Source organism: Solitalea canadensis DSM 3403 (assembly GCF_000242635.2).
Classification (GTDB): Bacteria; Bacteroidota; Bacteroidia; order Sphingobacteriales; family Sphingobacteriaceae; genus Solitalea; species Solitalea canadensis.
Map to the genome: position 1 here is coordinate 1,499,459 of NC_017770.1, position 57,671 is coordinate 1,557,129.

Here is a 57,671-nt window from a genome sequence, read left to right on the forward strand (position 1 = left end):
TATGCTACTATAATGCTCAATCAACATCGTGAGGTAGTTGATGAGTTTGAACAGATATCTATTAATGCGGTGGATGCTGATATTAAACAATTAGCAATGGATGCATTACCTGCTATGCGTACACACTATGAAGAAGCTGTGAAAGTAAAAGATGCTGTCGAGAAAAAATACAAATAATCAGCGGTCAAATCTAAATAAATGAGCGTCCTGATTTGATCTTTTTAAAATAAGATCACGTATTATTTCTGCAGCAATAACATTAAATGTAATTCCATTACCTCCAAATCCAAGGGCAAAGTAACTATTAGCCAGTTTTTTATAAGGTCCAATAAATGGTAACCCATCAGGGGTACTAGAAAATGTGCCTGTCCAACTAAACTCCGTTTTGAAATCAATCATAGGAAATTTTGATTTAAAACTTCTTTCTAAAGCTTTACCTTTTTCTTTTAATAATGCATCACGTTTTTTAGGATTAAAAAATGACTCATCTTTTCCACCAATTACGATGCGATGATCAGTTGTAGATCGAAGGTAGAGGTAGGGGCTGGCTGTTTCCCAAAGTAAACAATTGTCGAATGACCAAAAATTATCTGTTGAATACTGTTCACTTGCAATTACATAAGTTGAAGTAAGTGTAAAAAGTTTCTCGGCAATGTAATTAACAGATTCATACCCTGTAGCATATACTATTTTTTTTGCTGTGACTGTGCACCCATTTTCTGTAGTTAGAATGACACCTCTGCTTCGGTGATCAAATTTTACCACATTTGTTCGATCAAATATAGGAACGCCTTTTTTTTTTGACCATTGATGCAACAGATGAACGAGCATGTAAGTATCTGTTTGAGCACCGCTTTGGGATAAAATACCACCTTCAGAAGTAAACGTAAATTCCTTTTGAATTCGTTGTTTGTCCAACTTTTCTACGTTGAATCCATGTTTTTTTCTTACTATATATTCATTGTCAATCAGTGCTTTATGTTTTTTGTAAGAAGCAAAAAAGAAACTTTTTTTATGTTGAAAATCCGATAGTTTTATTTCATTGGCAATGTCCTGCAATTTATAAATAGACTCCTCGCATAGTTTATAGCTCTTCACTGCCTCTTTTTCGCCTCTAATTTTAATAAGTTTATAAAGCGGCATATCAATCTCATATTGAAGTAAACCCGTACTGGCACATGAGCTGCCTAACCCTATTGATCTTGCATCAATTATTGCGCAATCAATTCCTGCTTTTGTAAAGTAATATCCACACAGCGCTCCGCTGATACCGCCGCCCAGAATGAGGATATCTGTTCTTAAGTCTTTTTCAAGTTTTGGGAAGTTAAAAGGCAGTCCGTTTTTTATTAACCAATAAGGTATTCCTGAGCGTAAATCCATAGAAATAAAATAGTTACATAAAAGTTACTCCTGAGTTACTTAATATAATGTAATTGGCATTAGAATGGAACAGTGTTAACTATATAGCCTGAAGTGGCGTATAAACATAGAGATTCAGGAATATTATAGTCACACATTGTCACTGGCATAAACATTCTTTCAGAGCAAAAACTGAAGACCGGATCAATAGGTCTGACCCAGCAGGTTTTCACCTGCCTTCCTTTCGTAAAAAGTTGAGTAACACCCGTTCTTCGGTTTTTTGCATTTTAGATTTTACACTGCCTTCATTTAAGTTCGAAAGCTTCTTTAAGTAAATAAATAACCTTCCTTCTTCATAAGCACCAAGCAATGCCGGATGAACATAATATTTCTTACAAACAGTTCGGGTATTTCCTAATTGGAGCGCTACAAAATCTAATGCTTCATTAATATTTCTTTTTGCTTCAGTAGCCGATTCAAATGGCTTTTTGCCGGAAAGATAGACCAAGGCATTAACGGTTCCGGCCCATGTTCTAAAATCCTTTGCCGTAAAATCATTGCCGGTGTATTGCCGGATGTAATCATTAACCATTCCGGAATCGATTGAATTTCTGGAACCATCAGCTTCGAGATATTGGAAAAGTTCTTGTCCGGGCAGATCACGTAATTTTTTCATCAATTTAGCAAGCCGTAAATGACTTACTTCAATGTCTTGTATAATACCTTTTTTGCCTGTGAAGGAAAGCCTGAATTTACTTCCGTTTATTTTAATATGTTTATTTCGTAGCGTAGTTAAACCGTGGCTGTTATACTTTTTCGCATAAGCATCATTGCCAATTCTGATAAAAGTGTGCTCCAATAGGCTTAAAGCAAGTGCAATCACTTTTTCTTTTGATAACTGTTTTTTGCGAAGATCTTTCTCGAGTTGTTTTCTTAACTGTGGAATTGCAACGCCAAACTCAAGCATTCGGTCGTGTTTCTTCTCATTTCTGATTAGCGACCAATTGGTATGATAACGATATTGTTTTCTTCCTAATTTGTCAAATCCGGTAGCCTGCAAATGACCATTAGGTTTGGTGCAAATCCATACGTTTTGCCAGGCAGGCGGCAAAACTAACCCACGTAAGCGCTTAAGTGTATCTTCATCAGTTATTTCATGTCCGTCACAGTCAAAAAAAGTGACAGCGTTTTTTACCAATAACCGGCTATACCCGATAGTTTTATCAGTTACATAGATCAACTTCATTTGACGAGCTTCTGCCCGAAGATCGCTTAACTCTTTCTTCATCTTGCGAAAAGCTGTTGATGATTAGCAATTTACAAAATGTATGCCTTGTGATTAGAGGTAATTTGTGTGAAGTAGTGGTATTAGAAACATTACAGTAAGCATCGTGTATTGCTATATGTTATTTCGTCGCTTTCCGCGAGACTTACTTTTTTCATGCAGTGTTTCATTCTAAAGGTATTCAAGAATGCTTCGCATGTTTTTCTACAGCGAAAAAAAGTAAGCAAAAAACGCCGCCGCTGCGTACAGATCTCCCGCAGTTAATGCAAGAACTTAATTAGACTCTGCCGAACTGTACAAGGCGCATTGATACTGTCGTTCCGATACTATTGAGTATGAAAAAGAGAGATATTTACTTATAAAAAACATCATAAGCATACCTGACAATCAGGATGCAAATAACCAGCAGGAAGAACTTTCTGATAAAATCATTACCCTTTGATAGGGCAAGTCTGCTACCAATTAAGCCGCCAGCCATATTGCAAACAGCCATTGGTAGAGCTACATGATATAATACTTGCTTGTTCCAGATGAAAGCCGCTAATGCAGAAACATTGGTAACGCAGTTGATCACTTTGGCGTATGCTGAAGCGTTTAAAAAATCGAATCCCAGTAAAACGATAAAGGCTAAAATAAAGAAACTACCGGTACCTGGCCCGAAAAAACCGTCATAGAAGCCTACTATAAAACCAATCAATCCTCCATAAATCAGCATCTTTTTCTCAGGAATATCACGAGCTTCGGCACTTCCGAAATCCTTTTTTACAAAGGTATAAATGGCAATAAGCACTAAAATGACTAGGATAAGGGGTTTAAGCAAATTGCTGTTTAATAAGCTGATCGTTTGAGCACCTAAATAAGCCGATACTAACGCACATCCGGCTGTTAATCCTAATACTTTATAATTAAAACTAACTTTTTTACTGTATTGCCATGCGGCGGCACTCGTTCCTGTTAATGCAGGAATTTTTCCAGTTCCAAATAAAACTGGTACCGAAGTTTTAGGAAAGGTAAGTAGCAGGGCAGGCATCTGAATTAAGCCTCCGCCACCTACAATTGAATCAATAAATCCTGCAATAAATGCAAAACAACATAAGATAACGATCTCCATTAGCATATCAACCCTATAACAGGCTCGCAAAAATGAGAATAATCGATTGATTTTGACGAATGCTTATAAATTGATTTATCAGGAGTTGTATTTTTACTCAACCAATATTAATTCAACCATTATATCCGTGTTCAAAATCATTAGTCATTCAGAAGAAAATAATTGCCTCCTAATAAAAGATGTTCATTTTGAATCTTTAGCAGAAATAATCATTCTTCAGCATGCCTCAAATGGAATATTTACGGATCACAAAAGTCTTCAATATATTTATCCCAAGACCCTTGAAATAAACCAGGGTATCTTTTCCAATCAATACAGTTCTGTTGTTTTTCCACAGGTTATTGTGGCAAAACAAGATGAATTATTATCTATCACATGCGAATGTAAGGCGATAAAAGGTCGGTTGTGTGAGCATCAGACTCAGGTTTTATTAGCAATTGCCAAAAGAGATGAGTTTCGGGTTTTCTTTGATAAGAACTATCGTTACGATCAATTGCGTAAAGCAGCCGCTGATTATGGATTGGCTTATGAAACTGATCTCGACAGCTTGTTCAACTTAACGTATAGTAATAAAAAAATAACCATAACGCCTAAGTTGCAGGGCTTGTTAGCTGTTAACAAAGAAAGTTTGGGCAATTTAAAGCAAGTGATTGTTAAAGATTCAACTTTAAAAGTTGCTGATGCCGATCAAACAACTATTGTGATACTTAAGCAGCATAAGTACTATAAACATTTGATCATCGGTCTTTATCAAGCCAACATCACTAAAGATGGAAAGATTAAAAATCCGTTAAACCCAATTGCACCACTTGATAGGATCTGGCAAACGGAAGATCATCAGCAATTGAAATTTTTTACCGGAATTAACAGTTTTCAAGGCACCATAGATAAGGAAAAATCTGAAGCAGATATAGTTGCATTACGGGCTGTTATCAACAATCCGTTAAAGTTTACCTTTTATCTTCATGATAATAGGAAATCTGAAAATGTTACCGCAACAGCTGTTCTTCCGGTGGAAGTAAATTTACTTTCAGATGGTTTTAAGCTAACGGTAACGCAGGCAGACCAGTTTTTTGAGCTTTCAGCAAATGCTCAGATCAATGGTATTGATTATGGAATAAACGACCTTCAACTTACACTTACCTATTTTCTTTTTATTGGTCAAACGCTTTTCCTGGTAGATAATCTTCAAATATTAAATGTTATTGAACTGCTGAAAAAGAATAATGGCCGATTACTGATCCATGTTTCTAAGTTCAAAGAATTTAAAACACAATTCCTAGGTGAATTGGAGGATAAAATAAAGGTTGATTATAAGCATGTAAAGCCAGCCACTACTTTACAATTAAAGCAACAAGGTTTCGGTAATGAACCGGAAAAGATTATTTATCTATCTGATTTTGGTGATCAGGTAATGATCATTCCTGTGGTTAGTTATGGAGAAGTTGAAATTGCAATTCGAACCAAAAGGCAAATTTATGCAGTTGATAGTAAGGGAAAGGAGTTTATGGTTAAACGGGATAATGCTGTTGAAGATGGATTTATTGGTCTTATAATAAAACAACACGCTTACTTTTTTGAACAACTGGAAAATGACCTTCATTATTTCTATCTGCATAAAAAACATTTTTTGAATGAAGATTGGTTCTTGAACGTATTTGATGAATGGCAGAGCAATAAAATTACTGTGCTTGGTTTTAATGAGCTGGAAAATAATAAGCTAAATCCGAATAAGGTTAAAATTAGCATCAAGATATTAAGCGGTATCAATTGGTTTAATGCCTTAATCAATGTACGCTTTGGTAAAAGCAAAGCGTCGTTGAAACAATTACATAAAGCAGTAAAAAATAAAAGTAAGTATGTTCAATTGGATGACGGTTCATTAGGGATTTTACCTGCGGACTGGATAGCGAAATTTGACGCTTATTTTAAAGCTGCTGAAATTGCAGATGAAGAAACATTGCAGATTCCAAAAGTTGCTTTTTCAACGGTTGAACAGCTGTATGAGGAGGAAATGTTGGATGGTTATGTAAAAGAGGAAATTAATGCCTACCGAAGAAAACTAAATGATTTTGACGCTGTACAACAAATTTCAGTTCCGGAAGGCTTAAATGCAACTTTGCGCTTTTATCAGCAACAAGGACTTAACTGGCTTAATTTTTTAGACGATTTTAATTTCGGTGGATGTTTAGCCGATGATATGGGGCTCGGAAAGTCATTGCAAATCATTGCCTTTATTTTACTTCAGCGCCAGAAATCTGCACATAATACCAATTTATTAGTTGTTCCAACTTCATTGGTTTTTAACTGGAAACATGAGATCGAAAAGTTTGCACCCTCCATTAACGTTCATACGATAACCAGTAGCGATCCTGATAAAAACACGAATGATTGGGGTCAATATGAAGTTATATTGATTTCATACGGCACCTTGCTTTCGGCAGTTAACTTTTTGAAGAAGTATGAATTCAACTACATCTTCCTTGATGAATCTCAAAATATAAAGAATCCTGAATCGCAGCGTTATAAAGCAGCCCGTTTACTGCAAGCCCGAAACCGGATCGTTATTACCGGAACTCCGATTGAGAATAATACGGTTGATTTATATGGCCAGCTTTCATTTGCTTGTCCGGGTTTATTGGGAAGCAAGCAATACTTCAGAGATGTGTATTCTATTCCAATCGATCGCTTAAAAGAGCGAAGAAGAACACAGGAGTTGCAAAATAAGATCAAGCCTTTTATTCTGCGTAGAACCAAGCAGCAAGTAGCTGGTGAACTTCCGGAAAAAACAACTATGACACTTTATTGTGAAATGCAACCCGAACAGCGCAGAATTTATGATGCTTATGAAAAGGAGTTCAGAGAGTTTATTTCGGCTACAGATAATGAATTGCTGAAAAATCGATCCATGTATGTCCTTAAAGGTTTAACCAGATTGAGACAAATCTGTGATTCACCTCAATTATTAGGTGAAGATCGGTTAAAAGGGGAGGCATCTGCAAAGATTGATTTATTGATGGAGCAGATAGAAAGCAAGATGACTCAGCATAAAATCCTGGTTTTTTCTCAATTTGTTTCCATGCTCGATCTTATTAGGGAACAGTTGGACGACAAAGGAATAGCTTATGTGATGTTAACAGGAAGCACAAGAAACCGGGATAGTGTTGTGAATGAATTTAAAACCAATAATAATATACGGGTTTTTCTGATCAGTTTAAAAGCCGGCGGAACGGGCCTGAATTTAACGGAAGCTGATTACGTATATCTTGTTGATCCGTGGTGGAATCCGGCAGTAGAAAACCAGGCGATAGATCGTGTACACCGTATTGGTCAGCATAAAAACATCGTTGCTGTTCGATTAATTTGTGCAGGAACTGTAGAAGAAAAAATTATGAACCTACAGGAATCGAAGAAAGAATTGGCCAATAATATGATCAGCACAGATACCTCATTTCTGAGTTCGTTGTCAAAGAATGATTTAATGCGTCTGCTGAGTTAATGGCTATTTGTTAAGGGGAGAAAGAGAAAGAATATAAAATGAAAAGCCAATCGTCTGATCGGCTTTAGTACTTTTAATGGTTTATATTTCACATATTTCTAAAATGATCTGCAACTTCTTATCATACGATAATAGAAAACGATATCTAATATAATAGATTCCTGTAACATCATTTATTTTTTAAAATTCATCTAAAAATCGTTTATAAATAAAATCTCTGAGTATTTGTATTTTAGGCATGGGAATCCTTATTCAAACAAAAGGGTAGATTTTATAATGATACTGATGAATGAAGAAGAAATCAGAGGCAAGCTACTTTTACCATATTTAAATGACCTGGGGCTTGACCTTTCTGAAATTTCGTTGGAAACTTCATTTACAATTAGACTTGGAAAGTCTCAGCATACTATAAATGGCAGATCGGACATTCTATGTAAAAGAAACGGAAAGAACCTCTTTATTGTTGAACTGAAAGCCGATTCAGTAGCCATCTCACAAAAGGATATAGACCAAGGAATTTCATACGCAAGAGCACTCATTGATGATATCGCACCCTTCGTGGTAATTACGAATGGAAAAACAACAATGATTTTTGACTCTATATCAAAAGTAAATCTTACGGGTAGACAAATTTCTGAACAATCAGACTTTTGGAAAAATGGCTATACTCTTTCCACAGACGAAGAATTAAGGGTTAGATATGAAGCTCTTAAAAACTTCGTGTCTTTTTCAGGCGAAAATTTAAGAAACTTCTGTAAAAGCCAAGTGCAGGATAGAATGGGGCCAATTGTTGGCAACATTGATGAGCCAACTTCTAAGTTTATTAAAGATCTGTACGTTCAAAGAAATGATTTGCAGTCTTCCTTCAATAACTTTATCAAAGATAAAGCCTCTTTTTTCGCTGTAGTTGGTACAGCTGGTGTCGGTAAAACGAATACTATATGTTCACTAGCACTTCAATGCTTGGAAAACAATTTTGTTTTCTTCTACAATGCCGCAATCATTAGTAAATCACCTTTAGAACATATCGCACAGGACTTAAATGGAGTTTTTTCTAGTAAAAGCGAAAGTAATCTTGTTTTGAAAAGACTTGATGAATTAGGGAGATTTTTAGATAAAACCGTGTTCTTATTCATTGATGCAGTTGATGAAAGTATCAATACAAATATATCACTTGAATTAAGTGAACTTGCAATGGCAACGAAAAACTTAAACAAGATTAAAATTTGCATTAGCTGTAAATCCAATATTTGGGAAAATATTTTAAAAGTAAATGACACACCTAACCACTTATTTGAAGAACTCGATAAGTTTCATGAACGAATTTTAAAGTTAGGGAACAATCCGGGATTTCTACTGGAAGATTTTAGTGAAGAAGAGTTGAAGGAAATAATTCCTTTATACAGGAAAGTTTTCGGTTTTAGAGGGGAAATTTCTGGTACCCTTTTAAAAGAATTACGGAATGGTTTCTTCTTGAGAATATTCAGCGAAGTCTATAGCCACAAACAAATACCAGAAAAAATTGACGATAAAAACCTGATAAAAACTTACCTAAAGCAATCCTTTGAAAAGTCTAATATTGACTTTCAAACTGGCATGAGAATTCTTTCAAAAATTGGTATAGTATTAATAAATCATAAATACAGTGAATTGGATGCATTCTATGATGATGGTTTAGAAATTGAAACTCTGCTGGAAAATTTAAATTTTTCATTAAACGAGTCTTTGCCAGAGGATTTATTTGCCAGAAACATACTTACAAAGTCGAATAAGGAAGATTCCTACAACATATCTTTTTACTACTCTAAAATTAGGGACTATGTTATATGTTTCCATTCTTACAAATTAGATCAGCTCAGCGATAATGAATTTTATAATATTCTTGACGATTTCTACGGCAACTACATTGGTCAAAGTGCAATTGAGTTTTACTTAAATAATGCGAGTGAAGGCCATAAGTATACGTTGATAAACTACAAAAAAAGTAAGGCCCTTGCATATGTAGAAAACTATAATTCATATTTGGAAGAAAATTTTAAAAATTCAAAGAAGCTATATCTTCCGAAGACAGATGATGAAATTGGCATTGTGTTGCCAACTGATCTGATAAAAAAAGATGGCTATGCACTATTTCGTATAAAACCTGGAGAATCTGAAAAAATATTATATGAAAATCTTGAAGATGCCTTTTCAGGTGACCATTGGAGTAGTCGAATGTATGAAATTGGAGTAAGCACCATTTATAGTAGTAATCATTCATTATTAGTTCCTGATCTCAGTAAAGTTGTTAAGAAGGAGATTTTTAAACAGTTAAAAGGTATAATTCAAAAAGGTAGGCTTAATGCGTACAACTCTGATATACTGATAATGGAGCAAGTGTCTCTCATTGTCTATTATTATCAAAAACAGCTTGGATACAATGGCTGCCTGGATGATCTTTATATGCCAAGATTTGAACAAATTTATCCGATAGATTTAAAAGATCTGCAAAATAGAATATATCGGTTTATAGCTTATGAGTACTACAGAGGAATTGACTATAACATTCCATCGAGCACAGTCCATCGTATGGTTGAAGAAGCAGTCCAAAACAACCTTTATATCCCAAAGCTGAATATTACAGGAGATTTCCCTCCTTTTGAGGAACTATCAAAAATCGTTACCATACTACAAGAGAAAGGATTTCAAAAGCTAGAGAAGCATCATCTGCCTTATCCTAACAAATCATTAATAGAGGTCAGGAGTTTCTTCCAGAAAAATAATATTCAAGATATCGAAGAATGCAGATGTTTTCAATACACCGCAGATCAAGCTAAATTATATATTGAATGCTTCTTCAGACATTTAGAGAACTGTTACAAAGATTTTATTGAATATCTTTTTCCAACATTTAAGAATGAATTAACATTTTTTAACGGCATGCCCTACGAATACTTCTTTTATATGAAAGACGCAGATGTCCTAAAATGGGGGATGTTTGGCTATCGTTCGTCAAAAGATGGCCAGACAAAATTCAATTTCCGGGAAAGTGTTCCAATGGAAAAAGCCTTTAAAGAAGATAGGATAAAGAGCTTGCAGGGATTTTCACTTGAGGATATACTACGTAGTGATTATCATAACGATATAAGAACCATCGATAAATTTAATACATCAAAAGTAGATGACTTTTGTGTCATTAGGAATTGGGTCTACAAATTGCTCAAAGATGATATGCGTGACATTCTCAAGGAATACAATGAGTATATTTAAAAATAAATTGTAAATTTTTGTCTATAAAGTAACCATTCTTAAGCTATTCTATTTTTGTTGATATTACTAATGAATTCTAATTATCGTGACACTGTTCTGCAAAAGGTAACAATAAGAATAATAAGAGTTTTCGATATAATAATATGATCAGCACAGATACCTCATTTCTGAGTTCGTTGTCAAAGAATGATTTAATGCGTCTACTGAGTTAAACACGATTTCTTAAAATCTAGCATGGAATAAGTAAAACAGTTTTTAACAGCTTACTGACATACAGTTGTCAATGGTCAATTGTAACTTTACAAAAAGTCACGAAAATGAAAGTACATACCACAAACTACTTTGATACATTTATAATAGTTGCAGATGATTGTCCGGCAGGAGTAGGGGAAATGCCGCCATTGAAAGGCGATAAAAGGACTGTTGCAAATATCCAATTCGAGTTGGTAAAGAATAATCCTTACAAATACACTTCTGATGAGGTATTATTTCAAGTGTATGCCGATCGTAATGATCTAACCGAATCAGAATATGAGGAGGCAAAGGAAAAATTCTTCTCCAAGGGACAGGCATGTTTTAGGGCATCGCCTTTAGGAAAACGATATGGTTGGGGGGTGCACAGTAATAAAGAAGGTAAAATCGCTATTTATGGTTGTGAAACGGAGATGTATCAAAAGATGTTAGATGATAAAGCATTGACCGTGGTTAAGGCAATGAAAACAAGTAGATAGATAATTTTAGATCCGTCTCGTTGTCATCCCTTCAATGTTTCGGGTTGAAAACATAATTTCGAAGTCAAAAACCGTATAAAACAAAAAAGCCGATCGTCTGATCGGCTTTTGTACCTCAGGCGGGAATCGAACCCGCACGGCCTTAACGGCCACAGGATTTTAAGTCCTGCGTGTCTACCAGTTCCACCACCAAGGCATCGGTGATTTTAAATCATTGCAAAGTTCGATAAAAATATAAAACTAAACAATAAGTAGAGCGAAAGACGAGATTCGAACTCGCGACCCCAACCTTGGCAAGGTTGTGCTCTACCAACTGAGCTACTTTCGCATTAAAGAACTGTCTCTCAAGTTCTTTGTTAATATTTCAAAAATCTCCTCAAGAGATTAGTACGTTAAACATCCCGATCGTTATCAGGAAGCCTGCATGGCCTTAACATGCATTTGTACCTCAGGCGGGAATCGAACCCGCACGGCCTTAACGGCCACAGGATTTTAAGTCCTGCGTGTCTACCAGTTCCACCACCAAGGCAGCCTTTGTTAAAAGAGAGCGAAAGACGAGATTCGAACTCGCGACCCCAACCTTGGCAAGGTTGTGCTCTACCAACTGAGCTACTTTCGCTTTTTTAATTATTAAGACTTTTTAAAGAACATTTTCTTTTGGAGCGAAAGACGAGATTCGAACTCGCGACCCCAACCTTGGCAAGGTTGTGCTCTACCAACTGAGCTACTTTCGCAATAGTTATACCCCTTATTGCTTTGGGACTGCAAATATAGGGATTATCTAATTGCTGTCAATAGTGAATTAATAAAAAATATAGGTTTTTGAGCAGCGAATGACGTAAGCGTTTTAAAATCAGCGCATGAATTTTTTTGTTTTTTATTTGATAGCCTTAGATTGTTCATTAATTATGGCCCAAACACTATCTCCTTCAAACCCTCGACTCATTAAATACTGTGCAATTTTATAATTTCGCTTATAAGGATCGCGTTCTTTTTCCGATAAATCTTTCTTTTTCCAAGTATCTACGATTGTTTTCTCATAATCATCAGGGTCGATTCCTAATAAAGCTTTTTTTATAAGGTTCTCCGGAACACCTTTCAACTTTAAGCCTTGTTTAATTTTATTCTTACCCCACTGCTTCATTCTAAATTTCCCTAATGCGTACATTCTCGCAAAACGTTCTTCACTTATGTAGTTGTTTTGAATAAGATCTGCAATGATCTCTTCAACCGCATCGGTCCACAACCCCCATTCATATAATTTACTTCGGACTTCCTGCTGACTGCGTTCCTGGTAAGCGCAAAATCGAGATGCTTTTTCTAATGCTACCTTAGGGTCGGTAATGCGTTTTTTTGTGAATTCTTCATCCTGCATATCACAAATGTAAAAAATATGCTTGCTAAAATGGAGACATGAAACTCCAAATGGAGTTTTCAAAATGTTTTTAATATAATACTCAATTCATAATGAAGAACTTATTTTTGAGTAAACAAAAATGTTTTCAAAGCGTCCATTCCGATACGCACAATAACTATATTTGCGGTACTATGCCTCTTACCCCATACACACTCCAATACATAAGTAATTTACTGAGTGCCAATGCACAAATAAATAATCCTCAATTGCCGGTTGAAACATTGGCTATCGACAGCCGGAAAATATTGAGTCCCGAAATAACCTTATTCTTTGCATTAAAAGGTCAGCGAAACGGGCACAACTTTATTCCTGAACTTATTAATAAAGGAGTTAAAAGCTTTGTGATATCCGAAGACAAATGGTCGGAAGCCTATCCGGGTATTAATTTTTTATTGGTGCCTGATACACTTAAAGCGTTACAATTAGTTGCGGCCAATCATCGCAAACAATTTAATTACCCGGTAATTGGAGTAACAGGCAGTAATGGAAAAACTATAGTAAAAGAATGGCTTTTTCAATTACTTTCGATTGATCATCATATTGTTAGAAGCCCGAAGAGTTATAACTCACAAATAGGAGTTCCTCTTTCGGTGTGGCAGATGAATGACATGGCCGACCTGGCTATTTTCGAAGCCGGAATCTCGATGCCAAATGAGATGTTAAACCTGGTAAATGTTATTCAACCTACCATTGGTGTTTTTACCAATATCGGTTCTGCACATAATGAAGGTTTTGAAAGCATTGAACAAAAGTTGACTGAGAAATTTAAACTGTTTGGAGATGTGAACACGTTCATTTATCCAAAAGATGAATTAACGGGTTTTGCAAATGAAATTCCAGGCAAACAGCAGATCAGTTGGTCGACAACAGATACATCTGCAACTGTTTTTGTAAAAGAAATTGAAAGAAAGTCACTACATACTAAAATAACAGGTGTTATTAAGGCACATGAGCATACAATCGAAATTCCTTTTATTGATGAAGCATCAGTAAAAAATGCGATCACATGCTGGTGTGTGTTAATTGCATTAGAAATACCTCAAAATCAGGTCAAACAACGGATGAAAGAGCTGGCGCCAATTGAAATGCGCCTGAAACTTCGCAAGGGAGTTAATAATTGCACTGTCATCAATGATAGCTACAACTCTGATTTAGGGTCGTTGCAAATTGCACTTGACTTTCTACAACAGCAACAGCAACATCCAAAACGTACATTAATACTGTCTGATATCTTTCAATCCGGAATTTCTTCCAAAGAATTATATGCTAAAGTCGCACAGTTGTTAGCATCAGCGAAAGTAGATAGATTGATCGGCATTGGTCCGGAAATAGCTTCACAAGAACAGCTGTTTAATCTTGAGAAAGAGTTTTATGTTAATACCGATGCTTTTCTTGCTGAATTTTCAGGAGCTAAGTTTAATAATGAAAACATTTTACTGAAAGGTTCCCGCTTATTTGAGTTTGAACAAATTAGTAAACTCCTTGAGCAGAAAGTTCACGAAACCGTTTTTGAAATTAATCTGAATGGGTTGATACAGAATCTGAACTATTATAAATCGATGCTACAACCTGAAACTAAATTAATGGCAATGGTAAAGGCTTTTTCATATGGAAGTGGAAGCTTTGAGATTGCCAATGTATTGCAGTTTCATAAAGTTGATTATTTGGCGGTGGCTTATGTAGATGAAGGTGTTGAACTACGAAAAGCAGGAATTAAATTACCAATAATGGTTATGAGTCCTGACGTTTTTGCTTTTGAAAGTCTGCTTCGGTCTAACCTGGAACCTGAGCTATACAATTTCAGAATATTGAATGAGTTTGTTTCTTTTCTGCATACTCATCATAGTCAGGAATATAAAATTCACCTGAAAATAGATACAGGCATGCATCGTTTAGGTTTTCAGGAAGAAGATATAGATAAACTGGTTTCCATTTTAAAAGCCAACCCACATATTAAAGTAGCATCGGTGTTTTCCCATTTGGCTGCCAGCGAAGATGCGGAAGAAGACGGGTTTACACAAAAACAGCTTGATTTGTTTTTAAGGGTGGCTGATAAACTAAAGCAATTGTTAGGTTATAGTTTTATCAGGCATATTTGTAATTCGGCAGGTATTGTAAGACACCCCGAGGCTCATTTAGACATGGTTCGGTTAGGCCTGGGACTTTATGGCATTGATAGTGCTGTGAAAAATAATCGTTTGTTACAGCCGATTGGTACATTAAAAACTACGATCACACAAATTAAGGAGTTAGCGCCGGGTGAAACGGTGAGTTATAATCGAAGAGGAAAAATAAATGTACCTTCAAAGATTGCAACCGTTAAGCTGGGTTATGCAGACGGATTAAGCCGTAAGTTAGGAAATGGCGTGGGTGAAATGCTTGTAAACGGTAAAAGAGCACCAATTATTGGCAGTGTATGCATGGATATGACCATGTTAAACGTAACCGAAATTGATTGTAAGGAAACGGATGAAGTTATTGTTTTTAATGAAGAACTTCGGGTTGAAGAATTGGCCGAAAAAATCGGAACAATTCCATATGAGGTGCTTACAGGGATTTCTCAGCGTGTAAAACGTGTGTATGTATATGAATAGGCTTAATTAACGTACAAAGAGTAAGATTTTTAAGAGAAGTGAATAATAAATGATAGAAGAACAAAGGGAACTATCTCATCGTTTTTTCCTTGATTATGCTATCATTAATTAATAATGAAATATGGAAGATATAAGTAAGTTACGTAGAAAGGTAAGAGCTAAAAATGTGTGGCAAACAATTTTCGGATTCTTTATAAAAGGATTATTGTTTGTAATTCCTTTGGCTTTAACCTTTTATATTATTGCTAGTGGTATTACATTCGTCGATGGATTGCTTTCATCACGGATTCCAATTTTGAGTCTGGTACCTGGTTCCGGTTTAGTAATCGTATTGATTTCTATTACGTTTATCGGGGTATTGGCTAATTATTTAATTACGGAACCCATTTCAAATTGGTTTTTGGGGTTATTGGATCGTGTTCCTTTATTAAAACTTATCTATTCGTCGATTCGCGACTTTATGGAGAGTTTTTTCGGAGAGAAAAAGAAGTTCAATGAACCGGTAATTGTTCAAATCAATGATTACGGCTTAAAAAGAGTGGGATTTATTACTCAAAAAGACCTTTCAAAATTTGATTTGGAAGGGGAGGTAGGTGTTTATTTTCCTAATTCATACGGTATTATGGGTGAGTATTACATCATTCCGGCTGATAAAGTTAAGCCGTTAAATATGAATTCTGCCGATGTGATGAAATATGTGGTGTCCGGTGGAGTTAGTGATATCTAATTCCTTTAACACGACAAGAAATCCAAATCATTATCTAATCGATCTCAAAGTAAATCTGTGTAATCCAATTAAATCGGTGCAATCATACAAATGAAGAAGGTTTGTTTAGTATTAGGGAGTGGGGGAGCAAGAGGGGTTTCGCAAATTGGTGTTATTGAAGAGCTTGAACGTAGAGGTTTTACTATTTCCCGTATTGCAGGTTGTTCAATGGGTGCATTGATTGGCGGAATTTATTGCGCCGGACATTTACCAACGTATAAAAAGTGGTTGGTAAACCTGGAGAAAATGGATGTTTTTAAACTGCTTGATTTTACTTGGTCGGGTGCCGGTTTTGTACGTGGCGATCGGGTTTTGAATGCAATTGAAGAGTTGATCGGATCTCATAATATTGAAGAGTTTTCTATTCCGTTTACGGCAGTTGCCACAGATTTAAATTCTCAACAGGAGATTTATTTTAAAAGTGGCAATTTATTTAAGGCTATCAGGGCTTCTATCGCTATTCCAACAGTATTAACACCTGTAATTGATGAAGGCAAGGTTTTACTCGACGGTGGATTACTAAATCCATTACCAATTGCAGTAGCACAGCGTCAACCTGATGAGTTGTTGGTTGCTGTAAATGTAAATTCGAGTATCCAACCATTAGTATTGCCATCTCCTACAGAACAAGAGATCTTAGCACGCAAAATAGGAAAGAGTCGTTGGGACACTTTTGTTTCTTCAATTCTAAGAATCGATACCCGTAGCAATGAAACCTCTGAGAGGATTGGCATGTTTGGCTTGCTTAATCGCTCATTTGATTTATTACAAGATCGATTAACCCAGGTTATGCTTGAAACTTATAAACCGGATATTTTAGTAAATGTCTCAAGAAATGCTTGTGGAAGTTTTGAGTTTTACCGGGCCTCTGAATTGATTGAAGTCGGCCGTTTGAGCTTTGAAAACGCGTATGCGGAGTACGAGAAGAGTTCGGAGTCTGGAGTTCTGAGTCAGGAGTCAAAGGGTTCATAGATGATGATAGTTCATAGTTTATAGATGATAGTTCATAGTTCATAGATTTGTCCATAGTCCATAGACCATGGTCCATAGTATTTGCTTGATCCATAAACTTTACTAAATAAAAAGATCAGGGTTAATAGTTTATAGTTTTTGCTATAATCTATTAACCCTGATCTTTTTAAGATCTTCAATCAGAACTCCTGACTAAGACTATAATCCATGCTATGATCTATTTGGCTCAGACTCAGAACTATGATCTATGAACCATTTGACTCCAGACTCAAACTCTCGACTCAGAACCATGATCTATGAACTTTTTGACTCCTGACTCAGAACTCCCGACTCAGTACTATGATCCATGAACCATGATCCATGAACTATTTGACTCCAGACTCAGAACTCTCGACTCAGAACTATGAACTCCAGACTCAAGACCCTCGACTCAAGACTAAAAATTCGGCTTAATAACGTATTTATTATAGAAGCGGATAATGTGCTCAACAGCCTCGTCGGCCGTATCTACCAAACGGAATAGATTCATATCTTCCGCTGAAATGTAACCACCTTCGATTAGTTGTTTTTCGATCCATTCAAATAATCCGCTCCAGTATGAAGTACCCACTAATACAATCGGGAAACGGGCAACTTTACCGGTTTGAATTAAGGTTAAGGCTTCAAAAAGCTCATCCATGGTTCCGAAACCTCCGGGCATCACCACAAATCCTTGTGAATACTTAACAAACATCACTTTACGAACAAAGAAATAGTCGTAAGTCATCAATTTGTCTTTGTCGATATATTGATTATGGAATTGTTCATGGGGCAACTCTATATTTAACCCTACAGATTTACCACCCGTAGAATGAGCACCTTTATTGGCTGCTTCCATAACTCCGGGACCTCCACCAGAAATAATACCGTATCCTTTTAAGGTAAGCTGACGAGCAATTTCAACAGCCATTTCATAGTATTCGGTGCCCTGTTTAATGCGTGCTGAACCAAAGATGGATACACATGGTCCAATGCGGGCCATGGTTTCGAATCCTTTTACAAATTCAGCCATTATTTTAAAGATCTGCCATGAGTCGGTAACTTTTACCTCTGGCCAATCTTTATTTGCAAACGCTTCACGTATTCTTTCGTCGTCTATTAGATTATCATTCATTGTAATTTCTCTTTTTTAGGTCGGATCAGGCTATCCCTGATCCTGAAAATTGTATGCTAAGTTGCTTGAATAATGTTTAAAACAAGTAACTGGCTTATGCGAGCTATACAGCCATTTCTTTGCCAGCTTTTATTTCATTTACCGTAGGAGAAGATTTGGAAGATGAAAAGATAAGCAACCCAATAAAGGTTATTAAACCATTTACCAAAATTAGCTCATTGTCGAAAACATATCCACCTAACAACTTTGCTGAGTATAAGTTTAAAAAATAACAGATAGCAGGTGATAAAACGCAAATTACAGGTACTAAAATATCATTAACCTGCCTGGTTTTAGCAAATAAACCAAAAGCATATAAGCCCAATAATGGACCGTAGGTATAAGAGGCAACTGTAAATATGGCACTTACCACAGCGGCATCATTAATTGAGTTGAACACAATTATCACCAGGAACATTAGTAATGAAAAGCCAATGTGAACCCAATGGCGGGTGCGAACCATTTGAGCCGATTGTTCCGGCTTTTTGTCAAAATGTAAAAAGTCTACACAAAAGGAAGTGGTTAAGGCCGTTAATGCTGAATCTGTAGTGGCAAAAGTGGCTGCTGTTAATCCGAGCATAAAGATTATAGCAGGTAGAGTACTTAAATAGTTTAACGCAATTTCAGGGAATAAGAAGTCTGTACGAGGTTTGCCTGTAATTGCATCAATTGGTATTGCAATGCCATTTTTTGTTGCATACAGGTATAATAAAGCACCTACACTTAAAAAGAATAAATTAATAACCACAAAGAAACCCGTAAAGGTTAGCATGTTTTTTTGAGCTTCCCCAATGTTCTTGCAGCTTAAATTCTTTTGCATTAAATCCTGATCTAAGCCAACCATCGCTATAGTAACAAACATACCCCCAATTAGTTGTTTAGAAACGTGAAACTTGCTTGTTACAAAGTCTTCTACAAAGAAGATTTTTGAATAACCACTGTTTTTGACAGCTTCAAAAGCCTGAGGAATGTTAAAGTCAAGAGTACTGCAGATAAAGTAAATCGTGAGAAATACTGAAGTAACCAAAAACAAGGTTTGTAGGGTATCGGTAATAATAATGGTTTTTAAGCCACCTTTGTAGGTGTATGACCAAATAAGTCCCAGTGAGATTAGTACTGTAAGCCAGAAAGGAATGTGATAGGTATCAAAAATGAATCGCTGTAAAACTATTACAACCAGATATAATCTAAATGCAGAACCGATTGTACGACTCATCAGGAAAATACCTGCAGCTGTTTTATAACTTACGGGGCCAAGCGCTTTTTCAATATATTCATAAATGGAAGTCAATTTCATCCGGTAGTAGAGTGGCAGCAGCACTAATGCGACCACTAAAAACCCTAATGCATTACCCAATACAAACTGAAAATACGCAAACTGATCACCTCCTGGGGCACCAACTTTTCCGGGAACAGAAATAAAGGTTACTCCACTTAATGCTGTACCGACCATTCCAAAAGCCACCAAATACCATTTAGAGTTTCGGTTAGCAATAAAGAAGGTGGAGTTGTCTGATGATTTACGCGAAGTCAGGTACGCAATAACTAACAATACCAAAAAGTATGTTATAATAAATGAGAGTAATATGCCCGGTGCCATAGTTTATTGTTGTTCGGCTAACCTACAGTTTTTTTTTTAGATATGAGATATGGGATATGAGATATGAGATTTTATAAAACGGAGTTAATGATTACTCATCTCAAAAAGCCTCTCATATCTCCAATCTAACATCTCATATCTATTTCATATTTTTGTAAGATGCAGTTTTCGTCAAAATTACTGGAAGAAGCAGTAAACGAGTTTTCTAAATTACCTGGCATTGGTTCTAAAACGGCTTTACGTTTGGTTTTACACCTGTTAAACCAAAAAACAGATGAAGTGGAGCATTTTGGAACTACCATGATTAAACTTCGACAAAACATTCGTTTTTGTTCCGACTGTGGTAATATTTCCGACACTCCTGTATGTGAGATATGTGCTCATCCCAAGCGTGACCGCTCTTTATTATGTGTGGTTGAAGACAGCAGGGATGTAATGGCCATTGAGAACACCCAACAATTTAATGGCTTGTATCATGTTTTAAATGGACTTATTTCTCCGATGGAGGGAATTGGACCGTCTGATTTAAATATTGATCGTTTAATCCAACGCGTGGCATCGGGTGAACCTGTAGAAATTATTCTTGCCTTAAATCCTACAATGGAAGGTGATACCACCATTTTCTATCTCTACAAAAAACTGAAAGATTTTAATATCAAAATAACAACCATAGCACGGGGTATCTCTTTTGGAGGAGAAATTGAATATGCTGATGAAATGACATTGGGAAGATCAATCGTTACTCGTGTTGTTTATGAGAATACGCTTTTGAAATAGAGAGGGGTAAGGAATGACCAAGAAGTACTACGTCCCGACGATTAAAATCGACTGTACATAAATCGATATTTTTTTTCATTTTTGACACCGATTAAATCTTTATCCGGGTATATTTTAGTTGGTACTATTCTGGCTTTAGATTTCATTTCCAAACCTTATAACCATAAATTCATGTCATTAAAAGGAAAAGTTGTAATCATTACAGGCGCTTCATCAGGAATTGGAAAAGCTTGTGCTGAAGAATTTGCAAAGCAAGGAGCTAACCTTGTTCTGGGGGCACGTCAGTATGTTGCTTTATGTGAAATTGGTCAACAGTTAGAGACTCAATATGGTGTACGCGTTGTTGCGGTTGCTTGTGATGTAACACAAGAAGATCATTGTAGAACACTTATCGGTCAGGCAAAACTTACTTTCGGAAAGATCGATGTTTTAGTTAATAATGCGGGAATATCCATGCGTGCACTTTTTAAAGATCTTGACCTGAATGTGTTAAGACAAGTGATGGATATCAATTTTTGGGGAACGGTTTACTGTACTAAATATGCGTTGCCTGATATCATAACGAGTCAGGGTTCAATAGTAGGAGTTTCTTCAATTGCCGGTTATAAAGGATTACCAGGACGAACAGGTTATTCAGCCTCTAAGTTTGCCATGCAAGGGTTTATGGAATCACTGCGCGTCGAAAACTTAAAGAATAATGTTCATGTGATGGTTGCGTGTCCGGGCTTTACTGCTTCGAACATACGTAATGTAGCTTTGAATAAAAATAATGAGCAACAAGGCGAAACATCAATGGATGAAGGTAAAATGATGTCGGCAGATGAAGTGGCGAAGATCATCGTAAAAGGCGTAGAAAAACGTAAACGCGATTTGATCATTACCGGACAGGGAAAACTAACCGTTTGGTTAAGCCGCTGGTTCCCTGCATTAACCGATAAATTGGTGTATAATCATTTCACAAAAGAGAAGGATCCGTTGCTTAAATAGTTTTTTAGTCTTGAGTCCAAAGTCTAGAGTTCCAAGTTTTTAATTATTGACTCAAGACTCCGGACTCAAGACTCTCAATTTTTGACTAAACTATGCTTGCTTTAATTGCTACATTATCTGCTTCCTTTACATCTGCTGATGTAAAAAAGGTTAAGGAAATTCCGTACGTAGAAACTGACGATTTCGATGATGAAAGGAATCGCTTGGATGTGTATGCTCCGGCGAATGCTCAAAATGCTGATGTGCTGATTTTTGTGCATGGAGGTGAGTGGGATACGGGGAATAAAAATATCTATGGTCGTTTGGGAATCAATTTTGCCAAAAGGAATATCGTTTTTGTGGCTATCAATTATCGACTTGCACCAACGTTTAGTTATGAAGACATGGGTCTTGATGTGGCAAGGGCGATAAAATGGGTGTACAATAATATTGAGAATTATGGTGGAAATGCGTCACGTATTTTCTTATCCGGACACTCAGCTGGGGGCTACCTTTCGGCGTTAACAGGTTTGGATAACAGGTACTTTCAGCAAGCAAAGATCGGAAACCCGCTTAAAGGATTAATTCTTATTGATAGTTTCTTGCTCGATTTGTATGAGTTTTTTACCATAAACGGGATTGAGTTTGGTAAAAAGTATTATCCGATTTTTGGTGATCATGAACAAAGCTGGAAAAAGGCGACACCAATCAATTATCTGAAAAATTGTAAACTTCCGATCCAGGCATTTTTAGGTTCATTAACCTATCCGGGAATTTTAATCGGAACTGAAAGGTTAAGAAAACAGTGCGAGCTTGAAGGAGTAAAGCTTGAGTTTAATATTATCTGGAAAAAAGCGCATCGGGCAATGATATCACAAATGTTCATGTCAAAAAATCCAATGTATAATTACATAATTGATTTCATGAAAAGAACTGGCTAATGTTCTTCCGATTTTAGAATAACCAATGGCAATGCAACTTCTTCATGGTGATTGAGCTTATCCAGTTCGATTAATGCATGTCCGTTTTGTTTCTTTATCATAGGAATAAAACGAGCTCCCCAAACAATATCCTCTGTAATATAAGAATAACGGGCATAGACGGTCTGCGAGTAGATTTCATCAAAGGATTTTAGGGATACCAGCAGCTCCATATCGCTCTCTTTTAACATTTGAGCTGTGTAACCATAAATTAAGCTGTTTTCATCAAACGGATGAACAACCGTCCAGCTCATTGGGAAGAAATTGACCTTTGTACGCTCTAATGGTAGTTCAAAAAAACGCCTGACCATTTGCCCATTTTCTTCTACCATTAGCGATAGAATCACCAATAGTTCAGTTTCAATTAGCTGCGTTTTGCGGCCATTCACCATTCTGAACATTAATCCTTGTCCGCCTTTGTAGGGTGCTACTAATAAATTATCACTAAAAAGAATCTTAGCTGCAGGGCGGGAGAAACGCCCATATAGAAGTCCGGTTGCTAAAGCAAAGCCTAATAGACCTAATAAACACTCAAAAGCGGCAACACCACTCATCCAATAGTTGCTGGGACTTAAATGACCGTAACCAACTGTTGACAGGGTTTGTGCACTAAAGAAAAAACAATCAAGGAATTGCTCTAGTAGTTCATGACCACGGGCGCCGTTCAAATATTCGGTGCCAAGCATCAAATAAAGACAGGCAAAGAACGTGTTTATTAAGATAAACCAAAGGAGAATTACAACGCTAAATTTACTCCAGCTCATCGTAATGAGCGAATTGTAAACATCCTCAAGGGTTAGGCGCTCATGGCCACTATGTTTAACGTTAAAGCTGCCATCTGTATTTAAAGAGCGATTATTGCCGGTAAGCTTTTCGCTAAACCCCAAATCGTGTAGCTCGTCTTTCACAAACCGTTGCTTTATCCTGGCAAATTTCATGATGTCTTGTTAATGTAAAGGTCTGCGCTTAATCATACCACCTTTTGTTTCATTGATACTGTGCATGATCACAAATGCACGCGGATCAATACGCTCAATTTCAGAATTTAATTTAGAAACTTCCAAACGTGTAATAACGGTGAAAATAATGTCAATTTCTTTGCTTTGGTATACATTTCCTCCAAAACCTCTTTCGCCTTTATAAATGGTTACGCCGCGGCCTAATTTTTGAATGATGGCTTCTTTAATGTCATCACTTTTAATAGAAATGATGGTTACACCAGTATATTCTTCAATACCCTGAATAATAAAGTCAATCGTTTTTGCTGCCGACAGGTAGGTTAAAATAGAATACATGGCAGTTTCAATACCAAGTAAAAATGCCGCCAGGGCGAAAATCATGATATTTATGATAAGGATAATATCGCCTATCGTTAATGAAGATTTACGTGTAAGATAGACGGCCATAATTTCTGTTCCATCAATTACTGCACCACCTCTTACAGCCATTCCAATACCTCCACCCAATAAAAAACCACCAAAAATGGAAATGAGCAGTTTATCGGTAGTAACTACCGGAAATTTAAAAGTAGAAAGGATGATAGCTAAACCGGCAATAGCCAATAAGGTCATTAACGCGAATTTTTTTCCAATTTGCTTATAACCCAATATTACAAAGGGAATGTTTAAGACAAAGATTAGTAAAGAAATAGGGATCCCGAAAACATGATTAGCAAGCAGCGACAAACCGGTAACACCACCATCAATAAATCCATTTGGAATCAGGAAACTTTCAAGCCCGAAAGCGGCAGAGAAAATTCCAAGTATAATAAGGGCAATATTTATAAGGTTTTTTCGGGCACTTAGGCGACGGACAGTTTTACTTTTACTTACAGGCATACTAACAAAAATATTGGATTCAAATTGTAAAACATAATTGTGATGAAGAATAAAAGCCCAATCCTGCTGTTTAAACAAGACAGGGCCTTAAAAAAGCAAATCAAATAGTTGGTCAAATAAGTTTAATTAGTAAAAGCTAATTTACTGTATAGGTGAAACCTAACTTCGTTAATCCGGCCTGAATTTCAGGAGCACTCATGAATAATTTCCACAGCAAACCTGTTCTGTAATTTTCTATCATAGGAGCGACGGTACATTGGTCAATCGCTAAATATCCATCAGAATACCAGTTGTCGGTTTCGCTAAATGCATCATAAAACCCATAAGGCCCCCATAATTTATCTCCTTTTTGGTGATAGAAGTATTTAAGCGCCTGCATAGATTCTTTAGAGGTGTAAGGAAAACTAGATAATGCAGCAGTTGGTGTTATTACACCAAGATCGTTATTGGGAGCATGTGCAGAATAACCTTTGGGCGAATAACTTGCTGTTAGTCCCCAACAACTATCACTATATCCTTTAAAATGTTTAGGGTTAGCAACACAGTAAGCGAAATCGGATAAAGCATGGTTTTTGGTTACTTCCCAATAATCAGCATATTTATCCTTTGATCCTTTTGGACAAAAACCGATGTAGGAATAATGTGCCCAGAAAAGAGGACCTCCGGTTTCTTCTGCATAATTATGTTTAAGGTATAATTTATATCCGTAAGGAGCAGCATCAGAAACGATTGTACCTTTTCTGGCCCAGCCATTATGATAAGCACTTGCCGGAATGGGATAAGTAGGGGATGAAGCTGCCAGTATATAGGTAATTAAACATTCATTATAGCCTTCAAGCGGAAAATTCATTTGCCATTGATACTTTGGTGACCAGTGCCAGTATAATACATCTTTACCTTGCTGATAAAATGAAAACTCCATTTCTCTCCATAACTTATCAATTTTTGCTGCCAGTTCTTTTTCACGTTCGTTACCATTTTGAAAATATTGACGCGCGCAAATCAATCCTTGCATTAAGAATGAACTCTCTACTAAATCTCCTCCGTCGTCTTTGGTGCCAAAAGGTTTTACTTTCCCCGTTGGTCCATCGATCCAATGTGACCATACACCATGAAATCGATCTGCTTTTGCCAGATAATCCACTATTTTGTGAAACCGTTCAACGCCTTGCTTCCGGTCAATGAATTTCCGGTCTATGCCAACAATAAGCCCCATAATACCAAAACCAGAGCCACCAGTGGTAACCACATCTTTATCATTCAAAGGATAATCACCCTTAGGATGAATTCGTTCCGGAGCAAGTCCGGAAGTAGATTCAGCGCCATTCCACATATAGTTTAAATGTACTTTCTGTATGGAATCTAAAAAAGCATCCTCAGAAGCAAAAGTTTGGGGTCGGTTTTCTTTTTTGGATGTGCATGCACATATCAAAGGGGCTATAAGTGATAGTAGAAGTAATATCTTTTTCATTAGAGGTATCTTGAAAAGATAAAAATACGATGTACAATTTAGTACAAATCAAACTAAAATCAGTTTTTGTTGATTAGTTGACAGGTTGTCATTAAACTACAAAACCCGGTATGTTTAACCGGGTTCGTAAGAGAGCATGGTTATACCATTATTTAACTTTTATTAATTTATTGTTCTCGTCGAAATACAACTTTTTCTTATCCGTTCCCTTGGTAATAGCTACCTCGTAAATGGCCTTTTTCTGATTGTTTTTATACCATTTCTGAATTTCATCTGATTTTACTGCATATCCAGGATAGGTGTTTGCGATATAAGTTGGTATTGCTCTAGGGAGCTTACCATTTGTTATGTATTCTTTTGCAGTAAGTAATTTGCCCTTGCTATCATAAGTTGCGTCCATTGAAATTTCTTTACCACTCATTTTCAATGAATAGTATTGGATGTCCATACTTTTGGGAACAGGATTTTTGGTGATAACCTGCCAATCGGATTCATAAACACTAGCTGGGATTGAATAAACCTCTTTTAAGCTGGCGTTCGGAAAATCCTTTTTCACGGATGCTACCACTGCTGCTGGTAATTCTTTTTGATCTACCTTTTTGGCATCAAATAATACTTTTGAAGATTGTTCTGACTGTGCGAATGCGGAGCCAGAAAATACGATGGAAATTAAAGTTAAAAGTCGGAGCGTAGTTTTCATATTGTATGTTTTTTTGTTTAGAGTTACTTTAAGTTATCGAAATTTTACCTAAAACAAAAAAATAAGCACATATTTAAATCTAAGGCTATTAATACTGATTTTAAACACTTTGGATATAATATAACTGGACACCCAGCAAGAAAATCAATTATTTTTCACATCATTATTTGCATTTAAAAAATACATTTCTCATTTTTGGGCAAATCGAAAAATGAAACAAACAGTATTAAATAACAATTGGTGGTGGCGTAGCATAACTTGCATACGGTAGCCTCCCTGTTATTTAATTTACCATCAAGATATTTTATGAAGGGTTGCCGTATTCCGGCAACCCTTTTTTTTGTGTTTGCCCCCACAAAAAAAGTGAACCGGAAAAGGTAGCGTGTAATTTATAACTCAAACAACAAATCATAAGGGGAATAAATGAAATATGAAAACTATACTGAAACACTTATTTGAAGGACAAACGTTTTCAAAAGAAGAATCAAAACAGGTGCTTGTTGATTTGGCTTTAGGAAAATACAATACTTCGCAAATGGCCGCATTTATGACTGCTTATTGTATGCGAAGCATTACGGTAGACGAGTTAGAAGGTTTCCGCGACGGGATGCTTGAATTATGTTTGCAGGTATCGCTTCCATCTGATCAATTGATCGACTTGTGTGGTACAGGTGGCGATGGCAAAGACACTTTTAATATTTCTACTTTATCGTCGTTTGTTGTTGCCGGAGCGGGATATAAAGTATCCAAACACGGTAACTACGGGGTGTCATCAACCTGTGGTTCATCTAACGTAATGGAATACTTGGGATATCGTTTTGTAAATGACCAGGATAGTTTAAATCGTTCCTTAGACGAAGCCAATATTTGTTTTCTTCATGCTCCATTATTCCATCCAGCAATGAAAACCGTTGCCCCAATCCGTAAAGAATTAGGTGTAAAAACGTTCTTTAATATGTTAGGGCCAATGGTAAATCCGGCTAAACCTAAGTTTCAATCGGTGGGTGTTTTTAGTCTTGAATTAGCACGTTTATATGCATATCTCTATCAGAAAACCGATAAACATTATATGATCATCCATACGCTATCTGGCTACGATGAGATTTCTTTAACAGATCCATTTAAGGTATTTTCCAATAATGGAGAAGCATTGTATAATCCTGAAGTTTTTGGTGGAACATTAAATGCCCAAGATTTGACCGGAGGTGAAACCATTGCTGAATCGGCAACAATATTTATGAACGTTCTGAATACTGAATGTACACTGGCTCAACAAAAAGCAGTTTTAGCAAATTCTGCAATGTCGATTAAATGCCTTGAAGAAGGTAAAACACTTGAAGAGTGTTATGCAATTGCAGAAGATTCATTGCTTGGAAAAAAAGCCCTGGACAGTTTTAAAAAATTACTGAATAGTCAACCTGTAACGGCTTAAATGATGAAAATAAAAATATGCGGCATGAAACACCGTGATAATATTATTGAAGTAGCTACACTGCAGCCGGATTATTTGGGCTTTATATTTCATCCCGGCTCTCCACGCTTTGTGGATGATCTTTCCGTATTAAAAGCTGTTCCAGCTTCTATAAAGAAGGTGGCCGTATTTGTAAATGAAAGCCTCGAAAAGGTAATGGATTTGGTGGCTCAATATGATTTTGATGCTGTACAACTTCACGGATCTGAAAAACCGGATTATTGCTCGCAATTAAAATCGCCAACAGTGGAAGTTATTAAAGCTTTTGGAGTGGATGAATCATTTGACTTTAATCAGTTAAAAAGATATAAAGATGCATGTGATGCATTCTTGTTCGATACAAAATCAGCTCAATATGGTGGTACGGGGCTGGCTTTTAATTGGCAATTATTAAAACAATATGACCAGTCAAAGCCGTATTTTTTAAGTGGTGGCTTAGGAATTGAAAATAGTAACGATATAGCATCATTTAACAGTTCCGGTGGAAATATCGGCACGCTAGATTTTAATAGCAAGTTAGAGGTATCTCCCGGACTAAAGGATGTGGAGAAAGTAAGAGAAGTAATTAATAAAATGAGAAATCTATAATTGTTAAATCTAATGCAGGTTTACAATTAAACATATAAAAACATGGGAAATACCAAGATCAATTATTACGTCGACGAACGCGGTTATTACGGTGAATTTGGAGGGGCTTATATTCCGGAAATGTTATACCCTAACGTTGAAGAATTACGTCAAAACTACCTAAACATCATCAATGATCCGGATTTTCAAAAAGAATTTAAGGAACTGCTAACTGATTATGTTGGACGCGAAACGCCATTGTTCTTTGCTAAACGTTTATCAGATCGTTACGGGGCTAATGTTTATTTAAAACGTGAAGACCTTAATCATACGGGTGCTCATAAAGTAAACAATACAATCGGTCAGATCTTGTTGGCTGAGCGTCTTGGAAAGAAACGTATTATCGCAGAAACTGGTGCAGGCCAGCACGGAGTAGCAACAGCAACTGTTTGTGCCTTACGAGGTCTGGAATGCGTTGTTTACATGGGAGAGATCGATATAAAACGCCAGGCGCCAAATGTGGCTCGTATGAAAATGCTAGGCGCAACTGTAAAGCCAGCAACTTCAGGAAGTAAAACGCTAAAAGACGCTACCAATGAGGCTATGCGTGATTGGATCAATAATCCGGTGGATACTCATTATATTATTGGTTCGGTGGTAGGGCCTCATCCTTATCCGGATATGGTTGCCCGTTTTCAATCGGTAATAAGCGCTGAGGTAAAAAGTCAGTTAAAAGCAAAGATCGGTACAGAATTGCCAGATTATGTATTGGCGTGTGTGGGTGGTGGAAGTAATGCCATGGGTGCATTTTATCATTTTTTGAATGATGAATCAGTAAAATTAATTGCTGCCGAAGCCGCAGGACATGGTGTAGATTCCGGAAAGTCTGCTGCAACTACAATTTTAGGGAAAGAAGGTGTGCTTCATGGAAGTCGTTCATTATTGATGCAAACTGAAGACGGTCAGGTGGTGGAACCTCACTCTATTTCAGCCGGTTTGGATTACCCAGGAATTGGTCCTCAGCACGCTCATTTATTTAAAACTGGCAGAGGAACTTATGTCGCAGTTACCGATGATGAAGCTATGCAAGCGGGCAAACTGCTAGCTCAGTTGGAAGGAATAATTCCGGCTATAGAATCATCTCATGCATTAGCTTATCTTGAAAAAATGAACTTCAAAGGAGGCGAAAATGTAGTAGTTTGTTTATCGGGCCGCGGCGACAAAGATTTACAAACCTATATGGATTATTTTGGATTTTAAGGGATGGAGTGTTATAGGTTACGTGTTGCGGGTTTCGGGTTACGAGTTGATAACAAAATAGGAATTAATTGTTAATTAACATATTGTAAATCAATTAATTATCGGTTTTATATTCAATATTTAACTCGGAACTCGCAACTCGCAACCCGTAACTCGCAATCCGCAACCCTCAACCCATAATTAAATTAAAAAACATGAACAATCGACTGATCGAACTATTCAAACATAAAAATAAAGACCTGCTTTCTGTTTATTTTACAGCAGGTTATCCGCAGTTAAATGATACGCTCACCATTGCTAAAGCGCTTGAAAAAGCTGGAGCTGATTTTTTGGAGATTGGGTTTCCTTATTCGGATCCGGTAGCTGACGGTCCAACTATTCAGAACAGCAGCCAAAAGGCATTAGAAAATGGAATGACATTGAAGGTATTGTTCCAACAACTGGAGAATCTACGTAAGGAAATTTCAATACCTATTATTTTAATGGGTTATGTAAATCCTGTTATTCAGTATGGTGTTGGACGTTTTTGTGAAGACGCTGCCAAAGTAGGAGTGGATGGAGTTATTGTCCCGGATTTGCCAATGTATGAGTATGAAGAACTGTACAGAAATACATTTGAACAAAATAATTTAAGTAATATCTTCCTGATAACCCCACAAAGCTCAGATGAGCGTATTCGTAAAATTGATGAATTAAGCACCGGATTTATTTACGCCCTATCGTCTTCATCTACAACAGGTAATAAATTACAAGTTGATGGTTCGCAAATAGATGCGTATTTTGATCGTCTTAAAGGACTTCAGCTTAAAAATCCTTTAATGATTGGCTTTGGGATTAATGACCGTAAAAGCTTTGAAAAAGCCTGTACATCGGCTAACGGAGCAATTATTGGTAGCGCTTTCGTTAAAATTTTGGACAACGGGTTCAACGAGCAACAAATCAGTGATTTTGTAAAGGCAATCAAGTAGCTGAAACAGTTATCAAAAATCTACGTTCAATAAAAAATATGACCTTATTACAGAGCACCATTAAAAAACGTTTATTTAATCCCTTTACCGCCTTTCTTAAAACAGAACAGGCATCAGGTATCATTCTTATCGTTTGTACACTTGTTTCCATTATTGTGAGTAATACGCAATGGGGAGAAGCCTATATTCATTTTTGGCATGAGAAAATTGGTGTAGCCGGTTTTGGCGCTGAATTTAAATTGAGTGTAGAACATTGGATTAACGACGGTTTAATGGTTGTTTTCTTTTTGGTCGTTGGACTCGAAATAAAACGTGAACTCTTAACTGGAGAGTTGTCTTCTGTTAAAAAAGCGTCATTGCCATTAATAGCTGCCTTAGGTGGAATGGTGGTACCTGCCATTATCTATTTTGCTATTAATAAAGGAACTCCAACCGAACACGGATGGGGGATTCCAATGGCTACAGATATTGCGTTTGCATTAGGAATACTATCCTTGTTAGGTAAACGAGTGCCGGTAAGCTTAAAGGTGTTCTTAACAGCATTGGCCGTTGTTGATGATTTGGGGGCAATTTTAGTGATCGCAGTTGTTTATACGCAAACTGTGGTTTTACAAAGTTTATATATAGCATTAGGCATATTCGTTTTTCTATTGGTGTTAAATCGATTAAAGGTGGCTAATATTTTCATTTATTTGCTCGGAGGAGCATTCATGTGGTATTTTATGCTAAAGTCGGGGGTACATGCAACCATAGCAGGTGTTTTATTGGCAGCCGCTATCCCAATGAACTCTCCTTATTCCAATCATTCACCTGCCGAATTGCTTGAACATAGCCTGCATCAGTTTTCTTCATTTGTTATTATGCCACTATTTGCATTGGCTAATACATGCATAGTCTTTAATACCAATGTTTTTTCTATTTATGGTACCGAGCTTGGCTTGGGTATTATCTTAGGTTTATTGTTAGGGAAACCGTTAGGCATTGCAGGGTTCTCATTTCTGGCTGTAAAAACTAAAATTGCGTCGTTACCTGCTAATGCTGGTTTCAAAAAAGTTATTGGAATTGGATTTTTAGGAGGGATTGGGTTTACCATGTCTATATTTATTTCAATATTGGCCTTCAAGGAAATAGAAATACAAACATTTTCTAAAATTGCTGTTTTAACCGGGTCAATGCTCTCGGGCTTGCTCGGCTACATTTTGATCTACATGGGAATAAATAAAAAGCAGGTGGATGTAGCAACAGAAGAATTAACAGAATAAAAAGATCCCCGATAACCTAAATTATCGGGGATCTTTTTATAACCAATATCTTGGATAGCGCCTTTTACTACTCAGATTATTAAATATCAGTGCAATTGCTACTAAAGTAACAGATCCGACTAAAATAGGGCTGAATATAAAATTCCATTTGGCTCCGGTAAGAATAATTACCAACGGATTGGCTCCTGCAGGAGGGTGAATGGTTCGGGTCATCTGCATAACTGCAATTGAAATGCTTACTCCCAAGGCTAGTGAATACCAAGTGTTCCCCATTAAATAAAAACAGCATAAACCTATAACAGCAGCAATTAAATGTCCTCCAATGATGTTTCTTGGTTGAGCCAATGGACTATCGGGAACGCCAAATGCCAATACACATGTTGCTCCGAATGGTGCAATAAGTAATGGAGTAGCAGTTGAATGTGATAATAAAGTGATTAATGAAATGGCGAGCAATCCACCTAAAAGTGAATAAATAGCGTGTGAGACATGTGGTGCACTTGGGCTTCGTTCAGCTGTTTTAAATTTAGCAATATACTTTCTGGGCATTAATTAATACGTTGAGTGCTTTTTAATGTAAGAACTTGTTTTTTTGGCCTGCAAAAATATTTTATAAGTCCTTAACATCAAAGTTTTGTTTTTGTTTGAAATAATTTAATATTTCAATTCTAACACTTTATTAGCAATTGCTAAACCTCCGGATTTACCGATTTCACTATCAAACTGATAATGAATGCCTCCATAAACTCTGGATATTGCAGCCTCATCTGCCATACTGTTAAAGCTTGTAAACGACCTGGGACTAAAGCCATCGTCTATTTTTTGATTATCGGTAAACGCATAACTTTCACCGAAATAATCTGCCAACAGTATGCTTGTTGCACTGGTAAACGACGCATTTTCAGAAAAATAGGAAGGAAAAGGAGGTGTACCAATTAAAGGCATCCAATTTGAATCTATATATCGCTGGATATAACTAACGGGTCTGATCAGGTTATCCCTATATTTAACTTGCCAGCACAAGATTCCGGCGTCGTTTAATGCAATACCCACTTTAGCAAATAGTTGCGAAGCTTTATCTAAGCTTAAATTATTATCCTTTATCAATTGTGAAGTAATGGCGATCATATGTCCCGGAGGTGTAAATGTTCCGGTTCCGTCGGCCCAATATCTTGCAATAATGGTTTCTTCAGAAGTTAAGGTATTCCCCTTTTGATAAACCGCATCGGCACTTTGATAAAAAGCAGAACCCGAAGTTGCAGAGAATGCAGGTGCGGCGGCAATTTGACCAGCCACTTGTTTGTTGGCTTTGATCAAATAACGGTTTTTACCCCAATAGGGAAGCATAGCACTTTGAAACAATGGCGGAGTAGGAATCCAAAGTCCGGCACCTTGCGGAGGGGTATAATTAATGGGGAAATTATTAAGATAAGCTCCTTGTCCGCCATCAGATGCACCCCATAAATAGATTGCATTGGCCATCAGTTTTCCAAACTGAATCGAACGGTCAATTTCTTCCTGACTAAAATCGGTTGTAGATAACTCAAGCAGATTTTCTGTTTCCAGGGCATCAATCATATCCAGGTGTTCCTGAGAAGCATTGCCAAAAAGACTTCTGATAACATCTGCCATGGCTGCATTGGCTGCAATGGCCCAGTTGTACCTGAGATTTTCTTCATGCGACGGAAGATAGGCTAGTCCATCAAGCTGACCACTTAGCGAAGTGCCATTCTCCATTCCTCGCACTACCGTTTCATGTAAAGTTATTCCGGTGTAAGCTATTGCTCGAGCAGCAATAGGAGGGGTAAAGCCTGGAGTTTCTTTCAATAATTTAAGTTCCATATTGTACCAGGATACAGGAACAAAAGACCCCCATTGGGATGCATCAATCTTTACTGGTCCCGGATTTCCACCCTCATCTTTTTTACAAGATTGAACCACTAATAAAAAAATGAATACAAAAAAATAGACACGTAAACTTGTAAACTTCATATGAGCGTAATAGGTTATTAAATAAATATAAGCTTTCTGAGCGATAGATACTACCCCAAAATGATAGATTTTCGCAACTTATTTTTTAAAAATACCTATTACAAATATGTGATGCTGAAGGTATTATTATTGAGCAATACCTATTTGTTTTAATAATGTTTGATTGTCCCAGAATAATGATTCTTCTATCATTTTGCCATCTTTCCAATGGCCAATTGTGCACATTGCCAGTTTAAAGGATTTGCCGGTTGGAGGAATTGTCTTACCATTTCCTATTGGCATTGGCTGTGAAAAAGTACCGGTAATATATCCGGTTACGCACGTCCAATCGCCTGAGCCAAATTTTATCGGATGTTCTGTAATCTTCGTATCGGGAGCAAATACAAACATCGGCTTTAAAGCTGTAATATGGGTTGCAATGTCCTTGGTTTGACTTCCGTCGGGGTAAGTTACCAGGATATTATTGTCATGGCTGATATTCAACAAGTCCCACTTTTGGTTGCTATAAACATCAAAATCCAATGAATCGAAACGGGTGAGATACAGTTGTGTCTTTTCCTTATCCTCTTTGTACATGGTCAGTTCTTTTTCCAAAGAATCTACCTTAGCTTGTAAATTAGCTTGACCACCTGGTGATTTTGAACAAGCATAAATAGCCATCGTTACCAGGAATAATGAAACGAACGTTTTCATAATGCCTCCTTTTTATAAAAGTTATGATCGTTATTTGGGTAAGAAAAGCAGAAGATAACTAAAGTTAACAAAAAAAACGGAAGGTTAAATGGATAAAATTCCCTTACCCTGACGAACAATCTCCATCTCTCCGTCAGTGCAATCTACTACTGTTGAGGCTTCATTGCCTCCATATCCTCCATCGATAACGATATCAACTAAATCCTGGTATTTCTCATAAATAAGCTCTGGATCTGTTGAATATTCCAAAATTTCGTCGTCATCATGAATTGAAGTTGAAACAATCGGGTTTCCAAGCTGATTGACGATTTCACGAGCTATGTTGTTATCCGGAACGCGAATACCAACCGTTTTCTTTTTACTATTTAAAAGTTTAGGGACCTGGCCGCTGGCATTGAATATAAAAGTAAAAGGTCCCGGCAAATGGCTTTTTAGTACTCTGAACAGCGTTGTGTCAACCGGTTTGGTGTAATTACTCAAATGACTGAGATCATAACAGATAAAGGATAAATTAGCTTTTTCAGGCTTTAGTCCCCTTATCTGGCAAACTCGTTCAATCGCTTTTTGATTTGTAATATCACAGCCCAGCCCATATACAGTATCTGTAGGGTAAATAATAACACCGCCTTTTTTTAAGCATTCAACTACTTGTTCAATTGCTCTGGGATTTGGATTTTCAGGATAGATTTTTAATAACATGTTATAAACGGAGTAATTCTAGCTTAAAATGAAGCCGCTAATGAAAAAGCTAAAATTAACCATTTACTTTAGTTTTACATATTGAACTGTTGGTCCAATATCATATTCCATTTCTTTCTCGAAAGATAATCCTGCTTTTTCAAGTACTCTGATCGATGCATGATTGTCAACATGGGCGCGACCCACAATTCGATCCATATTAAGGTGGTTGAAACCATAACTAAGTGTAGCTTTACTTGCTTCAGTAGCCATGCCTTGACCCCAATATTTTCTTAAAAAGCGGTATCCTAAATCAATATCCATGTATTCCGGAATGTACTTTAACCCGCACCAACCAAGGTACTCATTGGTATCTTTTAATAAGACAGTCCAGCGTCCGTAGCCACGGTCCTGGTATTGGGTATAATTTGTAATAAATGATCGGGCTTCATCGATTGAATTAAAAGGAGCGTCGCCGGTAAATTTTAAAACTTCCGGAGCTAGATTCAACTCAAACATTCCTCGAGCGTCTTCAGGTGTAAATTCTCTGAATAATAAACGATCGGATTCAAAAAGGATTGGAGCGTTGTTCATGACGAAATTATTTTATGTTGTTGTTAAATTACAAAAAATAACAAATCTTACAAGTTAATTCGGAATAAAAGATTGATTTTATGCAAGTATTTGAAATATATAATTGAATAAAGTAAAAATAGTTAATTTAAATTTTGTGTATATTGAGTGAGATAGGTTTGGGTCAATAAGAATCTCAATAGGTGATTGTGCCCTTCTGCTTTTTCGTTATTTTTCCATTATGAATAATTATGATCAGTTGGCAATGCATGAATTAGAGGTTTGGAAACGAAATATGCAACGTAAGCCCTCCATTACTGATCGCCTTTCAAAATCTGTTCAAATTCGCATGAACAGATTAATTCCGGAAAAAGTTCATCATACAATTACCCTTGCTATAAAACAAATGATGAGGGGCGTTCTAACAGGAGCTGAATTTGTTAATCCGAAACCTAAAGGAGAGGGGACTTTACAACAGCTAGAAGAAAAGGTAATGGAGCGTATCAATTTTTATAGTAAAACTGCCGCAGCAGAAGGAGCCATAACGGGAGCAGGTGGTATTTTACTGGGTTTGGCTGATTTTCCGATTTGGCTGAGCATTAAAATAAAGATGTTGTTTGAAATAACGGCTCTGTATGGTTATGACGTAAGCAATTTTAAGGAACGTATTTATATCCTGCATATTTTTCAATTGACTTTTTCAAGTCAGCAACATAGGAGGGAAGTCTATAAGATTATTGAGGACTGGCCCAATTACAGTAAGTATTTACCTGAGGATATTCACCAATTTGATTGGAGAAACTTTCAGCAGGAATATCGTGATTATATTGATCTTTCCAAGTTATTGCAGTTAGTTCCGGGCATTGGTGCAATAACCGGCGCTTATGTTAACCACCGTTTGACCAATAAATTGGGAGTAACAGCGATGAATGCTTATCGGATGCGAATAAATAAATCGTTGGCTATTGATGGCAAGATGCTGAATTAAAAAGTGTCAGGTTGAAAAGTAAATGATATTTTTCAAGAAGCTCCAAAGATGTTGTATCCGGCTGATTCTCAAAATGAATATAGCTATAGAAGAGACTCCATCGCCGTCTGTCTTCAGCTGACGATATAAATTAGAATAAATGAAAAGAGCTGTCTCATCAGGTTAAACCAGGACGGGACAGCTCTTTCACTATTGAATTGATCAAGAAAAAATCTTAAAACTCTGCATTTTTAGGTGTACGAGGGAAGGCAATTACGTCACGGATGTTTGTCATTCCTGTAGTAAATAATACCAAACGCTCAAATCCTAAACCAAAGCCTGCGTGCTCAGCACTACCGAATCTACGTGTATCTAAATACCACCATAATTCTTCTGCAGGTATACCCATATCTTTCATGCGGGCTGTGAGTTTATCTAAACGCTCTTCACGTTGAGAACCTCCAACTAGCTCGCCAATTCCAGGAACCAATATATCCATTGCTCTTACCGTTTTACCGTCTTCATTTAAGCGCATGTAGAACGACTTAATGTCTTTAGGATAATCAGTAAGAATTACCGGTTTTTTGAAATGCTTTTCTACCAGGTAACGCTCATGCTCCGATTGAAGATCTGCTCCCCATTCTTCTATGATGTACTGGAATTTTTTGTTTTTATTTTGTTTAGAGTTCTTCAGAATATCGATCGCTTCTGTATAAGTAATACGCTCGAAATCGTTGTTGGTAACAAACTCTAATTTTTCGATCAAACCTAATTCGCTACGTTCGTTTTGAGGTTTTTGTTTTTCCTCTTCAGCCAAACGTTGTCCAAGGAATTCTAAATCTTCACGGTTGTTTTTAAGTACATAGCCAATAACATATTTAATGAACTCTTCTGCAAGGTTCATGTTATCAACTAAATCATAAAACGCCATTTCAGGCTCAATCATCCAAAACTCCGCTAAGTGGCGGGTAGTATTTGAATTTTCTGCACGGAAAGTAGGACCGAAAGTGTAGATTTCTCCGAATGCCATAGCGGCTAATTCTCCCTCTAACTGACCAGAAACGGTTAAATTGGTCGCGCGTCCAAAGAAATCTTGTTTATAATCGATTTCTCCTTCTTCGTTGCGTGGTGGATTTCCAATATCAAAAGTAGTTACTTTGAACATTTCACCAGCTCCTTCGGCGTCTGAAGCCGTTAGGATAGGAGTGTGCATGTACACAAATCCTTTTTGGTTAAAGAATTCATGAACAGCAAATGCTAAAGCATGACGTACACGAAAAACTGCACCAAAAGTATTAGTACGGAAACGTAAGTGGGCATTTTCACGTAAAAACTCCAGGCTGTGTTTTTTAGGTTGGATAGGATATTCTTCCGGATCACAATCACCTAAAATTTCAATACTCTTTACCTTAACCTCTACCTTTTGGCCTTTGCCAAGCGATTCAATTAATTCGCCAGTAACAGAAACAGCCGCACCGGTGGTAATGCGTTTCAGCAACGATTCATCGGTATTATTAAAATCAACAACAGCTTGTATATTATTAATAGTCGACCCGTCATTGAGCGCGATGAATTGGTTGTTGCGGAAAGTGCGCACCCAACCTTTGATAGTCACCTCCGATCCAAAAGCTGTGGATTCAAGGACTTCTTTGATGCGTGTTCTTTTTACCATTGTAAATTTATATGTAAATAGTTAATGGTTAATAGTTCATTGATCATAGCAATATGCTATATCTATTAACCAGCAACAGCAGTTATAGCTTTTACTATAACTGCTGTTAAATATTTATTGAAGTTATAGCCATAGTATTGCAACTATGAACTATTAACCATGATCTATGAACTGTTACGCTAAAACCTTAGTAACAAGTTCAGCAGCGTCTTTTAATTGAATAGCCGAATAAACCTTCAATCCAGATTCGTCGATTAATTTTTTAGCTTCAACAGCGTTAGTTCCTTGTAAACGAACAATGATTGGAACCGGAATATTGCCAATGTTTTGATAAGCGTCAATAACACCTTGAGCAACACGGTCGCAACGAACGATACCACCGAAAATGTTGATAAGGATCGCTTTAACGTTAGGGTCTTTCAAAATGATATGAAAAGCCGCTTCAACAGTTTTAGCAGAAGCAGTACCACCTACGTCAAGGAAGTTAGCAGGCTCACCACCAGCTAATTTGATGATATCCATAGTAGCCATTGCTAAACCAGCTCCGTTAACCATACAACCCACGTTACCATCTAATTTAACGTAGTTAAGGCTAGATTTACCAGCTTCCACTTCAGTAGGATCTTCTTCTGATTCATCACGCATAGCAGCGATATCAGCATGACGGTACAATGCGTTCTCGTCAAGATTTACTTTAGCGTCAACAGCTAAGATTTTATTATCAGAGGTTTTAAGAACAGGGTTGATCTCAAACATTGATGAATCTGTTGCCTCGTAAGCTTTATATAAAGCAGCAACAAACTTAACCATGTCTTTGTGAGCATCACCGCTTAAACCTAAGTTGAAAGCAATTTTACGAGCTTGGAAACCTTGTAAACCTACTTTAGGATCGATTTCTTCTTTGAAGATTTTCTCAGGCGTGTGTTCAGCCACTTCTTCGATATCCATACCACCTTCGGTAGAATACATGATGATGTTACGACCTTTAGCGCGATCTAACAAAACACTCATGTAAAACTCTGAGGTTTTGCTTTCGCCAGGGTAATAAACATCCTGCGCAATTAACACCTTATTTACTTTTTTACCCTGAGGACCGGTTTGAGGAGTAATCAACTGCATTCCGATAATTTGTTCAGACAGTGATTTAACATCATCTAGCGATTTAGCCAACTTAACACCTCCGCCTTTACCGCGGCCTCCGGCATGGATTTGGGCTTTAACAACCCACCAGCCTGTACCGGTTTCGGCTTGTAATTGTTTTGCTGCTTCAACGGCTTGTTCAGGAGTATCGGCTACGATGCCTTCCTGAATTCGAACTCCAAAACTCTTCAGAATGGATTTCCCCTGGTATTCGTGAATGTTCATTTGCGGATAAATTTTCTTTTTTCGGAAATAGCGCAACAAAACGGCGCTTTTCTTATTGTGCCGTAAAAGTAGTATTTATAGCTAAGTTTTAAAACCTGTGATTGAATTTTTAAGGCTATTTTTACTATTAAAATATACACACGCTCAGTGTATTGGTGAAGTGCTATTTGTAATTGTTTGTTAAATAGGAAGATAGATGCTTTAAATCAGTTTTTTATTCAGTTAAATTGATAAGGAACCGCTTTTATAAACAAGCCTTTCATAGCCTTTAATATTTTCATAAGACCATTGAATATCTAGTTTTTTCCCTTTATACGCCTGAGGATTTGCTTTCAGTTTTTTAATCAACTCATCTGCTTTTATAATATGAAGAATTACTTTGTAACTGTTAGCATCAGCCTTTCCCAAAATAAGGTATTCATTGTTTCCTGATTTTTTAATCTCCATGAAAGGTAAATCAAACACTCCGCTACAGTCAATGGCATTTTTTAGAAAATCAGCTTTTGCTGCAAAACCTAATGTATCTGCAACAAATGGCGTAAATGGTTTCTCAGTCAGTTTACTTTCTAAATTGCTTTTTCGCTCTTCTGCTTTAATTACTTTGAGATCGTTTAAATAAACCTTTGCTTCCGTAAATTGGTTATTGCTTCCCATTGAAGTTTTTTCAGCTAGTTCAGCAAACACAGGTTTATCATTTTCCAAGAAAACATTCAGACGTCTGTATCCAACCTCCCCACTGTGACCTTCTTCAAATAATGCTACTTGCTTATTGTCCTTGTAATAAACACTAACATCAAAGGTATAATCGCCCAAACTATATTGTAAGCTTCTTTTGTAATTGAGTGTTGGAATCGCTGATTTGATGGAAGCAACATATTTATCTATGGCTGAAGTGACAGCTTTATCATCTATTGCTTTTACTTGTACGGAATCCATTGGAGTGGTTTTATCTTTTTTCTTTTGTTCTCCTGTACAAGCGATTGCTAGTAGTGCCAAACTTGTTAAAATGATCAGTTTTTTCATAAAACTAAGGTGTTGTGCACTTAAAAATACTTATTTCCTTATATAAAAAGGCAAGTATTTAGTGGATTCATGAATGTAATTGTAATCAGAATTTTGTCATTTTGTACTAAACTTATTGCATTTATCTATGTATTCTCGTGCAACATTTTACATAAAATTGAGTCTGTATGCCACAGGGCTTTATGACTTTTTATTCACATTTATCAGGTGTTAATTCTTTTGTTTTAGCATTTCGCAGCTTAAACATTGCTTCATTTCTTTTTTGTAAGCTATATGTGTGCCTTTTTTTAATTATAGGTTTAACAAGTAGGGTGTATTCGCAAAAAACGTTGTCGCCTGGTGATATACCTAAAAAAACGCTTCAGGCGTTGAGAGTTGAAAAAGCACCAAGAATTGATGGCGTTTTGGACGAAGAAATTTGGCTCAGAGCCATACCGGCTACTGATTTTATTCAAACACAGCCTACTGAAAATACTAAAGCTTCCTTTGCTACCGAAGTTCGTATTGCCTATGATAATACAGCGATTTACATTGCAGCCTTGATGCATGATCCATCACCAGATAGTATCCTTCATGAGTTTACTAAAAGAGATGAAAATGGCAATGCTGATGAAGTTTATTTTTCGTTTGATACTTATTTTAATCAGCAGAATGCGGTAACATTTGGTGTTTCTGCGGCCGGAATACAGATAGATGAGCGAATTGGGACCTCAAGCGCTACCAATAATAATAATAACACGGGAAGGGTGTTTGATGTTGTTTGGGACAGTTATGTAAAGATTAATGATAAAGGCTGGGTGGCCGAATTACGGATTCCTTATTCAGCATTGCGCTTTCCTAAAAGTAAAGACCAGAAATGGGGCTTGGAGATTCAGCGTAATATTCGTCGTACGCGTGAACAGGATTTATGGCAGTACATTCCTCAGAATACACAAAACAGTATACCTTATTATGGAATTCTGGAAGGGATCACTGATGTTGAACCTCCGCTTCGTTTATCTTTTACTCCTTATCTGGGAACTACATTCAGCCATTTTCCACTAAATACTGCTGGTAAAAATAACCTGAGTAAGTCTTATAATGCAGGAATGGATTTTAAGTTGGGCTTAAATGAAAACTTTACGTTGGATGCAACATTAGCCCCTGATTTCGGACAAGTTGCTTCGGATAATAGGATATTAAATTTATCAGCGTTTGAAACGGAGTTTGCCGAACAACGACCTTTTTTTAAGGAAGGGATGGAGTTGTTTACGCTTGGCGGGTTATTTTATCCGCGAAGGATTGGAGCCCAACCGCGTAAGTTTTATGAAGTGGATGATATGGAAGATAATGAAGGGGTAAGAATCATTGAAAATCCGGCTCAATCGCAAATGTTAAATGCAACCAAGATATCTGGTCGTACTCAGAAAGGATTGGGAATAGGTTTGTTTAACGCAATTACCAATTCAATGTATGCGGTGGTGGAAGATAATAAAGGAAACAGAAAGGAAATCAGAACCGAACCATTGACCAATTATAATATCATTGCAATTGATCAGACGTTGCCTCATAATTCGTCGGTTAGTTTTATTAATACAAATGTTAATCGTTTTGATGTTCGTGATGATGCTAATGTTACTGGTTTAGGCTTTAAGCTGGGTACAAAAAGTAATAAATACCAGATCGATGGTTTTGGGGCCTACAGTCATAAAACATTGCCTGATGATAGTATTAGCAATGGTTATCGGTATGCTGTAAATGTGGCTAAGATTTCAGGTAATTTTAAATTTAGACTTACCCAACTGGTTGAAAGTGATAAATACAATCCGAACGACTTGGGGCTTTTATTTAGTGCCAATGAGTTTACGCATTCATTTTTTACTTCCTATGAACAGTTTAAGCCTAAAAATAAGAATGTGCAAAACTGGGGCTTATACAGTTTTAATCAATATTCAAACACGTACAAAACAAAGGAGTTTCAATACTTTCTGACTAATCTTGAATATGACATTCTGTTTAAAAGTCGGTTCTTCTCGTTTTTCTTTGTTGAATACAAATCTGATTTTAATGATTTTTATGAGGCACGCACTCCGGGAAGAGTTTATAAAGGTCCGGGTTATATAGGTGGAATTGTCGGAATATCAACAGATTATCGTAAGCGTTTGGCTGCTGATGCAAGAATTGCTTATTTCGATACGCACGAATTTGATATGCCTTATTATGAATTTAAGCTATTTCCTCGCTTTCGTTTTAATGATCATTTATCAGTGTTTTATGAATTTATTTACAGTGATGATTATAGCAGGGGATATGCAGGTAAAAGCGATGATGAACAATCAATCTATTTTGGTGATCGGAAAATTTATACTTATACCAATGCTTTAACCGGACAATACGTATTTAATCAGAATATGTCCCTTAATCTGAAAGCTCGTCATTATTGGTCGACTGTCAATTATTTGAAGTTCTTCGATTTAACTAATGATGGTTACATAACGCCTAATCAAAGTGGTTATTCTACCGATAATCAAAATGTAAATTTCTTTAACATTGACATGGTTTATACCTGGCGTTTTGCTCCGGGTAGTGATGTGGTATTGGTTTATAAACAAGCAATTGAGAAAAATGATGCGATACAGTCGACTAGTTTTTTCAGGAACTTTGGAAATGTAATGAGAGCTGATAAATTGAATACGGTAAGCTTAAAAGTACTTTATTTTCTCGATTACCAGAGCTTAAAGAAAAAACATAAAGTCAAAGCCTGATCGTTTGTCGAATGTCATTTTTTCGATTGAAACTTCATTGCTACAGTTTCTGTGATTAATATTGCGGCAAACTGTTGCAATCATGATTAAAAAATACGGACAAAGCCTGATCGGTCGATTCAGAGCAATTGCTTTCTTAGAAGGAGTTTCATTCCTGTTATTGATGTTTATCGCAATGCCAATTAAATACCTTTTGGATTACCCGCAAGTAGTTAAAGTTTGCGGTTGGTTCCATGGATTATTATTTATTGCTTATATTTTACTATTGATTCAAGTAGTTATTGAATATCAATGGAAATTCGGGCGTTCGTTTTGGGCATTCATTGCTTCATTATTGCCATTTGGCACGTTTGTATTAGATCACAAAGTGCTAAGCAAGGAGCATGAGTTAGTTCAGAGATCATAGTTGATAGTTGATAGTTGATAGTTCATGGTTCATAGTTCATAGTTCATGGTTCATAGTTCATAGAGAGGTCCATAGTCCATAGACCATAGACCATAGTTTTAGATAGCTAAAGAAATTATACTTTTTACTAATAAGTTAATTTATAATGGCAAATGTTCTATACGCTATAGACCCTGAACTATCAACTATGAACCAGTTTACGCAAATGCTATTGACTATGGACCATGGTCTAAAAAAACTATGAACTATCAACTATGAACCATCCGCTATGATTTTTTAACTAAATTTGGCATATGCTAAAAGCGCAAAATCTTCATAAATCTTACGGAAAGTTAGAGATATTAAAAGGCGTTGATCTTCATGTAAAAACAGGAGAGGTTGTATCAATTGTAGGGGCATCTGGTGCTGGTAAAAGTACATTACTGCATATTGTTGGTACACTTGATAATGCCGATAATGGTTCTTTAATTATTGATAACATTGATGTTTCAAAACTGAATTCAAGGAAAATCAGTGAATTTAGGAATCAAAAAATCGGTTTTATCTTCCAGTTTCATCACCTTTTACCAGAATTTACGGCACTTGAGAATGTGTGTATTCCGGCATTTATAGCCAAACAATCTCGCAAAGAAGCCGAAAAATATGCACATGAATTACTTGAATTACTAGGTTTAAGTCATCGCTTACAACATAAGCCAACGGAACTTTCAGGAGGAGAACAACAACGAGTGGCTGTTGCCCGTGCATTAATCAATAAGCCAGCTATTTTACTTGCTGACGAACCTTCCGGTAACCTTGATTCTGCAAATGCAAAAGAACTTCATCAGTTATTTTTTGATTTAAGGGATCGCTTTAACCAAACAATTGTAGTAGTAACACACAACGAAGAATTAGCCGGTATGGCCGACCGTGAGTTGCTAATGAAAGATGGGAAAATTGTTTATTCGCATGAAACAGTAATTGATCAATAAACTGTTATTTATTAATGCAAACCAACTTATTACTTACCGGGGCCTCATTGCCCCAAACAGAAAGATTTTATACGGTGCTTAATTCAGCACATAAGATATACCTTTCCGATTCATTAGCACTATCAGGAGATACATTTATACAAATCCCATTATCGGATGATGGGGCATTCGCTCATAAGATTCTGAAAATCTGTCTGGATCATGATATAAAAGTGGTTGTTCCTCAATTAAAACAAGAACTGGAAGCTTTAGCATCTGCTAAAACACTGTTTTCAGAATATGGAATAGCCGTCTTATGTCCATCAAAAAATATTCTTGACTTACTTAATGATAAATCCAGGTTGTACAATAGACTAGAGTCAGAGGGCTTTGCAGTTCCTGCTATTAGTAAGCTCGACAAGTTTGATTCTTTTGTTTCAACAATGCTAAAACTGGGATACCCATCAAAAAAGATTAAGGTAGAACCTATTTCGAAAAGATTGAATAGCGATTTTAGAATAGTTGATGATAGTGTTGATGCTTACAGTTCCCTATTTCCAAATTTGCAAAATCCGTTAATATCGTATACTCAATTGTCGAAATTGCTATCAGCTGATAACTTTCCTGAGTTATTATTATCAGTATGCATTGATGGTGCATTACAATCACAGATCGGTTATTATGAAAAGGGTACTTGCAAAACAAATACGTACGAAGATCCGGAGCCACTGAACATGATCTTAATGCAGTTGTCATCTTCCATTGCTGACGTTTTAAATTTAAATGGAAGTTATCAGTTAGATTTTGTTCAAACGGAGGCAGGTTTTTATTTTACCGATTTAAAATGGATGATGGAGGAGGAATACCTCTTAGTATCTATAAAGAATGAATTAGCACAATTGGATTAAGATGCAGCAGATTATTGATAAATATCCTTCTAAAACAACCTTTGTTTTCGATTTAGACAATACTATATTTCCTTCCAAAGATTATGACCTGCAGGTTTATTACCTGTTTGGTGAGTTTATGGAATACACCCAACCGGGAATACAGGAAGGCAAGCGAATTTTAAATTACCTGGCGCAAAAGCAGGGCACCACAGATCGTGCGGAGTTGATCGATGCAACCATTGATCACTTTGCTATGGATCCAATGTTCAAAGAGAATTTTGAACGATTGTTTCGTATTGCCCGAGTTCCTCTTAAGTTGTTAATGTACCAGCAAACACTGGAGTTTATGCAAACATTAGTAGCGGACCGCAAGCGATTGTTTATTCTTACTGCCGGTGATCCGGAGGAACAGCTAAATAAAATTAAGCAGATCGAATGGAATGGACTCGAAAAGTATTTAACAGTTTATTTTACCGAAGAATCGGAAGATAAATCAGTTAAAACAACGCTTGATAAATTATCGAAAGAATATAATTTAACCAATGACGAGATGCTGCTTGTTGGCAATGAGTCATTCAAGGTTAGCGGTATAGATCTGTTACTTGTAGGAGATCTGGTAAAAATTTAAAAATAGACCCTGCCGATTGAGCAGGGTTTATTTTTATTGTTTGAAATGATTTATAATCATTGTTTCTGATTCCTCTTCTGTATTTTCCTTTAGTTCAACCGTTACTTCAAGTACAGAATTTTCTTTATTTCTGGGTAAAACAGGAGCTGCTCCACTAATTCCTACGCCTAAACAAGCTATAATAATTAATAGTGATAGACCGACCAGCTTTAACCCTTTTTTAAGTTTTTGCATAAACTCAAAAGATTAAGCATTCTTATGGTTAGGATAATAAAATAAATAGCCGAAGGGCTAAAATAGGGGAGAGATTAAACTTCTGTTTCGTTCTTGAAGCTTTGAGGAATTGTTTTGATGTGGTTTAGATCGATTTTATTGGTTTCAATAATTAGGTTTTTAAAGGAAGCATGTTGTACCTTAACGAGGTTGTTGAACGAGAACAGGTTCATTAACTGTACTTTTCTGTTGGTTAAAGTGAATGAGTTTTTTGACCAATATGAATAATAGGCGCTTTTAAAGGAAAGAGTTCGTTTTAACTGAGGATTTGGAGCAACAATTAATTCGGTAGTTGTACCTGTAGAGGAAACGGAAGAAGAACCGACTGCAAAACCTTGAAAAGTAAATAAACTAAGTAAAAGGGTGATTGAAAATACCCATTGAAATAGTTTATTCTTAGACGGTTTGCGTTGATCCATCATTTTGGCGTTATATCTTACTAACTTTTATAATTCGAACGGGGCAAGCATTAGCTGCAATTTCTACCTGTTCAAAAACAAAATCATGCGGTAAACGAACGGTATGAAATCCCTTTTTATCTATGGAATGAAGCAAATTAGATTTTCCGTCTTTTTTCGACATGCGAAAATGCTCCGGATCCAATTCCGCACAATAATTACACCCGATACATTTTTCCCGCTGAAGAGTTACGATTACCATTCTTAATATTACGAGTTTCGGGTTGTGAGTTTCGGGTTATAAATTAATAAATCGTAACCCGAAACCCTCAACCCGAAATTTATAGCTATGCTTCTACTAACTTATATAATTTATCAGACTTACGGATTTTGAATTCAAGTGGTAATGTGATCTGGTCTCCTTTAACAGCTTGTTCCGCGAATACGTCATTTACCATTAATTTATCCACTTCAAACTCTTTAACACCTGTTGTAGGGCCGGTAATCAACATTTTATCGCCAATTTTGATATCAAATGCTTCCAGTTTAAACTGAGCGATACCTGCTTTGGTGAAGTAATGTTCTCCGGTTCCAACAAAGAGTTTCTTGCGGGTAGCATGTGACCCTGGATGATCTTTTGTCCACTCGCCTAATTCCTGACCCAAGTAGTAGCCGCTCCAGAAACCACGGTTATAAACGGTTGCCAAACACTCCATCCAGTCTTCAACTTTTTCTTTTGAATAAGTACCTTCTTTATAGGAATCGATTGCCTCACGGTAGCATTTAATGGTAGTGGCTACATAATCTGCAGCACGACCGCGACCTTCGATCTTTAACACACTAACGCCTGCGTCTAATACTTTATCAAGGAAATTGATGGTACATAAATCCTGTGGCGACATGATATATTCGTTGTCGATTTCTAATTGGATTCCATCTTCATCTGTAACCGTATATTTTTTACGACAGTTTTGGCGACAAGCGCCACGGTTAGCAGATGAGTTATGTGTATGTAAGCTTAGGTAACATTTACCTGAAACCGCCATGCATAAGGCTCCATGACCAAAAATTTCAATTTCGACCAATTTACCTGAAGGACCTTTAACTTGTTCCTTCTCAATTGCTTCGGTGATTTTTTTGATCTGATTAAGGCTCAGCTCACGACTCAATACAACTGTATCAGCAAATAAAGCGTAGAATTTTACCGTTTCAACATTGGTAACGTTTACCTGTGTTGAAATATGCACTTCCATACCAATGCTGCGTGCAAACGCAATAACAGCATGGTCGGCCGCAATAATAGCCGTAATATCATGTTTTTTGGCCTCAGACACAATGTTCTTAACCATGTTCATGTCATGGTCGTAAACAATTGTGTTAAGCGTAATATACGTTCGGATACCTTTGGGTTTACAACGTGCAACAATTTCAGGAATATCTTCTAAAACGAAGTTTATAGAAGATACAGCACGCATATTTAACTGTTCAACACCAAAATAAACAGAATCAGCACCATTGTCGATAGCAGCCTGCAGCGATTCAAAATTACCGGCTGGAGCCATCAGTTCTATATAACGGTTCATATTGTCAATTACAAAAATAAAGCTTGCAAAGATACCGTTTTTAGGGGAGAGTTCATAGGTGGTTTAGTCGGGAGTCTGTAGTTGGGAGTTCTGAGTCAGTTTTGGGCCATAGTTCATAGTTCTTGGATCATAGTTCATAGTTTTGAACCATAGTCGATAGTCCATAGATCATAGTTCTAGATGGCTAAAGAGATTATGTCCTTTACACGTTTTTACTAGTAGCGTAGATTCCATCACGCAAATGCTATAGACTATGGACCATGGTCTATGGACAAAAACACCGCTATGAACTATGATCCATGATCCATGAACTAAAAAAACTCAAGACTCAGAACTTTGGACTCAAGACTAAAAAAAAGCTACTTACTCTTAAAATCAACTCCTGGATTTGCTGTTTGTATTTGCTGCTGAATGCCTGTTGCCCAGCTAACAATTGCATCTTTCTGTTGTTGGGTAAGTTTCGCGTCTGTATGGATCCATAGATAGGAATCTAGTGGCATCCAACCTTCGTGTTGTGATTCGATTACTTCATCAAGCTTATGATTTGCCTTTTTTGGTGTATAAGTTGTAAACTCCGAAAAGTTTAGATGACGTTTTCCATCGTTCACATGTTTTTGGAGCCACCAACCCACCGGTTGAATATTTGTATACCAAGGATAATTAGTATTGTTACTATGGCAATCCATACAGGCAATGTCCAATGATTGCTGTACATCGGCTGGAACTGAATATTGGGTTGCTATTGAGTTTGTAGAAGGAGTTTCTGCCTTGTTTTTTGAAGGACGAATAAATTGGATGATCACTAATAACGCAAGTAAACCATACAGAATCTTTTTCTTCTTTGTCATGATTAGTTGTTAATTAAGGTGTAAAGCAAAGATGTTTAATTGCTTTTGAAGAATCAATTCAAATAACAAATGTCAACCATAGTTGATCACCGGAAAAACAATAACTTTGAAGCCTTAATAAAGACAGAGAAATGATTATTGACTTAATACAGAACGCCGACAGGTATGCTCATTTAGGAGAGTTATTTATAAAAGGGTTTGATTATCTACGGAAAACGGATTTTCAATCACTTGAAAATGGCAAATACGAAATAGAAGGAGATCGATTGTTTGCGATCGTAAATGAATACGATACAATTGATGCTGCTAATGAAAAAATGGAAGCTCATCGCAAGTACATCGATATTCAGTACTGGGTTTCGGGAGAAGAAAAAGTTGGTCATGATATTTTAAAAGACCAGCCATTATTTAAGGAGTACGATGAAGAAAATGATTTTCTTTTAGCAGCTCACCAACCCCAATATTTCACCTTGATGCAAGCCGGAATGTTTGCCGTTTACTTCCCAACAGATCTGCATATGCCTTGCCTTACAAATGAAAAAATAGGAAGAGTGAAGAAAGTGGTTTTAAAAGTAGCGGTGATCTAGATGCTTAGATTTATAGCAGTGTAAATACCGTATTCTTAGATTGATTTGGCTTTTAATGCTTTTATGTATAATTTTAAATTGCAGATCGTGTTAAAGCCAAATATTCCACATTCATTACAGTAAGAAAGTCTCATTTATTGTTCATTAACAATTGTATTGACTGTTTTTTATAAAATAGATTACGAGCCTTTTCTATAATATTTTCAAATCGACTATTTATTCTGTTAAATTTCCTTCCTGATTGGCGGAGGTACTATTTTTTCTTTATTGAGGCAACTATTTAATTAATCGTTCCGTATTATCATTTGAAGGGAAAGCCAGACCATATTTCATCAAAAGCACTTCATTATTATTACCTATCAATAATTCAAACCATTTAAGGTTGTGTACCATTTCATCACTTAGGCATTTTAAAGTAAACATCATTGTTTTTTATTATTAAAGCCAATAAAAATGAAAATCGCAACAAAGAAATTCATGAGTATCCAGAAGGGTATTAATGGACGGTATAATTTCTATTTACCAGGTTTCTTTATCGTTTTACTGTTTTTTATCATTGCAGACCTTGGCTGTCAGAAGGATGCTGCTCTATCGGATGCACCCCCTGATGCTACGGGTTACCAAGAGATTGATCTGGTTGCAGATACTACATGTAATTCTGCAATAATTGATGAGAACCTTAAGAATGCATGGGGAATTGCAATCGGGCCTACAGGTGCATTTTGGGTTGTTGCAAATCAAACAGGGCTTTCAACTATTTATGATAGAAATGGCGCGGAACTGTTGGCTCCTGTTACGATTCCGTTCAATGGTGTGCCTAATGGAGGCTCGCCTACAGGCGTTATTGTTAATACCACAACCGATTTTGTGATCCCTGCTAATCAGCAGGCAAGTAAATTTATTTTTGTGGCGGAAGATGGAACGGTTACAGCATGGAGCTCCGGAAGCTCCGCTTCAACAGTTGCAGATCGGTCGTCAGACGAAGCAGTGTATAAAGGCGTGGCAATGGCAAATGATGGCGGTCAAAATTTTCTGTATGCAGCTAACTTCAAGGGAGGCAGCATTGATGTATTTGACAAGTCATTCAATGAGGTAACAACTAAGCCATTTGTTGATCCAACAATTCCTGCCGGCTTCGCACCATTCAATATTCAAAACATTGGTGGTATGTTGTATGTAACGTATGCCAAACAATTAGGTCCAGATAATGAAGATGATGAGAGAGGTTTAGGTAACGGGTATGTAGATATTTTTAAGCCAGATGGTTCTTTTGTAAAACGATTTGCTTCTAATGGAACTTTGAATTCACCTTGGGGAATGGCGCTTGCTCCAGATGGTTTCGGACTAGGCCAGAACATGATTCTTATAGGAAACTTTGGAGATGGCAAAATCAATATCTATGATAGTAACGGATCTTATCAAGGTCAATTAAAAGATGGAAGTACGGTTATTGCTATTGATGGTTTATGGGAAATCATTTTTCCGAAGAATAATATTCCCGCCGGAGATCAAAATCAGCTTTTCTTTGCAGCTGGACCGGATGATGAACGACATGGGCTCTTCGGATATATAAAGATGAGATAATCAAATTGCAAAACCTCCTTAATAAAAATCAAGCGACTGCTGTGAGTTCATAGCGGTCGCTTGTGCTTTTTATTGTTTGATTATTAAACATCAATGTTAGTTATAGATGTCTTTCAATCAGGATTTATAGCTCATTTAAAATAGCTTCAAATTCATTAGGCGGAATGATTTTTGTTTTTTTATAATTATCAAGTATTAACAAATCATTGTCTCCAGTAATTAAATAATCAGCTTTTGATGAGTCACACAAAACAAGGAGAAAATTATCCTTTGCATCTCTACATACATCAATAGTTGTAGTAAGTACGTAAGACTCTCCAATTGTTGAAAGCAACTTTAATAGATCAGCAACTTTATTTGAAGGAAAATATTTTGAAAGTTTAGGACGAGATGTTACAATTAAAATTTCTTGCAAAAGTTGATCACATACAGCAAGAATAACCTTTCGTTCGACTAATAAATTTGCAAGAGAACTTAGTTTTTTACCAATTAGAAAGCTTATCCAAATATTTGTATCGATGACAACTCTAACTTCATTTTTCTTTGGCATATAAGTCTGTTCTAACAGCTTCTACTTCCTCATTAATCGTATCCTCATCTAATTCATTTGTATTAAAAGCCGTCAGGATAGTTGTCAATTGAGAGTTAATAGCTTCTTTTTCTAACTCTTTAGAAAGTTTGATCTTTTCTTTTATTGGTAATTGCCGAACCAAATCAAGTATTTGATTGAAATTAAGTGATATACTAAATGTTTCTGCTTTCATTATTCTCTTGCTATATCTCCAAATTTACTAAATAAATAACAATTGCTAAGACTCGTAATCTTAGCAATTATTATCCTTAAATTTCCTTATGCAACTCCCTCAACACTTCTCATATCCACCGGAACAACCCTTGAAATACCTTGTTCAACCATTGTAACACCGTAAATAATATCTGTACTTGCAATGGTACGTTTGTTATGGGAAACGATGATAAACTGTGACTGATCCGAGAATTTACGGATAATGTTGTTGAACTTATCAATATTGGTATCGTCCAAAGGAGCATCCACCTCGTCAAAAATGCAGAATGGAGCAGGTTTCAATAAGTATAGCGAGAACAGAATGGCTGTTGCTGTTAACGTTTTTTCACCACCCGAAAGCTGGTTGATTGTTAAAGGGCGTTTGCCTTTAGGACGGGCAATAATATCAATATCTGACTCTAATGGATCATTAGGGTCCACTAGCACCAAGTCACACGAATCTTCTTCATTAAATAATGAACGGAATACCTTCTGGAAGTTATCACGTATTTGTGTAAAAGCTTCAAAGAATTGTGTTTTGGCAGTTTCATCAATCTCACTGATGGTATCCATCAACGAGTTTTTAGCATCGATTAAATCCTGTTTCTGCGTTAAGATGAACAGGTAACGCTCATTCATTTCTGTATATGCTTCCATCGCCATAGGGTTGATAGCGCCGAAATTATCTAACTGATTTTTAACCTTATCAGTTTTTTGTTTCAACTCGTCTTCACCCTCTTCCGGTAACGGTTGTTCCATCAGATCATCGATCTCAATGTTAAACTCAACCGATAAACGTTCCTTTAACGCATTCATGTCGATCATTAAATGCGTTTTTTTCTCACGGAACTGATTGATGATGGTTTCAAGATTATCCTTTTTCCGACGAAGTTCATTCAGCAATGATTCTTGCTCATTGATCTTACCTTTCGATTTGTAATAATCTTCTTCCGCCTCGGCCAATGCTTTTTCGAGCTCTTCTTTTTGCTCGTACATAGCTAACAGGTTCTCATCACCTTCATCGGTGTTTTGCAGTAATTCAGCAATTTTAGCTTTAGCTTCCGCAAGTTCAGTATGATTTTTCTCGATACGTTCAGATGCAACCTTTGATTGACTGTTTTTGTATTCGATGTCTTTCAGAATTACAGAAAGCTTGTTTTGCTGCTGATGGAAAGCAATATTCTGATTATTGAAATTGCTTGAATATTTAGTTACACTTTCAGAAATGATGTTAAACTCATACTGAAGCGTATTTAACCTTTTTAATGTTTCCTCTTTTTGAACAGAAAGTTCTTCCACCTGCGGATTGATCTCTGCCAATTGTTTGCGGTAACTATTGATTTTTTGTTCAATGTCTTCTTTACGCAAGTTAGAATTGTTGATAAAGTTCTTGTGCTGTTCCTGACGAGCCTCAAGCGTTACCAATTCATTGTTTAATTTGTTGAGTTCTTGTCGCAATTGAGCGATCACCCCTGATTTAGTGCTGCCTTTTAAGCGCTGCACATCTTCAGTTAAAAAATCTGTTTTACCTTTTAGTTCCGCAATAAGTGCCTGCAGCTTGGTGATCTCTTTTTGTAAGACTTCAAGATTCTTAGCACGACCGATACGTTTACCTTCAAATAATCCAACCGATCCACCTGCCATGCTAAAACGGGTTTTAGCGTATTTTCCCGATTTACTCAATACAACAAACTCACTGGCTGAGTTGGCTTTTACCACATTTTCCTCATCTTTTTCAGCCATAAAAACATTGTTCAACAAGAAAGAACATAGCTTTTGATACTTTTCTTCTGATTCGATGATGGATAATGCCGTGATACAGTTTTCGGGAGTGGCTTTGTTGTCAGTTGCTTCATAATTAGCAAAAGCATCTAAAACGAAAAAATTAGCACGACCGCGAGCTGCATCACTCAATAATTTAATAGCCGCTAAAGCCTCGTTGTGGTTTTGCACCACATAGTAATTCATGTAAGGCTCCAGGTAATTCTCAATTGCTATACGATAATCCTCCTTACAGAAGAAAACATCCGATAGGAGAGGCGCATTTTTAGCCCAGCTGGCATTTTTGCGAAGAAATTTGATCGACTCAGGATAGCCTTCTAAATTGTCGACCAAACTCTTTGTTAAGTTATATTCATTTTGCTTCGCATCGAGTGTTCGACCTTCCTGTGAAATTTTATCTTTCGTTTGCTGTAATTCAGATTCAGTTTCAACGATTCTAGCCTGAAGGGCTTCTTCCTCGGCAATGGTTTTATTCAATTCATCCTCTTTACCCGCAAACGACTCTTGGGTGCGCTTAATGGCAGAATTAAACTCATCTAATTCCTGCTGTTTTAATTGCGCTTCACCTTCATTACGGTTCAATTCCTGTTGTAACGATTCAAATTGAATTTCCAGAATATCCCGCTCTTTCTCGATCTTATAGATATCATCTTGCAAACTTCTATTTTTGGTAGTAAGACTGTCGACTTGCGTTTTGAGTTCTGTTTGTTCAGTTTTTTTATCTTCTAACTCAAATTTGAGATCTTCTAAAATCCGTTGAATGGTTGTCAAGGTTTCTTGTTCAGTCGCCCTGTTATCTTCCAATTGTCGAAGGGTTTCTTTGGCTCCTTCCAACCAGTTTCTGTCATTTACCAGCTCCGCCGATAAGCGAGCTTCTTTTTCTTGTAAATATTTTAGCTGTTCGTTTTTTACCTTCTTCTCATTTTCATACTGGCGAATACCGTTTACATAATCGTTAGTAGCTTTTTGTTGGATAGAAAGGTTTTTCTCCTTAACCAACGTTTCCGCTTTTTCAGCTTGTAAATGAGCCTCAACTTTATCGCTTTCAGTTTGAAAACCAATACGCTGGTCATTATGACTCACTTCTTGTTTTTCAATCTCTTCCAAAGAAGACTTAAATGATTGAATGCGGAAAGTAGCTAATTGGGTACTGACTTCTTTATATTGATCTTTCAGTCGGTAATAACGTTCAGTTTTCTTCGCCTGCGTTTCTAATGTCTTAAGTTGTTTCTCAATCTCGAATAAAATATCTTCAACGCGATTAAGATCTGCTTCGGTATCTTTTAATTTATTGAATGTCTGTTTTTTCCGGATTTTGTATTTAGAAATACCAGAAGCTTCTTCAAATAATGCACGTCGTGAGCCTTCTTTGTTACTCAACATTTCCTCAATCATCTTTAATTCAATGATCGAATAAGAGTCAGGTCCGATACCTGTATCCAGGAACAGATCGGTAATATCCTTTAATCGACAGGCAACGTCATTCAAACGGTATTCACTTTCACCGGTTCTGTATAGTTTACGGGTAATAGTTACCGAACTAAAATCGGTAGGAAGAACATTCTTGGTATTGTCAAATGTTAGCGAAACTTCAGCAAGGTTACTTGGTTTTCTACTTTTCGATCCGTTAAAAATGATGTTTTCCATTTTATCAGATCGCAGATATTTTGCACTCTGCTCGCCCAAAACCCACCTGATAGAGTCAACAACATTCGACTTACCACAGCCGTTAGGCCCCACAATGGCGGTAACTCCTTCGTCGAAATTGATGGTGATCTTATCTCCGAAACTTTTAAAACCTCGTACCTCGAGCTTAGTTAACTTCATGTAAAATAATAGTAAATGGCTGATGTTTAGTGGCTAATGAAATAAATAGAGCTGTAGGAATGACATCATTCCTATCTAAACACTATTTACGTTTCACTGCTCTATTACTCATCAAAGTAATTTGCGAATTTAACAGAATGATTTTGCCTGTTCAAAGGGTTTAAATATATTTACTAATTAAATTTTAGCCCAATTTTTTTATACACATTACTGATGGATTCATTAAAGGAGTTTTTACCGTTTTTAGTTTTTGCAGCCATAGCTATCATTAAGGGAATAAGTGAAGCAAATAAGAATAAAAAGTCAGAGGCTCCTAAAAAACAAGTGAATCAGCAACCCCAACAACCTCAACGTCAAACTTGGTCTGTTCCGGCCGGACAAAATGAGCGTAAGCAAACAACAGGTTCTCCTTATGAAAAGGTGGGCCCGTCGCCAGCAAAAAAATCTCCGTTTGAAATTTTAATGGAAGAATTTATGGAGATCAAGCCTCAGCCAGAACAATCGGAGCCTCAATATAAACGTAACTATCAGGAACCTCGTTATGAAAAACCGGTAGTTAAAGTTGAAACAAACGAAACTAAACCTGCAAAAGTAATTGCGTCAGACCTTAAAAATGTTGAACAACTACCGGAGGAAGTAGTAAAGGCGAGGGCGGCTCATGCAAAACATGGTCATGGCTACGAACGAATCGGTATGTTTCAAGAAGAACATGAACATGAAGTAGAGTTTGATCTGCGTGATGCTGTTATTAAATCGGTTATTTTAGAACGTTATAGCTCCTAGTAATTATTCAAGTTTCTTATCAACTGTGTTTTCTTGACGTTTGCCAACGAAACACTATAATTAGGATCATTCCTTGATCCATAACTATTCATAGTTGAATAGATTTCATACTATAATGCCACTGCTTTTTTGAAATTTATTTATTTGTGATTAATCCAACGTGCTATTTTCCAAAGGCTGCTAAATGGTAATTCATTCTCTTCTCTCACCTCTTAAATAGTGTAATCAACAATATTTAGTGTAGTGTAAGGGTAATTGCTGATTAAGTTGTCGTATTCCTAAAAGGGAACAAACCAAGAAATGAATTAACTGGTTGTCATGTTATTTATGCACTACATCCTGTTTTATTGAATAATAATAGGAGGATTGGTTACTTCGGTCGTAATAACGGATTTGTTCAAAATTTACTTATTTATCATTAGCTCATTATGATTCAGAGAAATTATCAGGCACAAGTAACCACCATTGATTCGAAACAACGCGATAAAAGTTATTTTGAAGTACTAGAACCTCGCATATGGTCAAATTTTAATGCATTAATTGCTTATCCTATTGTATGTATTTATCACACCCTGCACCAACTTCTGTATAAAATCATTTATTTGT

General features: G+C 36.6%; 52 protein-coding genes and 5 tRNA genes (2 of these 57 running past the window's edge). 25 read left to right on the plus strand and 32 right to left on the minus strand.

The window, feature by feature from the left end; genetic code table 11:
- Positions 1-177: the 3' portion of a DUF4142 domain-containing protein gene (locus SOLCA_RS06065; protein WP_014679567.1), read on the plus strand. The gene continues 387 nt to the left of window position 1, outside the view; only the last 177 of its 564 coding nucleotides appear in the window; its start codon lies off the left edge, out of view; the stop codon is at positions 175-177.
- Here SOLCA_RS06065 and SOLCA_RS06070 read toward each other — a convergent pair whose 3' ends face one another.
- The 3 genes from SOLCA_RS06070 to SOLCA_RS06080 form a co-directional block, all read right to left on the minus strand.
- Positions 178-1,380: an NAD(P)/FAD-dependent oxidoreductase gene (locus SOLCA_RS06070; RefSeq protein WP_014679568.1), complete on the minus strand. Its 1,203-nt coding sequence runs from the start codon at positions 1,378-1,380 to the stop codon at positions 178-180.
- Positions 1,381-1,588: 208 nt separating this feature from the next.
- Complete coding sequence (locus SOLCA_RS06075; RefSeq protein ID WP_014679569.1) at positions 1,589-2,647, minus strand: DNA topoisomerase IB; 1,059 nt, start codon at positions 2,645-2,647, stop codon at positions 1,589-1,591.
- Between the two features lie 349 nt (positions 2,648-2,996).
- Positions 2,997-3,755, minus strand: coding sequence for a sulfite exporter TauE/SafE family protein (locus tag SOLCA_RS06080; RefSeq protein WP_042479406.1), 759 nt, complete (start codon positions 3,753-3,755; stop codon positions 2,997-2,999).
- Positions 3,756-3,882: 127 nt separating this feature from the next.
- Between SOLCA_RS06080 and SOLCA_RS06085 the strand changes: the two genes are divergently transcribed.
- The 3 genes from SOLCA_RS06085 (at position 3,883) to SOLCA_RS06095 (ending at position 11,234) form a co-directional block, all read left to right on the plus strand.
- Positions 3,883-7,254, plus strand: a complete 3,372-nt coding sequence (locus tag SOLCA_RS06085; RefSeq protein WP_245536756.1) for a DEAD/DEAH box helicase — start codon at positions 3,883-3,885, stop codon at positions 7,252-7,254.
- A gap of 285 nt (positions 7,255-7,539) precedes the next feature.
- The gene (locus SOLCA_RS06090; protein ID WP_014679572.1) at positions 7,540-10,503 is read left to right on the plus strand and encodes a type I restriction enzyme HsdR N-terminal domain-containing protein; all 2,964 of its coding nucleotides are present in this window, start codon (positions 7,540-7,542) and stop codon (positions 10,501-10,503) included.
- 317 nt (positions 10,504-10,820) lie between these two features.
- Complete coding sequence (locus SOLCA_RS06095; RefSeq protein WP_014679573.1) at positions 10,821-11,234, plus strand: DUF6157 family protein; 414 nt, start codon at positions 10,821-10,823, stop codon at positions 11,232-11,234.
- 111 nt (positions 11,235-11,345) lie between these two features.
- Here SOLCA_RS06095 and SOLCA_RS06100 read toward each other — a convergent pair.
- The 6 genes from SOLCA_RS06100 to SOLCA_RS06125 form a co-directional block, all read right to left on the minus strand.
- Positions 11,346-11,430 (minus strand) — tRNA-Leu (locus SOLCA_RS06100).
- 59 nt (positions 11,431-11,489) lie between these two features.
- Positions 11,490-11,562, minus strand: a tRNA-Gly gene (locus SOLCA_RS06105).
- Positions 11,563-11,678: 116 nt separating this feature from the next.
- A tRNA-Leu gene (locus tag SOLCA_RS06110) sits at positions 11,679-11,763 on the minus strand.
- A 17-nt stretch (positions 11,764-11,780) separates the two neighbouring features.
- Positions 11,781-11,853: transfer RNA gene (locus tag SOLCA_RS06115), tRNA-Gly, on the minus strand.
- Positions 11,854-11,892: 39 nt separating this feature from the next.
- Positions 11,893-11,968, minus strand: a tRNA-Gly gene (locus tag SOLCA_RS06120).
- Between the two features lie 143 nt (positions 11,969-12,111).
- On the minus strand, positions 12,112-12,672 hold the full coding sequence (locus tag SOLCA_RS06125) for a regulatory protein RecX (RefSeq protein ID WP_014679574.1): 561 nt from the start codon (positions 12,670-12,672) through the stop codon (positions 12,112-12,114).
- Positions 12,673-12,701: 29 nt separating this feature from the next.
- Between SOLCA_RS06125 and SOLCA_RS06130 the strand changes: the two genes are divergently transcribed.
- The 3 genes from SOLCA_RS06130 to SOLCA_RS06140 all read left to right on the plus strand — a co-directional run bounded on the left by SOLCA_RS06130 (position 12,702) and on the right by SOLCA_RS06140 (position 16,983).
- On the plus strand, positions 12,702-15,245 hold the full coding sequence (locus SOLCA_RS06130) for a bifunctional UDP-N-acetylmuramoyl-tripeptide:D-alanyl-D-alanine ligase/alanine racemase (RefSeq protein WP_014679575.1): 2,544 nt from the start codon (positions 12,702-12,704) through the stop codon (positions 15,243-15,245).
- Between the two features lie 121 nt (positions 15,246-15,366).
- A complete protein-coding gene (locus SOLCA_RS06135; protein ID WP_014679576.1) occupies positions 15,367-15,972 on the plus strand; it encodes a DUF502 domain-containing protein in 606 nt (201 codons plus the stop codon).
- Positions 15,973-16,062: 90 nt separating this feature from the next.
- Positions 16,063-16,983, plus strand: coding sequence for a patatin-like phospholipase family protein (locus SOLCA_RS06140; RefSeq protein WP_014679577.1), 921 nt, complete (start codon positions 16,063-16,065; stop codon positions 16,981-16,983).
- Between the two features lie 436 nt (positions 16,984-17,419).
- On the opposite strand, the gene SOLCA_RS06145 is transcribed toward SOLCA_RS06140, so the two are convergent.
- Together SOLCA_RS06145 and SOLCA_RS06150 are read right to left on the minus strand one after the other, a co-directional pair.
- Positions 17,420-18,136, minus strand: coding sequence for an LOG family protein (locus SOLCA_RS06145; RefSeq protein WP_014679578.1), 717 nt, complete (start codon positions 18,134-18,136; stop codon positions 17,420-17,422).
- Between the two features lie 103 nt (positions 18,137-18,239).
- Positions 18,240-19,775, minus strand: coding sequence for a sodium:solute symporter (locus tag SOLCA_RS06150; protein ID WP_014679579.1), 1,536 nt, complete (start codon positions 19,773-19,775; stop codon positions 18,240-18,242).
- Between the two features lie 159 nt (positions 19,776-19,934).
- Here SOLCA_RS06150 and recR point away from each other — a divergent pair, with 159 nt between their 5' ends.
- The 3 genes from recR (at position 19,935) to SOLCA_RS06165 (ending at position 22,459) form a co-directional block, all read left to right on the plus strand.
- On the plus strand, positions 19,935-20,552 hold the full coding sequence (recR, locus tag SOLCA_RS06155) for a recombination mediator RecR (RefSeq protein WP_014679580.1): 618 nt from the start codon (positions 19,935-19,937) through the stop codon (positions 20,550-20,552).
- Positions 20,553-20,723: 171 nt separating this feature from the next.
- Positions 20,724-21,539 (plus strand): SDR family oxidoreductase, encoded by an 816-nt coding sequence (locus tag SOLCA_RS06160; RefSeq protein ID WP_014679581.1) that lies wholly within the window; start codon positions 20,724-20,726, stop codon positions 21,537-21,539.
- Between the two features lie 92 nt (positions 21,540-21,631).
- On the plus strand, positions 21,632-22,459 hold the full coding sequence (locus SOLCA_RS06165; RefSeq protein WP_014679582.1) for an alpha/beta hydrolase: 828 nt from the start codon (positions 21,632-21,634) through the stop codon (positions 22,457-22,459).
- Here the strand turns inward: SOLCA_RS06165 and SOLCA_RS06170 are convergent.
- The 4 genes from SOLCA_RS06170 to SOLCA_RS06185 form a co-directional block, all read right to left on the minus strand.
- Complete coding sequence (locus SOLCA_RS06170) at positions 22,456-23,436, minus strand: ion channel (protein WP_014679583.1); 981 nt, start codon at positions 23,434-23,436, stop codon at positions 22,456-22,458. The two genes, SOLCA_RS06165 and SOLCA_RS06170, sit on opposite strands and share 4 nt — an antisense overlap.
- A 9-nt stretch (positions 23,437-23,445) precedes the next feature.
- The gene (locus SOLCA_RS06175) at positions 23,446-24,336 is read right to left on the minus strand and encodes a YitT family protein (protein ID WP_014679584.1); all 891 of its coding nucleotides are present in this window, start codon (positions 24,334-24,336) and stop codon (positions 23,446-23,448) included.
- A 136-nt stretch (positions 24,337-24,472) separates the two neighbouring features.
- Positions 24,473-25,807 (minus strand): glucoamylase family protein, encoded by a 1,335-nt coding sequence (locus SOLCA_RS06180; protein ID WP_014679585.1) that lies wholly within the window; start codon positions 25,805-25,807, stop codon positions 24,473-24,475.
- A 148-nt stretch (positions 25,808-25,955) separates the two neighbouring features.
- The gene (locus SOLCA_RS06185) at positions 25,956-26,507 is read right to left on the minus strand and encodes a PepSY-like domain-containing protein (RefSeq protein WP_014679586.1); all 552 of its coding nucleotides are present in this window, start codon (positions 26,505-26,507) and stop codon (positions 25,956-25,958) included.
- 430 nt (positions 26,508-26,937) lie between these two features.
- Between SOLCA_RS06185 and trpD the strand changes: the two genes are divergently transcribed.
- From trpD to nhaA, 5 genes are all read left to right on the plus strand, one after another.
- The gene (trpD, locus tag SOLCA_RS06190) at positions 26,938-27,939 is read left to right on the plus strand and encodes an anthranilate phosphoribosyltransferase (protein WP_014679587.1); all 1,002 of its coding nucleotides are present in this window, start codon (positions 26,938-26,940) and stop codon (positions 27,937-27,939) included.
- A gap of 3 nt (positions 27,940-27,942) precedes the next feature.
- A complete protein-coding gene (locus tag SOLCA_RS06195) occupies positions 27,943-28,566 on the plus strand; it encodes a phosphoribosylanthranilate isomerase (protein ID WP_014679588.1) in 624 nt (207 codons plus the stop codon).
- A gap of 42 nt (positions 28,567-28,608) precedes the next feature.
- The gene (trpB, locus tag SOLCA_RS06200) at positions 28,609-29,805 is read left to right on the plus strand and encodes a tryptophan synthase subunit beta (RefSeq protein WP_014679589.1); all 1,197 of its coding nucleotides are present in this window, start codon (positions 28,609-28,611) and stop codon (positions 29,803-29,805) included.
- Between the two features lie 194 nt (positions 29,806-29,999).
- Complete coding sequence (gene trpA / locus SOLCA_RS06205) at positions 30,000-30,773, plus strand: tryptophan synthase subunit alpha (protein WP_014679590.1); 774 nt, start codon at positions 30,000-30,002, stop codon at positions 30,771-30,773.
- Positions 30,774-30,811: 38 nt separating this feature from the next.
- A complete protein-coding gene (nhaA, locus tag SOLCA_RS06210) occupies positions 30,812-32,035 on the plus strand; it encodes a Na+/H+ antiporter NhaA (protein WP_014679591.1) in 1,224 nt (407 codons plus the stop codon).
- A 36-nt stretch (positions 32,036-32,071) separates the two neighbouring features.
- On the opposite strand, the gene SOLCA_RS06215 is transcribed toward nhaA, so the two are convergent.
- From SOLCA_RS06215 to SOLCA_RS06235, 5 genes are all read right to left on the minus strand, one after another.
- A complete protein-coding gene (locus tag SOLCA_RS06215; protein WP_014679592.1) occupies positions 32,072-32,584 on the minus strand; it encodes an HPP family protein in 513 nt (170 codons plus the stop codon).
- Positions 32,585-32,689: 105 nt separating this feature from the next.
- Positions 32,690-34,027, minus strand: coding sequence for a vanadium-dependent haloperoxidase (locus tag SOLCA_RS06220; protein ID WP_014679593.1), 1,338 nt, complete (start codon positions 34,025-34,027; stop codon positions 32,690-32,692).
- Positions 34,028-34,153: 126 nt separating this feature from the next.
- Positions 34,154-34,720, minus strand: a complete 567-nt coding sequence (locus tag SOLCA_RS06225; RefSeq protein WP_014679594.1) for an ester cyclase — start codon at positions 34,718-34,720, stop codon at positions 34,154-34,156.
- A gap of 84 nt (positions 34,721-34,804) precedes the next feature.
- The gene (locus SOLCA_RS06230) at positions 34,805-35,419 is read right to left on the minus strand and encodes an L-threonylcarbamoyladenylate synthase (protein WP_014679595.1); all 615 of its coding nucleotides are present in this window, start codon (positions 35,417-35,419) and stop codon (positions 34,805-34,807) included.
- Between the two features lie 63 nt (positions 35,420-35,482).
- Complete coding sequence (locus SOLCA_RS06235) at positions 35,483-35,992, minus strand: GNAT family N-acetyltransferase (protein ID WP_014679596.1); 510 nt, start codon at positions 35,990-35,992, stop codon at positions 35,483-35,485.
- A 220-nt stretch (positions 35,993-36,212) separates the two neighbouring features.
- Between SOLCA_RS06235 and SOLCA_RS06240 the strand changes: the two genes are divergently transcribed.
- Complete coding sequence (locus SOLCA_RS06240) at positions 36,213-36,959, plus strand: EcsC family protein (RefSeq protein ID WP_014679597.1); 747 nt, start codon at positions 36,213-36,215, stop codon at positions 36,957-36,959.
- 214 nt (positions 36,960-37,173) lie between these two features.
- Here SOLCA_RS06240 and asnS read toward each other — a convergent pair whose 3' ends face one another.
- The 3 genes from asnS to SOLCA_RS06255 all read right to left on the minus strand — a co-directional run bounded on the left by asnS (position 37,174) and on the right by SOLCA_RS06255 (position 40,998).
- The gene (asnS, locus tag SOLCA_RS06245) at positions 37,174-38,610 is read right to left on the minus strand and encodes an asparagine--tRNA ligase (protein ID WP_014679598.1); all 1,437 of its coding nucleotides are present in this window, start codon (positions 38,608-38,610) and stop codon (positions 37,174-37,176) included.
- A gap of 174 nt (positions 38,611-38,784) precedes the next feature.
- A complete protein-coding gene (gene sucC / locus SOLCA_RS06250; protein ID WP_042479425.1) occupies positions 38,785-39,975 on the minus strand; it encodes an ADP-forming succinate--CoA ligase subunit beta in 1,191 nt (396 codons plus the stop codon).
- Positions 39,976-40,197: 222 nt separating this feature from the next.
- Positions 40,198-40,998, minus strand: coding sequence for a hypothetical protein (locus SOLCA_RS06255; protein ID WP_014679600.1), 801 nt, complete (start codon positions 40,996-40,998; stop codon positions 40,198-40,200).
- Between the two features lie 311 nt (positions 40,999-41,309).
- Here SOLCA_RS06255 and SOLCA_RS06260 point away from each other — a divergent pair, with 311 nt between their 5' ends.
- The 5 genes from SOLCA_RS06260 to SOLCA_RS06280 all read left to right on the plus strand — a co-directional run bounded on the left by SOLCA_RS06260 (position 41,310) and on the right by SOLCA_RS06280 (position 46,616).
- A complete protein-coding gene (locus tag SOLCA_RS06260) occupies positions 41,310-43,742 on the plus strand; it encodes a DUF5916 domain-containing protein (protein ID WP_157604523.1) in 2,433 nt (810 codons plus the stop codon).
- Between the two features lie 82 nt (positions 43,743-43,824).
- Positions 43,825-44,148, plus strand: a complete 324-nt coding sequence (locus SOLCA_RS06265; protein WP_014679602.1) for a DUF3817 domain-containing protein — start codon at positions 43,825-43,827, stop codon at positions 44,146-44,148.
- Between the two features lie 293 nt (positions 44,149-44,441).
- Positions 44,442-45,119: an ABC transporter ATP-binding protein gene (locus tag SOLCA_RS06270; RefSeq protein WP_014679604.1), complete on the plus strand. Its 678-nt coding sequence runs from the start codon at positions 44,442-44,444 to the stop codon at positions 45,117-45,119.
- A gap of 14 nt (positions 45,120-45,133) precedes the next feature.
- Positions 45,134-46,006: an ATP-grasp domain-containing protein gene (locus SOLCA_RS22195; protein WP_014679605.1), complete on the plus strand. Its 873-nt coding sequence runs from the start codon at positions 45,134-45,136 to the stop codon at positions 46,004-46,006.
- Between the two features lies 1 nt (position 46,007).
- Positions 46,008-46,616: an HAD hydrolase-like protein gene (locus SOLCA_RS06280; protein ID WP_014679606.1), complete on the plus strand. Its 609-nt coding sequence runs from the start codon at positions 46,008-46,010 to the stop codon at positions 46,614-46,616.
- Positions 46,617-46,649: 33 nt separating this feature from the next.
- On the opposite strand, the gene SOLCA_RS06285 is transcribed toward SOLCA_RS06280, so the two are convergent.
- From SOLCA_RS06285 to SOLCA_RS06305, 5 genes are all read right to left on the minus strand, one after another.
- A complete protein-coding gene (locus SOLCA_RS06285) occupies positions 46,650-46,850 on the minus strand; it encodes a hypothetical protein (RefSeq protein WP_014679607.1) in 201 nt (66 codons plus the stop codon).
- A 74-nt stretch (positions 46,851-46,924) separates the two neighbouring features.
- Entirely contained in the window at positions 46,925-47,311 is a 387-nt protein-coding gene (locus SOLCA_RS06290) for a hypothetical protein (protein WP_014679608.1), read from the minus strand.
- A 7-nt stretch (positions 47,312-47,318) separates the two neighbouring features.
- Positions 47,319-47,549: a ferredoxin gene (locus SOLCA_RS06295; RefSeq protein ID WP_014679609.1), complete on the minus strand. Its 231-nt coding sequence runs from the start codon at positions 47,547-47,549 to the stop codon at positions 47,319-47,321.
- A gap of 85 nt (positions 47,550-47,634) precedes the next feature.
- Positions 47,635-48,870, minus strand: a complete 1,236-nt coding sequence (locus SOLCA_RS06300; protein WP_014679610.1) for a peptidase U32 family protein — start codon at positions 48,868-48,870, stop codon at positions 47,635-47,637.
- A 359-nt stretch (positions 48,871-49,229) separates the two neighbouring features.
- Positions 49,230-49,718, minus strand: coding sequence for a heme-binding domain-containing protein (locus SOLCA_RS06305; protein WP_014679611.1), 489 nt, complete (start codon positions 49,716-49,718; stop codon positions 49,230-49,232).
- Positions 49,719-49,849: 131 nt separating this feature from the next.
- On the opposite strand from SOLCA_RS06305, the gene SOLCA_RS06310 reads away from it, so the two are divergent.
- Positions 49,850-50,305, plus strand: a complete 456-nt coding sequence (locus tag SOLCA_RS06310; RefSeq protein WP_014679612.1) for a YhcH/YjgK/YiaL family protein — start codon at positions 49,850-49,852, stop codon at positions 50,303-50,305.
- A gap of 276 nt (positions 50,306-50,581) precedes the next feature.
- Here the strand turns inward: SOLCA_RS06310 and SOLCA_RS23075 are convergent, their stop codons facing one another.
- Positions 50,582-50,731, minus strand: coding sequence for a hypothetical protein (locus SOLCA_RS23075; protein ID WP_014679613.1), 150 nt, complete (start codon positions 50,729-50,731; stop codon positions 50,582-50,584).
- A gap of 27 nt (positions 50,732-50,758) precedes the next feature.
- Between SOLCA_RS23075 and SOLCA_RS06315 the strand changes: the two genes are divergently transcribed.
- The gene (locus SOLCA_RS06315; protein ID WP_014679614.1) at positions 50,759-51,889 is read left to right on the plus strand and encodes a TIGR03118 family protein; all 1,131 of its coding nucleotides are present in this window, start codon (positions 50,759-50,761) and stop codon (positions 51,887-51,889) included.
- Between the two features lie 124 nt (positions 51,890-52,013).
- On the opposite strand, the gene SOLCA_RS06320 is transcribed toward SOLCA_RS06315, so the two are convergent.
- From SOLCA_RS06320 to smc, 3 genes are all read right to left on the minus strand, one after another.
- Positions 52,014-52,439 (minus strand): putative toxin-antitoxin system toxin component, PIN family, encoded by a 426-nt coding sequence (locus SOLCA_RS06320; RefSeq protein WP_014679615.1) that lies wholly within the window; start codon positions 52,437-52,439, stop codon positions 52,014-52,016.
- A complete protein-coding gene (gene vap15, locus SOLCA_RS06325; protein WP_014679616.1) occupies positions 52,423-52,653 on the minus strand; it encodes a type II toxin-antitoxin system VapB15 family antitoxin in 231 nt (76 codons plus the stop codon). Before vap15 ends, SOLCA_RS06320 begins: the two co-directional genes overlap by 17 nt.
- 86 nt (positions 52,654-52,739) lie before the next feature.
- Positions 52,740-56,282: a chromosome segregation protein SMC gene (gene smc, locus SOLCA_RS06330; protein WP_014679617.1), complete on the minus strand. Its 3,543-nt coding sequence runs from the start codon at positions 56,280-56,282 to the stop codon at positions 52,740-52,742.
- Between the two features lie 213 nt (positions 56,283-56,495).
- On the opposite strand from smc, the gene SOLCA_RS06335 reads away from it, so the two are divergent.
- Together SOLCA_RS06335 and SOLCA_RS06340 are read left to right on the plus strand one after the other, a co-directional pair.
- The gene (locus SOLCA_RS06335) at positions 56,496-57,065 is read left to right on the plus strand and encodes a hypothetical protein (protein WP_014679618.1); all 570 of its coding nucleotides are present in this window, start codon (positions 56,496-56,498) and stop codon (positions 57,063-57,065) included.
- Between the two features lie 428 nt (positions 57,066-57,493).
- Positions 57,494-57,671, plus strand: partial view of a lysophospholipid acyltransferase family protein gene (locus SOLCA_RS06340; protein WP_014679619.1) — the start only. The gene runs 827 nt beyond the window's last position; 178 of the gene's 1,005 nt are visible here — the first part of the coding sequence; it begins with the start codon at positions 57,494-57,496; its stop codon lies beyond the right edge, outside the window.

What these genes read in the sequence shown, in the direction of transcription:
- SOLCA_RS22195 (WP_014679605.1), top strand. Translation starts at nt 45,134, where the DNA reads ATGCAAACCAACTTATTACTTACCGGGGCCTCATTGCCCCAAACAGAA.
- SOLCA_RS06075 (WP_014679569.1), bottom strand. Translation starts at nt 2,647, where the DNA reads ATGAAGAAAGAGTTAAGCGATCTTCGGGCAGAAGCTCGTCAAATGAAG.
- SOLCA_RS06135 (WP_014679576.1), top strand. Translation starts at nt 15,367, where the DNA reads ATGGAAGATATAAGTAAGTTACGTAGAAAGGTAAGAGCTAAAAATGTG.
- SOLCA_RS06290 (WP_014679608.1), bottom strand. Translation starts at nt 47,311, where the DNA reads ATGATGGATCAACGCAAACCGTCTAAGAATAAACTATTTCAATGGGTA.
- SOLCA_RS06195 (WP_014679588.1), top strand. Translation starts at nt 27,943, where the DNA reads ATGAAAATAAAAATATGCGGCATGAAACACCGTGATAATATTATTGAA.
- SOLCA_RS06255 (WP_014679600.1), bottom strand. Translation starts at nt 40,998, where the DNA reads ATGAAAAAACTGATCATTTTAACAAGTTTGGCACTACTAGCAATCGCT.
- SOLCA_RS06070 (WP_014679568.1), bottom strand. Translation starts at nt 1,380, where the DNA reads ATGGATTTACGCTCAGGAATACCTTATTGGTTAATAAAAAACGGACTG.
- SOLCA_RS06335 (WP_014679618.1), top strand. Translation starts at nt 56,496, where the DNA reads ATGGATTCATTAAAGGAGTTTTTACCGTTTTTAGTTTTTGCAGCCATA.
- trpD (WP_014679587.1), top strand. Translation starts at nt 26,938, where the DNA reads ATGAAAACTATACTGAAACACTTATTTGAAGGACAAACGTTTTCAAAA.
- SOLCA_RS23075 (WP_014679613.1), bottom strand. Translation starts at nt 50,731, where the DNA reads ATGATGTTTACTTTAAAATGCCTAAGTGATGAAATGGTACACAACCTT.
- smc (WP_014679617.1), bottom strand. Translation starts at nt 56,282, where the DNA reads ATGAAGTTAACTAAGCTCGAGGTACGAGGTTTTAAAAGTTTCGGAGAT.
- SOLCA_RS06180 (WP_014679585.1), bottom strand. Translation starts at nt 25,807, where the DNA reads ATGAAAAAGATATTACTTCTACTATCACTTATAGCCCCTTTGATATGT.
- SOLCA_RS06150 (WP_014679579.1), bottom strand. Translation starts at nt 19,775, where the DNA reads ATGGCACCGGGCATATTACTCTCATTTATTATAACATACTTTTTGGTA.
- SOLCA_RS06285 (WP_014679607.1), bottom strand. Translation starts at nt 46,850, where the DNA reads ATGCAAAAACTTAAAAAAGGGTTAAAGCTGGTCGGTCTATCACTATTA.
- SOLCA_RS06090 (WP_014679572.1), top strand. Translation starts at nt 7,540, where the DNA reads ATGAATGAAGAAGAAATCAGAGGCAAGCTACTTTTACCATATTTAAAT.
- SOLCA_RS06225 (WP_014679594.1), bottom strand. Translation starts at nt 34,720, where the DNA reads ATGAAAACGTTCGTTTCATTATTCCTGGTAACGATGGCTATTTATGCT.
- SOLCA_RS06230 (WP_014679595.1), bottom strand. Translation starts at nt 35,419, where the DNA reads ATGTTATTAAAAATCTATCCTGAAAATCCAAATCCCAGAGCAATTGAA.
- SOLCA_RS06240 (WP_014679597.1), top strand. Translation starts at nt 36,213, where the DNA reads ATGAATAATTATGATCAGTTGGCAATGCATGAATTAGAGGTTTGGAAA.
- SOLCA_RS06215 (WP_014679592.1), bottom strand. Translation starts at nt 32,584, where the DNA reads ATGCCCAGAAAGTATATTGCTAAATTTAAAACAGCTGAACGAAGCCCA.
- SOLCA_RS06185 (WP_014679586.1), bottom strand. Translation starts at nt 26,507, where the DNA reads ATGAAAACTACGCTCCGACTTTTAACTTTAATTTCCATCGTATTTTCT.
- nhaA (WP_014679591.1), top strand. Translation starts at nt 30,812, where the DNA reads ATGACCTTATTACAGAGCACCATTAAAAAACGTTTATTTAATCCCTTT.
- trpB (WP_014679589.1), top strand. Translation starts at nt 28,609, where the DNA reads ATGGGAAATACCAAGATCAATTATTACGTCGACGAACGCGGTTATTAC.
- SOLCA_RS06130 (WP_014679575.1), top strand. Translation starts at nt 12,702, where the DNA reads ATGAAGAACTTATTTTTGAGTAAACAAAAATGTTTTCAAAGCGTCCAT.
- SOLCA_RS06315 (WP_014679614.1), top strand. Translation starts at nt 50,759, where the DNA reads ATGAAAATCGCAACAAAGAAATTCATGAGTATCCAGAAGGGTATTAAT.
- SOLCA_RS06235 (WP_014679596.1), bottom strand. Translation starts at nt 35,992, where the DNA reads ATGAACAACGCTCCAATCCTTTTTGAATCCGATCGTTTATTATTCAGA.
- SOLCA_RS06300 (WP_014679610.1), bottom strand. Translation starts at nt 48,870, where the DNA reads ATGAACCGTTATATAGAACTGATGGCTCCAGCCGGTAATTTTGAATCG.
- SOLCA_RS06265 (WP_014679602.1), top strand. Translation starts at nt 43,825, where the DNA reads ATGATTAAAAAATACGGACAAAGCCTGATCGGTCGATTCAGAGCAATT.
- SOLCA_RS06080 (WP_042479406.1), bottom strand. Translation starts at nt 3,755, where the DNA reads ATGGAGATCGTTATCTTATGTTGTTTTGCATTTATTGCAGGATTTATT.
- SOLCA_RS06220 (WP_014679593.1), bottom strand. Translation starts at nt 34,027, where the DNA reads ATGAAGTTTACAAGTTTACGTGTCTATTTTTTTGTATTCATTTTTTTA.
- SOLCA_RS06140 (WP_014679577.1), top strand. Translation starts at nt 16,063, where the DNA reads ATGAAGAAGGTTTGTTTAGTATTAGGGAGTGGGGGAGCAAGAGGGGTT.
- SOLCA_RS06170 (WP_014679583.1), bottom strand. Translation starts at nt 23,436, where the DNA reads ATGAAATTTGCCAGGATAAAGCAACGGTTTGTGAAAGACGAGCTACAC.
- sucC (WP_042479425.1), bottom strand. Translation starts at nt 39,975, where the DNA reads ATGAACATTCACGAATACCAGGGGAAATCCATTCTGAAGAGTTTTGGA.
- vap15 (WP_014679616.1), bottom strand. Translation starts at nt 52,653, where the DNA reads ATGAAAGCAGAAACATTTAGTATATCACTTAATTTCAATCAAATACTT.
- SOLCA_RS06305 (WP_014679611.1), bottom strand. Translation starts at nt 49,718, where the DNA reads ATGACAAAGAAGAAAAAGATTCTGTATGGTTTACTTGCGTTATTAGTG.
- SOLCA_RS06310 (WP_014679612.1), top strand. Translation starts at nt 49,850, where the DNA reads ATGATTATTGACTTAATACAGAACGCCGACAGGTATGCTCATTTAGGA.
- SOLCA_RS06320 (WP_014679615.1), bottom strand. Translation starts at nt 52,439, where the DNA reads ATGCCAAAGAAAAATGAAGTTAGAGTTGTCATCGATACAAATATTTGG.
- SOLCA_RS06165 (WP_014679582.1), top strand. Translation starts at nt 21,632, where the DNA reads ATGCTTGCTTTAATTGCTACATTATCTGCTTCCTTTACATCTGCTGAT.
- SOLCA_RS06095 (WP_014679573.1), top strand. Translation starts at nt 10,821, where the DNA reads ATGAAAGTACATACCACAAACTACTTTGATACATTTATAATAGTTGCA.
- SOLCA_RS06175 (WP_014679584.1), bottom strand. Translation starts at nt 24,336, where the DNA reads ATGCCTGTAAGTAAAAGTAAAACTGTCCGTCGCCTAAGTGCCCGAAAA.
- recR (WP_014679580.1), top strand. Translation starts at nt 19,935, where the DNA reads ATGCAGTTTTCGTCAAAATTACTGGAAGAAGCAGTAAACGAGTTTTCT.
- asnS (WP_014679598.1), bottom strand. Translation starts at nt 38,610, where the DNA reads ATGGTAAAAAGAACACGCATCAAAGAAGTCCTTGAATCCACAGCTTTT.
- SOLCA_RS06145 (WP_014679578.1), bottom strand. Translation starts at nt 18,136, where the DNA reads ATGAATGATAATCTAATAGACGACGAAAGAATACGTGAAGCGTTTGCA.
- SOLCA_RS06295 (WP_014679609.1), bottom strand. Translation starts at nt 47,549, where the DNA reads ATGGTAATCGTAACTCTTCAGCGGGAAAAATGTATCGGGTGTAATTAT.
- SOLCA_RS06270 (WP_014679604.1), top strand. Translation starts at nt 44,442, where the DNA reads ATGCTAAAAGCGCAAAATCTTCATAAATCTTACGGAAAGTTAGAGATA.
- SOLCA_RS06160 (WP_014679581.1), top strand. Translation starts at nt 20,724, where the DNA reads ATGTCATTAAAAGGAAAAGTTGTAATCATTACAGGCGCTTCATCAGGA.
- trpA (WP_014679590.1), top strand. Translation starts at nt 30,000, where the DNA reads ATGAACAATCGACTGATCGAACTATTCAAACATAAAAATAAAGACCTG.
- SOLCA_RS06280 (WP_014679606.1), top strand. Translation starts at nt 46,008, where the DNA reads ATGCAGCAGATTATTGATAAATATCCTTCTAAAACAACCTTTGTTTTC.